This is a genomic window from Pseudomonas rustica (genome assembly GCF_018336155.1).
Lineage (GTDB): Bacteria > Pseudomonadota > Gammaproteobacteria > Pseudomonadales > Pseudomonadaceae > Aquipseudomonas > Aquipseudomonas rustica.
Genome location: NZ_JAGYHF010000013.1, coordinates 1 through 54458 on the forward strand (window position 1 = coordinate 1; position 54458 = coordinate 54458).

Genomic DNA, 54458 nt, shown 5'->3' on the forward strand with positions numbered 1-54458 from the left:
GGCCCCCCCCTTTTTTATAAAAAAAAAAGGGGGGCCCCCCGCCCCCCCCCATCGGGGATAAATCCCCTCGCCACAGATAAATCCCCTCGCCACAAGTATTAGGGTGTTAACCCCGAGTTAATTCCTGAAGAACACACTCGCTTTCGAGTTCTGCTTCATGGACGAACGGCTCCGACTTGTTCAGTAGGAGGCACCATGAAAACCACGACTGTAATGCTTGCCGGGCTGCTTGCCCTTGGCTCTGCCAGCGCTTTTGCCGAAGGGGGCGCCGAACGCATGCGCTACTACTTCAACAACTTCCCCGTTCACCACGCGCAAAGCGAACAGGTGAGCGACGCCAAGACCAAAGAACTGCGGGTTCCCGACGACCAGACGGCCCAAGTGACCGAGTCTTATCGCAACTGAATCACCGATGGACCTGCGAGGACTGTGCTCCGGTCACCGCAGATGACAGTTGGGCGCCCTGTTGGGGCGCCTTTTTTTATGCCTGCAAATCCTTGATCCAGAACAGCATGCGGCCGTGCTCCGGGTTAAACATCCCCGGTGCAAAACCGAATTTGCGGTAAGAGCCCTGGGCGATATCGTTGCCTTCGAGCACTTCAAGGGTGATCTTGCAGCAGCCACGCTGACGGGCGATGTCCTCGACCTTGCGCAGCATCTTCTGGCTTAAGCCGAGACCGCGAAACTTGTTCACCACTGCCACATCGTGAACGTTGACCAGCGGTCGGCAGGCGAACGTCGAAAAGCCTTCAAAGCAGTTCACCAAACCGGCCGGCTCACCGCCAACGAACGCCAGCACGCTGAACGCATGCGGTCGCCGGGCCAGTTCTTCCGGCAGACGTTGCAGCAGCTCGGGGGCAATCGGATGACCGCCGCCCATGGGATCTTCTGCATAGTTGTTGAGTACCACGCCGATGGCCTCGGCATGCACTGGATTGGTGTAACTGGCCTGAAGTACAAGAATTTCTGCGGAATCCATTTCCATCCCCAAACACACAACCCCGGCACGCAAAGTGCGCACTGATAGGCTGCCTGACCTTAGCGCGAGCACGGTGTTGTCGACAAGATCAAAAGATCGCAGCCTTCGGCAGCTCCTACATTGATCCCATTCCCCTGTAGGAGCTGCCGAAGGCTGCGATCTTTTGCTTTTGAAAAATCAATGCCCCCAAATCAGCTCTTCCGTCCAGCCGAGTTCGGCGAAGTCTTCAGCCCGCAACCCGGCCTCTCCCGCGCAGAAAAACTCGTCCAGTTGCGGCGGCTTCACCGCGGTATCAGTGAGCATCGTATGCACCTGCCCACGATGATGAATCTGATGTTCAAACAGATGCGAAAGCATGCGCAATCGGCTGTCATGTTGCGGCGTATCGCGGGCGATGGTGACGATTCGGCCCAGATCGGCATCGCGCATCTGCTCGCAATAGGCGATCAGCCGACGATCCACATGCGCCTGTTCTTCGCGCAGGGACGCAGCCTCGGTAAACGGCTCGTCCTGATTGAAAAACACGTAGCAATCCGGGTGCGGTTCGTCACCGCGCAACTCGCGTTCCAGCGCGTCGACATAGAACCAGTCGCAAGTGAGGATGTGATTGAGGGTCAGACGAATACTGGGGAAAAAACTGATGCGGGGCGCGGCGAGATCCGCGCCATCGAGCTGCATCCAGGCCTTGGCCAGACGATGGTTGGCCCAGGCATTTTGATAGGCCATGGTCAGCAAATGATGGGACAGCGGCTGGGTCATGTTGGCGCCCTCTTCACTCACGCTTCGGCAAAGCGCTGCAATTGCATCTCCTGCAAACGGCTGAGGGTGCGACGGAACGGGAATTCCAGATAACCCTCGGTGTACAGCGCATCCATTGGCACTTGCGCCTCAATGTACAGCGGCACCTTGCGGTCGTAGCACTCGTCGACCAAGGCGATGAAGCGCCGTACACCGTCGTCATGCACCGACAACTGCGGCAACTCGCGATCCCCCGCCGCCACGCGCTCGGCGTTGTCCTCGGTGCCACGGGCAATGCGCCCTTCGCGTTTCTGCGCACTAAGGTTGGGCACCTCGCTCAAAAGAATAGCCTGATAGGCATCACACAGCGCGATGAAATCCATGGCGGCGAACGGTTGCTCACAGAGATCGGCGTAGCGACACCAGAGCACCGTCGCACTGGCCTGCACTACGTTCAGCACGCGGTGGCCGACGGCAACGGGTTCGGCGCTGGCGGGTTGCCCGGCGTTCAGTGTCTGAAACACCTCATCCAGCGCGCTGCCCTGCTCCGGCGTGGCGACGAAGTAGCGCTGCAGCCCGGTGCCGGGGTGCAGACGATGGTCTTCGGCGCCGTTCACCGGCACCACCTGCATGTGCGCCTTGATCGAAGCGATTGCCGGCGTGAAGCGATCACGGTTGAAGCCATCGGCGTACAGATCATCCGGCGGCAGATTGGACGTGCAAACCACCACCACGCCTTCGTCGAACATCACTTGAAACAGCCGACCGAGAATGATCGCGTCACCAATGTCGTTGACGAACAGTTCGTCGAAACACAGCACCCGCACTTCGGCTGCCAGTTCCTTGGCCAGCGCGCGCAACGGGTCGGCGATACCGGTCAACTGGAACGAACGCTGATGCACCCAGCCCATGAAGTGATGGAAATGCTGTCGCCGCGCCGGCACGCGCAGGCTTTGATAGAACTGATCCATCAGCCACGTTTTGCCCCGCCCGACCGGGCCCCACAGGTACACGCCGGTGACCGACTTGGCCCCGGCGTGCAAAGCTTCGTGGCATTTTTGCAACGCCCAGACGGCGTGTTCCTGAGCTTCATCCTGGATGAAGCCCTTGTGCTCGATGGCGTGTTGCCAGGCGCTGAGGGGGGAGTCGAAAGTCATGCGCGGGAGTATGCCACGACGGCCCGCAAAACGGATTTATCGAACACACAACAACCTGTGGGAGCGGGCTTGCTCGCGAAAGCGTGGTGTCAGGCAGCCATTTGCTAACTGATCCACCGTCTTCGCGAGCAAGCCCGCTCCCACAGGGTTTATGTGTTTACCGTTCAGCGGAGTGTGTCTTGACAGGGGAATATTACCAGCATCATATTGTCGCCATATTTCAACCGTAATCTTACTGAATCGGATCGGGAGCATCGCCATGCACTACAAGGTTTTTGGCCGTAAAACCGGCCTCCGCGTTTCGGAACTGGCGCTTGGCGCCGGCAACTTCGGCACCGGTTGGGGGCATGGCGCAGAGCGTGACGAAGCCAAACGCATTTTCGACGGTTACCTCGAGGCCGGCGGCAATTTCATCGACACCGCCAATGGTTATCAGGGTGGGCAATCGGAGTCGATGCTCAGCGAGTTCATCGCCCCGGAACGCGATCGACTGGTCATCGCCACCAAATACAGCATGGGCACCACGCCGGCGGCCGATATTTCCCACACCGGCAACAGCCGCAAAAACATGGTGCGCGCCGTCGAAGAAAGCCTGAAGCGCTTGAAGACCGATCACATCGATCTGTTCTGGGCGCACATCAGCGATGGCGTCACGCCGATGGAGGAGATCCTGCGCGGCTTCGACGACCTGGTGCGCGCCGGCAAGATTCACTACGCCGGTTTGTCGAATTTCCCGGCCTGGCGCATCGCTCGCGCCGACTTGTTGGCAGAGGTGCGCGGGTTCGCGCCGATTGCTGCGATTCAAGTCGAGTACAGCCTCGCCGAACGCACCGCCGAACGGGAATTACTGCCGATGGCCGAAGCCCTCGGTCTGGCAGCAACACTGTGGTCGCCTCTGGGCGGCGGCTTCCTGACCGGCAAGTATCGCGGCAACGATGACAACAACCGCGCGGCCAAACTCGGCATGCTGGTGCATGCGGAAAAAAGCGCACGAGAAACGGCTTTGCTTGATGCCTTGCTTGCGGTTGCCAGTGAGATCGGCGTTAGCCCCACTCACGTCGCGATTGCCTGGCTGCGCGAAAAAGCCAAGCGCTCGACCACGGCGCTGATCCCGATTTTGGGTTCGCGTACCCGTGAACAACTGGATGCGACGTTGGGTGCGCTTGCGGTGCAACTGAGCGATGAACAACTGGCGATGCTGGATGGTGTGAGTAGCGTGCCGGCGGGCGTGCCGTTCGAGACGATTGCCAGTTCAGCACCCCGCTATACCGGGCCGGAGACGCTGGATCGGCCGATCATCCCCGTGGCCTGACACCCGCAACGCCACACACTCTTGTAGGAGCAGAGCTTGCTCGCGAAGGCGGCGGTTCAGTCAACTCATGCATCGACTGATATGCCGCTTTCGCGAGCAAGCTCTGCTCCTACACAGGCAATTGCGGTTAGAGGTCGACTTTGTGTTTCGCGGCGTAGAGGCAGAGCATTTCCATGGCCAGCGTGGCGGCGGCCAGTGAAGTGACTTCGGCGTGGTCGTAGGCCGGGGCCACTTCGACGACGTCCATACCCACCAGATTGATCCCACGCAATCCGCCAAGAATCTCCAGCGCCTGCACCGTGCTCAAACCGCCGCACACCGGCGTACCCGTGCCAGGCGCAAATGCCGGGTCGAGGCAGTCGATATCGAACGTCAAATACACCGGGTTATCGCCCACCCTTGCGCGGATCGCTTCGACAATTGCCTCGCAACCGCGCCGATGCACTTGCCGCGCATCAAGCACTTGAAAACCCAGAGTGTCGTCGTTGGTGGTGCGCAAACCGATCTGCACCGAACGCGACGGATCCACCAGACCTTCCTTCGCGGCGTGCCAGAACATGGTGCCGTGATCGACGCGTTTGCCCTCCTCGTCCGGCCAGGTGTCGCTGTGCGCATCGAAGTGGATCAGCGACAGCGTGCCGTGCTTGCGCGCATGGGCCTTGAGCAGCGGATAGCTGACGAAATGGTCGCCGCCAAAAGTGAGCATGGCCGCACCGGATTCAAGAATCTGCTCAGCGTGGGCCTCGATGCTTTCCGGGATGCTGTGTGGCGAGCCGTAATCGAAATCGCAGTCACCGTAATCGACCACCGCCAGATGATCGAACGGGTCGAACGTCCACGGCCAGTGGCGTTCCCAGGCGATCCCGGTCGACGCCGCACGAATCCCGCGCGGCCCGAAACGTGCGCCCGGGCGGTTGCTGGTGGCGGTGTCGAACGGCACACCGCTGACCGCCACATCAACACCGCGCAGGTCACGGCTGTAACGCCGGCGCATAAAACTGGTGATACCGGCGTAAGTGCTTTCGGCAGAGGTGCCATACAGGCTGTCGCGAGTCAGGGCTTGGTCGTTGAGCATCGGCACGTCCATCGGAGTGCTCCTTTTTTATCGTTACTGATGGCTACGGAAAGTGGTCCACAGACGCGTGCGCTGACGCATGTCTTTGAGGCTCATGCTGCGGTCGGCGTAGAGCAGCTCGCGCACATTGGCCGGCGGATAGATGTCCGGATCGTTGCGCACCGCTTCATCCACCAGCGGCGTCGCAGCCTGGTTGGCGGTGGCGAAAAACAGCGTATTGGTCAGCTCGGCGACCGAGTCAGGCCGCAGCATGAATTCGATGAACGCCCGCGCAGCTTCAGGGTGTGGCGCGTCCTTGGGGATGGCCAGGTTGTCTTGCCAGATCAACGTGCCCTCCTTGGGAATGCGGTAAGCGACTTCGAACGGCTTGTTGGCCTTGTGCGCCTGATCCGCCGCCATGCTCGCGTCACCGTTGTAGGTCAGCGCGAGGCAGACTGTGCCGTTGGCCAGATCGCTGATCTGCCGACCCGTGGCGACATACAGCACCGACGGTTGCAGTTTTTGCAGCAGCGCTTCGGCGGCGGCCAGATCAGTTTTGTCGGTGCTGTACGGATCTTTGCCGAGGTAGTGCAGCGCGAGGCCGATGACTTCCTGCGGCGAATCAAGAATCGCGATGCCGCAGTCTTTGAGCTTGCTGGCGTATTCCGGTTTGAACAGCAAATCGAGGCTGTTCAACGGCACGTCCGGCAAACGTTTTTTCACCGCTTCGACGTTCATGCCCAACCCGAGCGTGCCCCAGGTGTACGGCACGGCGTAACGATTGCCGGGGTCGACCGCCGCCAGTTTCGTCAACAAATCCGGATCGAGGTTGGCGTAACCCTTGAGCCCTTCGTGAGGCATTTCCTTCAGCGCCCCCGCGGCCAATCCACGGGCCAGCACGCTGGACGACGGCACCACCACGTCATAACCGCTGCCGCCGGTGAGCAGTTTGGTCTCGAGCACTTCGGAGGTATCGAACGTGTCGTAACGCACGTGAATACCGGTCTCTTTCTCGAAACGCTGCAGCGTCTGCGGCGGCACGTAATCGGCCCAACTGTAGAGGTTGAGGGTCTTGTCCTCGGCTTGAGCCATGCTGACAACGGTAAACAGCAACGCGGGGAAACACAGCTTGAACATGGGAGCCATGACGCACACCTGACCGAGGGAAGTGGTTGCAGCGTGCGCCGTCGGATACATTAGAAAAATACCTGAATAGTTATCCTGACTTTATTGCGGAGTAATGTGATGCTCGGTCAGCTCCACGATGTCGATTTGCAGCTGTTGCGCCTGTTTGTCAGCGTGGTCGAGTGCGGCGGTTTCAGCGCGGCGCAGGGTGAGCTGGGGCTCAGCCAGTCGAGCATCAGCCAGCAAATGGCCAAGCTCGAAACCCGCCTCGGTTATCGTCTGTGCAGCCGTGGCAAGGGCGGCTTCAGCGTGACGCCCAAGGGCGAGCAACTGCTGATCGCCGCGCGCACGCTGTTTGAATCCATTGAAACCTTTCGCCATCAATCCAACGGCGTCGCCGGACGCTTGATCGGTGAAGTGCGGCTAGGTATTTCTGAGGCGGTCGATCAATCGGTGCTGCAACGGGTGGCCGAGGCCATTCGGCGCTTTCGCGAGCGTGATGAGTCGGTGCGCATCGAAGTGATCAGTGCGATGCCCGGGGAGATGGAGCGCTTGTTGTTGCGGCAGCGGCTGGATCTGGCGATCGGCTATTTTTCGCAGGTGCAAAGTGCGTTCGACTATCACGAGTTGTTCAGCGAAACCCAGCATTTGTATTGCGCGGCGGGGCATCCACTGTTCACCGATGATGCGCCCAGCGATGCGGCGCTGGCGGCGTGTGATCGGGTCGATCATCCGTACCGGTTTCTGCGCAGTGACGAGCCGTTTCAGGGCAAGGTATGTTCGGCGCGGTCTGAGCAGGTAGAAGGCACATTGGCGTTTATTTTGTCGGGCAAGCATGTGGGGTATTTGCCGGATCACTATGCGCGGGGTTTGCAGGACAAGGGTTTATTGCGACCGGTGCGTGAAGGTGAGTTGAGTTTCGATGTGGCGTTTCACCTGGCGCGGCACCGGGCGCAAGTGCCGGGGGATGCGCAGAAAGCCTTCGAAGAAGACCTATTGGCTGCCTTCAACCCCCTGTAGGAGCTGCCGAAGGCTGCGATCTTTTGACTTTGCCATTCAAGATCAAAAGATCGCAGCCTCGTTTCACTCGACAGCTCCTACAGGGATTTGGGTACAACCCCCAATAAAACCTGACCTTTCAGGCAATTTTTGCTCGTTGCCCTCGCCGCGCTCTTGCGGCATCCTGCGCCTCCATTTTCTGACCCGGCCCCGCCTCGCGGCGCATAAATCACCATGACCGCCTCTGAAAAAGCCCCGCGCAACAACGACTTGATCTACGGTCTCAACGACCGTCCGCACCTCACCGCCACCGTGTTCGCCGCGCTGCAACACGTGCTGGCGAGCTTCGTCGGCATCATCACGCCAACCCTGATCATGGGCGGCGCCCTCGGTCTGCAAAGCGAAATTCCCTACCTGATCAGCATGGCGCTGTTCGTCTCCGGCCTCGGCACGTTTGTCCAGGCCAAGCGTTTCGGCCCGGTCGGTTCCGGATTGCTGTGTCTGCAAGGCACCAGTTTCTCGTTTATCAGCGTGATTCTCAGTGCCGGTTTCATGGTCAAGGCGCGCGGTGGTGGCACCGATGAAATCCTCTCGACGATCTTCGGCGTGTGCTTCTTCGCCGCGTTCATCGAGGTCGCGCTCAGCCAATTCATTGGCAAATTGCGCATGCTGATCACCCCGGTGGTCACCGGCACCATCATCACCTTGATGGGCCTGTCGTTGATCAAAGTGGCGATGACCGACATTGCCGGCGGTTTCGGCGCGGCGGACTTGGGCGCGTCCAGCCACCTGTTTCTGGCCGCACTGGTGATCGGCACCATCGTCGTGTTGAACCGCGTTGACGTGCCGTTCCTGCGCCTCGGTGCGATCGTTATCGGCCTGACCCTCGGTTACTTCGTTGCATGGCTGATGGGCACCGTCGACTTCGCTTCGATGCCAGAAGTGCCGCTGGTCAGCGTGCCGGTGCCGTTCAAGTACGGTTTCAATTTCGACTGGGTCGCGTTCGTGCCGATCGCGGTGATTTTCCTGGTGTCGCCGCTCGAAGCTGCAGGCGACTTGACCGCCAACTCGATGATCTCGCGCCAACCGGTCAAAGGCCCGTTGTACATCCGCCGGATCAAGTCCGGCCTGCTCGCTGATGGCCTCAACTCGGCCATGGCGGCGGTGTTCAACAGCATGCCGATGGTGACCTTCGCGCAGAACAACGGCGTGATCCAGCTCACCGGCGTCGCCAGCCGCTATGTCGCCTTCTTCATCGCCGGTCTGCTGGTGCTGCTCGGGCTGTTCCCGATGATCGGCGCGGTGCTGCAATTGATGCCAAAACCGGTGCTCGGCGGCGCTGAGCTGGTGATGTTCGGCACCGTCGCGGTGGCCGGGATCAAGATCCTCGCCGAAGCCGGCCTGCACCGTCGCAACATGCTCATCGTGGCGATTTCCCTTGGCATGGGCCTGGGCATCGCCGCTGTGCCGGAGGTGCTGCGTGAGCTGCCGCAAGCGCTGCGCAACATCTTCGAATCGCCAATCACCGTCGGTGCGTTGTGCGCTATCGTGCTGAACGTCTTCCTGCCGGAAGAATTCATCGAGCTGGAAGAAGACGATTTCGACCCGGAAGCTTCTATTCTTCAGGTCATGGAAAACCCGGACATGCCGTCCAAAGCTGAACCTGGCCAACCGGCGGCTGTCGCACAGTTGAACCGCTGACGTCCGGCCTTTAACAGAAAGGGCTGCACCGGCAACGGTTCAGCCCTTTTTTGTTGAGAGACCGTTTATGCGCCGCGTCCACGCCGTCATTCTGTCGTTACTGTTGCTGTCCCTCAGTGCCTGCGCGCTGTTTCCCAACCGAGATCCGGTAAACATCAACGTGGTCGGCCTCGAACCGTTGCCGAGCCAGGATCTGGAAGTGCGCTTCGCGATCAAGATCCGCGTGCAGAACCCCAACGAAACCGCCATCGACTACAACGGCATCGCCCTCGATCTGGAAGTCAACGGCCATTCGCTGGCCTCCGGCGTGAGCGATCAGAGCGGCTCGATTCCGCGCTTCTCCGAAACCATCGTCAGCGTGCCGGTGAGCATTTCCGCGTTCTCGGTACTGCGCCAAACCCTCGGCCTCAGCCAGACGCAAACCCTCGACAATCTGCCGTACGTGCTGCGTGGCAAACTCGCCGGCGGCTTGTTCGGCACCATGCGTTTTGTCGACAGCGGCAAGCTGAGTTTGCCAAAAGCCACTGCCGCGACCTGGTAAAGATGGGTTAGCCTTGGGCGTTCATTGGAAATGCTCAAGGAGGCGGCACGATTATGGAAGAGATACCGACGTTGTACACCGAACGGCTGATCCTGCGCCCGCTGGAACTGGCCGACGCTGATGCCGTGCAGCAGCGATTTGCGCACTGGGAAGTGGTGCGTTACCTGAACGCCCTCGTCCCTTGGCCCTACCCCGCCGACGGCGCCCTCACCTACCTGCGCGACATTGCACTGCCGGCGATGGCCGCTGGCAAGGAGTGGCATTGGTCGCTGCGGCTGAAATCGGCACCTGAACAATTGATCGGCAACATCAGCCTGATGGATGAGCAGGACAACAACCGTGGGCTCTGGCTCGCGCCGGCATGGCACGGTCAAGGCCTGATGACCGAAGCCTGCGCCGCCGTCACCGATTATTGGTTCGAAACCCTTGATCGCCCGCTCATGCGCGTGCCGAAAGCGGCGCCTAATATCGCCTCGCGCCGGCTCTCCGAACGCAGCGGCATGCGCCTGATCGGCAGCGATGAAGGCGACTTCGTCAGCGGCCGCTGGCCCCGGGATCTTTGGGAAATCAGCCGCGAAGAATGGCTGAGTCAAAGTTGAGGAGCTCCCCATGCTTATTGTGTTCAGCGGTTTGCCCGGCACCGGCAAAACGACCCTCGCCAAATCAGTCGCGACGCGGTTAAAAGCCACGTACCTGAGGATTGATACGATTGAACAAGCGATCCGTAACGCCGACGTTCTCGCAGGCGATGTCGGCCGCAGTGGTTATTTTGTTGCGCTTGAACTGGCGCTAGGCAATCTTCGACCGGGTCACACTGTCATCGTCGACTGCGTCAATCCTGTGGCTGAAAGCAGACAAGCGTGGGCCGATGTTGCCGCCCGTGCTAACGCTGCGCTGCTGAATATCGAAGTGATCTGCTCAGACCCGCAAGAGCACCGTCGGCGCGTTGAACAGCGGCAGTCAGATGTTCCGGGGTTGATCCCACCCTCGTGGCAATCGGTGCTTGATCATGACTATGAACCCTGGTCGCCAGCACCGCTCACGGTTGATACGGCGCAACTGAGCATCGATCAAGCCGTCGAACTCATCCTGCTCAACGGGGCTGTGCAAGGCGTGTCTGTCGATTAGCGAAGTTTCGTGCAGACGTGTGGTATTAATTCATAAATTTCCAGCAAGGCTGCTTGTTCATGAATCACCGCAATGTGCGCATCGTCGCCCAGCATCTGCTCTCGGACAACTGGTACATCCTGAAGAAAATCGATTTCGAACTGCAACGTCGTGACGGCAGCTGGCAGGCGCTCACCCGCGAGGTCTACGATCGCGGCAATGGCGCCACGATCGGTCTCTACAATCTGGCGAAACGCACCGTCATTCTTATTCGTCAGTTCCGCATCCCGACGTTCGTCAATGGCCATGACGGCTACCTGATCGAAACCGCTGCCGGATTGCTGGATGACGCCAGCCCTGAAGAGCGCGTGCGCCTTGAGGCCGAAGAAGAAACCGGCTATCGCGTGCAATCGGTGCGTAAGGTCTACGAAGCGTTCATGAGCCCCGGCTCGGTGACTGAACGCCTGCATTTTTTTGTCGGTGAGTATCAGCCGCAGGATCGCATCAGCGATGGCGGTGGTCTGGCCGAGGAAGGCGAAGACATCGAGGTACTGGAGTTGCCGTTTGCCGAAGCACTGGCGATGGTTGATGACGGGCGGATCATGGATGGCAAGACCATCATGCTTTTGCAGTACCTCAAGCAAGTGATGCCGACGTCGCTGGCACGGACGATCGTGGTGTGTGGTTCAGATGATCGGGTAGCGCTGGCCACTGGTAGCGAGTTGCTGCAGGCCGGGCATTTTCCGTTGGTGGCGTCGACAGGGTTCGGTGGCGAGGTTTATCGCGACTATGCGAAGACGCTGTTGCAGCGCTGCGATGGGGTTTTGCATGTTGGTGGTACCGCCGGGAGCGCCGATCTGATCGAAGAACTGGCTGTGCAACTGGGGCTGCCGATTTATCGCGCCCTCGACGACATACTGGTTGCTAAACAGTAGGTTTGTGGTGGCGCGGCCGGCCTCTTCGCGAGCAAGCCCGCTCCCACAGGGGATCTGCGTCAAACGCAGATTTTGAGCCCGACACAGAGCCCATGTGGGAGCGGGCTTGCTCGCGAAGGGGCCCGCCCGTTCACCCTCAAAACTTCTGAAAACGCTCCACTCAAGGAAGACACCATTGAAAAAAGCTCTGGGCACCCTGCTGAGTAACCTCTGCGTCAAACGCGGATTTTGAGCCCGACACAGAACCCATGTGGGAGCGGGCTTGCTCGCGAAGGGGCCCGCCCGTTCACCCTCAAAACATCTGAAAACGCTCCACTCAAGGAAGACACCATTGAAAAAAGTTCTGGGCACCTTGCTGAGTAACCTCTGTGTTAAACGCGGATTTTGAGCCCGACACAGAACCCATGTGGGAGCGGGCTTGCTCGCGAAGGGGCCCGCCCGTTCACCCTCAAAACATCTGAAAACGCTCCACTCAAGGAAGACACCATTGAAAAAAGTTCTGGGCACCCTGCTGAGTAACCGTATTAATGGCCCAATCCCCTAACGAAATGCGCAGCAGTGCCTGGTCGGTGTTGGCAATCTTCTTGCGCCTCGGCTTGACCTCATTCGGGGGCCCCATCGCGCATTTGGGTTACTTCCACCATGAGTTCGTCACAAAACGACACTGGCTGAGCGAACGCAGTTATGCCGATCTGGTAGCGCTCTGCCAGTTTCTGCCAGGACCGGCCAGTAGTCAGGTGGGCATCGCATTGGGCATGTCCCGCGCTGGCTATCGCGGAGCGCTGGCGGCGTGGGCCGGCTTCACGTTGCCATCGGCCGCTCTACTGATTTTGTTCGCCTTGGGTGTTTCCCGTTATGCCGACGCACTTGGGCCCGGCGCCCTTCACGGCCTCAAAGTGGTCGCTGTCGCGGTCGTTGCCCAAGCCGTCTGGGGCATGGCGAAAAACCTCTGCCCTGATTTCACGCGCATTGCTCTCATGGTTATTGCTGCGTACGGCGCCCTGCTTGAACCGTCTGCGTGGAGACAGGTCAGCGTGATCGTCATTGCCGGACTTGCCGGTGTGATGCTGTGCAAACCCGGGCCAAGTGATGCGCACGATTCACTGCCAATTCCGATCAGCCGCAAGTCCGGCGCAATCTGGCTGACGCTATTTTTTGCACTGCTGTTTGGCCTGCCACTGTTAGCCGGACTGACCGCTGACAGAAGCGTGGCAATGATCGACGCCTTCTACCGCACAGGCTCTCTGGTATTCGGCGGCGGGCATGTGGTTTTGCCGCTGCTGCAAGCCGAGGTGGTGCCGCCCGGATGGGTCAGTAATGAAACCTTTCTTGCGGGTTATGGGGCTGCTCAGGCGGTTCCAGGCCCATTGTTTACGTTCGCAGCGTTTCTGGGAGCGTCGATGAACCAGGCACCGTCCGGCTGGACAGGCGGCCTGCTTTGCTTGCTGGCGATCTTCGCCCCGTCCTTTTTATTGATCGCAGGGGTTTTGCCTTTTTGGGAGCGCTTGCGACACAGCGTGCGCACGCGGGCTGCGCTTGCCGGAATCAATGCGGCGGTGGTCGGTTTGCTGTTGACGGCGCTGTACGACCCCGTCTGGACGAACGCCATTTTCACGCTTGAAGACTTCGGACTGGCGCTGGCAGCCCTGATCGCGTTGATGTTTTGGCGGCTTCCCGCGTGGCTGGTCGTGATCGGCAGCGGTGTTGTCGGTGGGATGATGAACACCACTTTGTGAGCGCCGTCGAAAGACCGGAAAACTAATCCGTGCCTTTTTCCTTGGAATCCGCCAACCCGCCCTCATAACTACGCAGACACCAATGCCCTCAAGAGGAAGCACTGACATGACCACTCAAACCGAAACTGCCCTTCTCGCCGGCGGCTGCTTCTGGGGCATGCAGGATCTGCTGCGGCGTTATCCGGGCGTGTTGCAAACGCGGGTCGGTTACACCGGCGGCGACGTACCGAATGCCACTTACCGCAATCACGGCAACCACGCCGAAGCCATCGAGATCATCTTCGATCCGGCGGTGATCAGCTATCGGCAGATTCTTGAATTTTTCTTCCAGATCCACGACCCAAGCACGCCGAACCGTCAGGGTAACGACCTCGGCCCGAGCTATCGCTCGGCGATCTATTACCTCAGCGAAGCACAACGCGACACTGCCGAAGACACCGCTGCCGATGTCGACGCATCAAAACTGTGGCCGGGCCGCGTCGTTACTGAAATCGAACCAGCGGGGCCATTCTGGGAGGCGGAACCTGAGCATCAGGATTACCTCGAACGTATCCCGAATGGCTACACCTGCCACTTCATCCGGCCGAACTGGAAACTGCCAAAGCGCGCCTGAGGGTCAGCGCAACGGGCATCTCCATTAGGCGCCACACTGCGTCGGGGTCGAAATCAGTCATCGGTAAATGACGGCTTCCGACCCTGATGCAGTCTTAAAGTGGCAAAATCGCCCTCATCTTTATCGTTTCGGAAACCACCATGCTTCGCGCTTTTGAAAAAAGACTCGACCCTTTCCCACCAGACGAAGTACCGCCACCACCCGCAGGTCTGGCGCGGTTCCTTTGGGCCTGCACTCGCGGCGCGCGCGGCTATATCCTGCTGTTTGCGCTGCTCAGTGCCGCGGTGTCGATCTACGAAGCGTGGCTATTTTCGTTCCTCGGTCAGGTCGTCGACCTGCTCTCGACCTGGAAGGCTGGTGGCGACGCCGGCGCGCAGGAGACCCGCGTGTTGTGGGGCATGGGCATCGTCATGGTGGCGAGCATTGGCCTGGTCGCGCTGCGCACGATGGTGCAGCACCAGATTCTGGCGATCAATTTGCCGCTGCGCCTGCGTTGGGATTTCCACCGGCTGATGCTACGGCAGAGCCTTTCGTTCTTTTCCGATGAGTTCTCCGGCCGGGTCACCACCAAGGTCATGCAGACCGCGCTGGCGGTGCGTGACGTGCTGTTCACCCTGATCGAAATTCTTCCCGGCATCGGCGTGTATTTCATCGCGATCATCGCGCTGGCCGGCGGGTTTGCATTGAAACTGATGCTGCCGTTCGTTGGCTGGATCGCGTTGTTTGGCCTGGCCATGGTCTATTTCGTCCCGCGTCTGGGCAAAGTCGGTCAGGAACAGGCGCATGCACGCTCGTCGATGACCGGCCGTATTTCCGACGCCTACACCAACATCACCACGGTAAAACTGTTCTCCCACTCCAACCGTGAAGCGCACTTCGCGCGCGCGGCGATGGAGGATTTCAAACAGACCGGTTTTCGTCAGATGCGCTTGGTCAGCCAGTTCGAGATCGTCAACCAAGCATTGGTCGTCGGCTTGATCATGAGCGCCGGCGGCTATGCGCTGTGGTTGTGGCACTTGGGCGAAATCGGCACCGGTGCCGTGGCGGCGATCATCGCCATGGCCTTGCGCATCAACGGCATGTCGCACTGGATCATGTGGCAGATGACCGCGTTGTTCGAAAGCATCGGCACCGTGCAGGACGGCATGGCGACCTTCACGCGCAGCCCGAAAGTGCAGGATGCGCCGGACGCGAAGGGGTTGGTCACCTCCGGCGGCGCGGTCACGTTCGACAACGTCAGCTTCAACTACAACGGCGAACGCCAAGTGCTCGATGGCCTGAGCCTGAACATTCGTCCGGGCGAAAAAATCGGTCTGGTCGGTCGCTCCGGCGCCGGTAAATCCACGCTGATCAACTTGCTGCTGCGCTTCTATGATGTCGACAAAGGCCAGATCCGTATCGACGGGCAAGACATCGCGCACGTCACCCAGGACAGCCTGCGCAGCGCCATCGGCATGGTCACGCAGGACACGTCCCTGCTGCACCGCTCGATTCGCGACAACATTGCCTATGGCCGCCCCGATGCCACCGATGCGCAAGTGCGCACTGCCGCCGCCAACGCGCAGGCCGATGAGTTCATCAGTCAATTAAGCGATCGCCAGGGCCACAGCGGTTACGACACCTTGGTCGGTGAGCGCGGCATCAAGCTGTCTGGCGGCCAGCGTCAACGCGTGGCGATTGCCCGCGTGATGCTCAAGAACGCGCCGATCCTGCTCCTCGACGAAGCCACCAGCGCGCTGGACTCGGAAGTCGAAGTGGCCATTCAGGAAAGCCTCGACAAAATGATGGAAGGCAAAACCGTCATCGCCATTGCCCACCGACTGTCGACCATTGCGGCGATGGATCGACTGATTGTCATGGACGACGGGCGCATCATCGAACAAGGCACCCACACCGAACTGCTCGCCAAAAACGGCATTTATGCACGGCTTTGGCACCATCAGAGCGGCGGGTTCCTCGGTGAGGATCAAGGGATTGCCGAGGCGATGGATCAGGACTAAGCGTGAATGGCCCGTAGCCGACAAACGCTACGGGCCACTGTAATGAATGAGCAACGCGATAAACGCCACGAATGGCGCGAACAGAATCACCCCGCCCACCGCGACCGCCCAGCCCCAGGCAAAGCCGCTCTCGCCCTTGAAGCGGCCACCGCTGAGCAATCTCAGCACAAACACGCCGATGCGATGGGCTATCAGATCCAGGATGAAGTCCATTTTATCCTCGTGCGGCCACCGCACGCTGTTGTGAAATAGGCATCAGCACCGGATCGCTGTCTTCGGTATGCGAATAAACAAACCAGCGGTCAGGCGGATCGTGAAGAATTCGGTGGACTTCAAACGGTCTTTTTCCACCTTTGCTTCGGTAGCCCAACCGGGTGTGATCTTTGTGGATCTGCACATTCTCAATACCGTGCTGCGCTATGGTTTTGCTAAATTCTTCGTCGATGCGTTTTCTATTACGGCGCTGGTGATTGACGTGCGCGCGGTATATCGCCAGGCACAACACGCTGAACGTCAGAATGAGGAGCCAGAGCCAGAGCGGGTTCCCGATAGGTTTATGCATTGTGCTTAGCAATCCCAAACAATATCCCTGCGCTGAGCGTAGCTGACCCGCCAGTGCTTGAACCGCAGACAATTCCAAACTTTTCGTCACGCCAGGCGTCTTCTCTCTAACACGGCCAACTCGGCCCTCCTCCCCTAACCAGCTGATCACAGCTAAGGACTGGCGATGACTCTGTTCATTTTTCTTCTGGCCTGCGCGGCGGCGGCAACCACCGGTGTGATTTTCAAACCGGGCGAATGGTATGCGTCGCTGAACAAACCGCGTTTCACCCCGCCCAACTGGGCATTTCCGCTGGCATGGACGGTGATTTATCTGTTGCTGGCCTGGGCCGGTTACCGCTTGACGCTGATTCCTGGCAGTCAGGTGGTTTTGGCGTTGTGGGCGGCGCAGATCGCGCTGAATACGCTGTGGACGCCGGTGTTCTTCGGCGCGCATCAGGTGTTGGCGGCGATGGTGATTCTGGTGCTGCTGTGGCTGGTGGTGGCGGTAATGGTGGTGATGGCGCTGCGGCTGGATGTGATCACTGGTTTGATTCTGTTTCCGTACCTCGTGTGGTTGTGCGTGGCGGCGGCGCTGAATTTCTCCATTCTGCGTAATAACCGTTGATGGGCGGCTTCAGGTCGACTCGAAAAGCACCGTGGCCGCAGGGCGAGCGGGAGTTGGCGGAGGTGCACGCCTTCAATAAAAAACTCGCCTGGTTGCCGCGCTTCCGCATTCGTAATCGATTCACGCCGCGGCTGATTCAGGCGTTGTTGCGGGTCAGTCAGGTGGGCGGCGGCGCGAAGCAATTGCGTCAACACGGCCTGACGGCTGAGCGAAGAATGATTAGCAGTGGCAGCGTCGCGGTGCCGGTTCGGATCATCCGCCCCAAAGGCCAGCCGAAAGGTGTGGTGCTGGATTTTCATGGCGGCGGTTGGGTCATCGGCAACGCGCAGATGAACGACACCTTCAACATCGCCATGGTCAACACCTGCGACGTCGCGGTGGTGTCGGTCGATTATCGTCTGGCCGTGTCGACGCCGATTGATGGCCTGCTCGAGGACTGTCTGAACGCCGCACGCTGGTTGCTCAATGAGGACGAGTTTGCCGACCTGCCGGTTATCGTCGTCGGCGAATCGGCGGGCGGTCATCTGGCTGCAGCGACTTTGCTGGCACTGAAACAGTCACCGCCATTGCTGCAACGAATCTGCGGGGCGCTGTTGTACTACGGCGTTTATGACCTGACGGGAACGCCGAGTGTGCGCAATGCGCGGGCAGATACGCTGGTGCTGGACGGGCCGGGGATGGTTGAAGCGCTGCGCATGCTGACGCCGGACATGAGCGATGAACAACGCCGTCAGTCGCCACTTTCACCGCTCTACGGCGATTTCAACGGTATGCCGCCGGCGTTGCTGTTTGCCGGTGAACTGGATCCTCTGCGTGACGACACGCTCGACATCGCTGAACGCTGGATCAAATCGGCGCCGGTCGAGGTGTACCTGCTGCCTTCCTCGCCGCACGGTTTCATTCACTTTCCGACAGCGTTTGCGCAGAGTGTGCTGGCGTACAGTCGTGAGTGGATCACGGCGCGGATCGCGGATGGCGCCGCCGATGTAGAGGGCATCGCAAGCTATCCCGCAACACAACGAACAACACCGTAATTGTGGCGAGGGAGCTTGCTCCCGCTGGACTGCGCAGCAGGCTCCTGCTCTTCGGAATTGAAAAGCGAGGGCCGCTACGCGCCCCAGCGGGAGCAAGCTCCCTCGCCACAGGTAATGTTTCATCAATAGATTCAGGTGCCGCTTTTAACTTTGCTCCACACCCGCGTACGCACCCGTTCGATCTTCAGCGGCAATGGCTGCGAAGGAAAAAGCGTCGCCAGTGTCGCGGCTGGCGGATAGATGTCCGGATTGTTCCGCAGGTTCTCATTGACGAAGGCCAGCGCCGTTTTGTTGCCATTCGGATAGCTCAGGTAGTTCGTGCTTTTCGCAATGACCTCGGGGCGCAGCATGTAATTGATGAATTGCATGCCCTGCTCCGGGTGCGGCGCATCCTTCAGCAACACCAGGTTTTCAATCCACACCGACGAGCCTTCGCGCGGAATGCGATAGGCCAGTTGTCGGCCATTCTTCGCCCGCTCGGCGCTGGTTTTCGCGTCGTACACGCCGCCCGACCAGGCGACCACCGCGCAGATGTTGCCGTTGGCCAGATCGGTGATAAAGCGTGACGAGTCGAAATAGGTGATGTACGGGCGGATTTTCAGCAGCAGCGCTTCGGCTTTTTCGTAGTCGGCGGGGTTGGTGCTGTCCGGCGGCAGGCCGAGGTAGTGCAAGGTGATCGGGATGATCTCGCTCGGCGAGTCGAGCATCGCCACGCCGCACTGGCTGAGCTTCTTGATGTTTTCTTCCTTGAAGATCAGATCCCAGGAATCCGCTGGCGTCTCGTCACCGAAGATTTTCTTCACCTGATCGACGTCGTATCCAATCCCCGTGGTGCCCCACAGATACGGGATCGAGTAGCGGTTGCCGGGATCGTTTTGCGCGACTTTGGCGAGAATGTCCGGATCGAGGTTCGAGCGATTGCTCAACTGACTGTTGTCGAGTTCCTTCAAGACGCCGGCCTTGATCAGGTTGGGCAACGCGCTGTTGGTCACCACAGCGACGTCGTAGCCGCTGCGGCCGACCATCAATTTGCTTTGCATGACATCGGCGCTGTCGAAGGTGTCGAGCAGCATCGGTGTGCCGGTCTCTTTCTCGAAGTCTTTTGGCGCTTCCGGCGCGATGAAGTCGTACCAGTTGTAGAAGTTCACCGTGGGGCCCTGCGCCGAACTGACGGCCGCCACCAAGCCGCAAACGGTGAACACGCCAAGGTGCAGCAAACGCTTGAGTTTCATAGGAGCTCCTGGGGAATCGGCCAGCGCTTGGCCGTTCGCCGCGACATTGTTGTTATGGATAGCGCAAGGTTCAGGGGATCAGCAGCTCGCGGCGACCGTCCGGGTGTTCGGTGATGTCAGCGGCGAGTTTCAAACGTTTCTCGGCGCGATAGTCGTAGAGCGAGCGGGCCGGGGCGATGCGCGTCATGTCCAGTTCAATGACATGCCGGCATTCCTCCGCGCCGGCTTCAAACAGACGCTGGCCGAACGGATCGACGACGGTGCTGCCGCCGGCAAACACTTCGCCAACGCCATCGCCGACGCGATTGACCATGGCGGCGAACAGCTGATTTTCCTGAGCTCGGGCGGCCACGGCGGTGTGGTGAACGTGGCCGTAAGGCTGCATGTTGCCGTCGGTGATCAGGATCAGTTCGGCGCCGAGCGCGGCCAGTGCGCAGGCGCTTTCCGGGAACTCGATGTCGTAGCAAATCAACAACCCGATGCGCACGCCGCGCCATTGCACGGTGGCGAAGCGGTCGCCGGGCAACACCAGTTCAGGCTCGCCAACCCATAGATGGGTTTTGCGATAACTCAGGGCAATGCCTTCTGGGGTAATGAACAGCGTGGTGTTGTAGAGGCGCTCGCCGTCGCGTTCGATCAGGCCAACGACCACCGCGATATCGCATTCGCGGGCGGCGGTGCAAATCGTCTGCACGTTTGGCCCGCTGAGGTTTTCAGCGAGTTGGGCAATGTTGTCATGGCCGAGAAAACCGGTGAGGTACGCCTCGGGAAACACCACGATGTCGGTGTCCGGCTGGCAGTCGGCGATCGTTTGCAGAATGCGTTGCAGATTGTGCGCAGCGTCGCCATCGCGTCCTGCCAGCTGTACGAGTTCTAGTTTCATTGTCAGACCTTTCGGAATATAGCGTCCTGGCCAGGAAGCAAGGCTTTGTCAAAGGTGCGACCAGTATGCGGATCGTGGCGAAACTTCCTATCACGCTGAGGGAGTACCCCCAAAGGGTTAGATGCCGATCCAAGTAGGAGCTGCCGAAGGCTGCGATCTTTTGATTCACCCAACACCCGGCTATGATCCGACGTGCCCCTCTGCCAAGAATCAGCCCCTATGCCCGCCACACAGACCCGCCCTACCCCCGCGCCCTTGCTGCAACCCGGAGAAACCGTGGTGCTGTTCGATGGCGTGTGCAAACTGTGCAACGGCTGGGCGCGTTTCTTGATTCGTCATGATCAGCAACGCCGCGTGCGGCTGGCGGCGGTGCAATCGCCCGAGGGTCAGGCGCTGCTGGCATGGGCGGGTTTGCCGATTGATCAGTTCGACACCATGGCGGTGATTCGTGACCGGCATTACTGGGAACGTTCGGAGGCCTTTTTCGAAGTCATCAGCCAGTTACCCGGGCGCTGGCAACCGCTAAGGCTGTTGCGCATCTTCCCGCGTGCGTTACGCGATTGGGCCTACGACCGCATTGCGCGCAATCGCTATCGATTATTCGGCAAGTACGACACCTGCCTGTTGCCCAGTGCCGATCACGAACGGCGTTTCCTCAAAGCCTTCAACGCAGGCGTAACCCACCGCATCCCGTTATCGAAGGATATTCAAAAGCCTTATTAACCCGCACAAACCTTGGTTTCTGCCGCTGAGCCGCTATACCCAGTGACTCATGTCACGACAAGGATCAATACCATGGAAGATTTCACCGCCAGCAACCCCGATTACGACAAGCACGTGCCCGCCGCTGTGCTCAGCATGCCGGCGGCGAAACTGCTGGGTTTTCACTTTAATTACCTGAAACCGGGTCATTGTGAAATCGAGCAGCCGACGCGCAAAGAACTCACTCAGCACAACGGCTTTTTCCAGGGCGGAATCATTGGAGCGCTGGCAGACTTTGCCGGTGGTTCGGCGGCGGGCACATTGCTGCCGCCGGGCTGGATCAACATGACCACGGATTTTACGGTCAAGTTGATCGCCCCGGCCGACGGCGAAAAACTGCTCGCCCGAGGGCGGGTGATCAATGCGTCGAACAACACCACCGTGGCGGCGGCTGATCTGTTTGCGGTCAAGGATGGCAAGGAAACACTCTGCGCCACGGCGCTGGTGACCATGCGCAATCTGCCGTACAAGGGCTGATCACAGCGCCCGTGCCGCCAGATGCGGTCTAGGCTCGGTACCTCTGTGGCAGGTCTACCGCTTTCGCGAGCAAGCTCAGCTCCTACAGTTTTGTGGTGTAGGCGGATTTTGTAAACGACGCAGCACCCTGTGGGAGCCGGGCTTGCCCGCGATGACGGAGGCAGGTTCGGCATCTCTGTGGCAGGTCTACCGCTTTCGCGAGCAAGCTCGGCTCCTACAGTTTTGTGGTGTAGCCGGATTTTGTGAACGACGATAATCCCTGTGGGAGCCGGGCTTGCCCGCGAAGGCGATAGCACATTCAGCATCATTGTTGCAGGACGACCGCTTTCGCGAGCAAGCCCGCTCCCACAGTGGGTGTACGCTAAAAATTAATCTTGAACCCCAACATAGCGTCGTACCCATGACTGTCGCCATCAAACCCTTGGCGATACCCCGCCGAAGCGGTAAACGTCGTGCGCCGATTCGCCTGATAATCCACCCCGACATTCACTTCGCCCCACGTGCCCTGAATATCCGACTCGAACGGGATGTAGCCCGTCTCCGAAGAAAACTCGGTCTTCGGCTGCCCTTTGAATTCGTGCCAGACACTCGGCCGAATCCACGCATTGGTGCGCCGTGCGCTTTTGTCGACGCCTTCGGTGTCCCAATCCTTGGCGATGCGCACACCCGCGCGGCCAATCAATGAGTCGACGTCGCGGAAGCGGATTTTTGCGCCGGCGTCGTCGCTGCTATCGAGGTCGACGTAGCTGTAGATCGCCTGCAATTGCGGTTCGATGTACCAGTTTTTGTCGAACTTATACGGGTAGCCGTTCTCCAGCGAAGCGGTGTAGCCCCAGCCACGGGTTTTCAGTTTCGGCAGGTTGCTCGGCTTGGCTTCGACGTCGAAGCGATTGACCTGGAACACGCCATCCAGATACCAACCGGACGGGCCGAAGTGCGTCCAGTAGGCGCCCAAACCATAAGCACGCAAGGTGTCCTCCCCGGCATTACGACGGGTGTAATGGCTGACGCCCGCGTCGATGGTGCCCGCCGACAGCGAGATACCGGACTGCTCATGACTGCCGTCGGTTCTGACTTTGCGATAGAGGTCAGTGCCGACCTGAAATGCTGTCAGGTCATAGTTATATTCCGGTGTGTTGCCCAGGGCGTTTTTGCGATCGCCATCCTGCTTGCCGCTGCGATAAATCACCCGGCCCCAGCCCATGGACGGTGTCGTCGTCGATTCATCTTCCTTGGGCAGTGGATCGCCGGCGTTCAGGCGTTCTTCGCCCACGCGCTCGTGCAGGGTGTCGACCATCGTCCGCCCGTAAACCAGCGCCAATGCGGGTACCGCGCCGTACAGAGAAACTTCCGGGCGATAGTTGGGCACCGGGGCAGGTGAAGGTGCAGGTGTTGGATCGGGGTCTGGCGTCGGGTCGGGATCGGGCGTTGGATCCGGATCTGGAGGCGTCGGAGGCGCAGGCGGCTCTGGCGGCCCATCCGGCACGGGCGCATCGGAACGCAGAAACCAGCTGTTGCGCGCGCTGCCATCATCGCCGCCCTGCTGCAGGCGATACTCATACGGCCCGGCGACCACGCGGCTCGCCAGGCGAAACGCGTTGGCATCACCGGCCCCGGCGCTGTTGTTGAGCGCCTCGACCACCGCGATACCGTTGCCCTGCGTCACCGCGCCCTGCCCGCCGACATTGCGCACCGCAAGCCCCGTGGCGCCGCCGCTGCCGGTCGCGATCGAGTCGACCACCAACATGTCAGAACGACTGTCGGCACCTCCCGCATTCAGCGTGGTATTGAGCAGCAAGCGACCGCCATTGGAGACAAACACCCCGCCACCGTTAGTGCCCGCAGTTGAAGCGCCGCTGATCAACAGGACGTTGCCAACCGTGTTGGTCCCGCCCGGAAGATCGAGGGTGCCGCTGTTGGTGAAGCGATTAACGCCAAGCAACTGCCCCTGCACCGCACCGCCCGCAGTCGGCGTGTTGAACGTCTGCCCAAACGGCAGATACGCACCACTGCTAATGAAATTGACGATACCGCTCGCCGGTTGCTCTGCCAGGCGGATCACGCCGCTGTTGTCGATACTGTTGGCACCCGAAGTACCGAGGTTGCTGGTCGCCACTCCCCACGTGTCCCGCGTGCCGCTGCCGGTTGAATCGGTAAAATTGCGCAGCGTCCAGGTGCCGCGGTTGGCCACCGTGCTCGCCGCACTCACAGCGTTCACCGAGCCGGTCATCTGCCCAATGTTGTCGAGGGTAAATGTCGTGCCGGGCGTGGTCGCATCACCACGCACAGCGACATCGCTGAGCGCACCGATGACCCCGGTGTTGTTCAGCGATTGCGTTGCACCACCCAAGGCGATACCGCTGCTGTCGGCCCAGCCCCCCTGAATCGTTGCGCTGTTGCTGACGTTGGCAACGCCGCCCTCGGTCAACGCGGCGATGCCCGATGAATTCGTCCCTCGCGAGGTGATCGCTCCGCTGTTCGTGACCGAAACATTCGCCGCACCCGACGCTTCAGCCAGAATCCCCTGACTGTTGCTGGCGCCCTGCGTTTGAATCGAGCCGGTGTTGACGATGGTTTGCGTACCATCGCCGGACAAGGTGCGAATGCCACGCTGCTGATCACCGCGAGCGATCAGTTGCCCGCTATTGCTGATATTCACCGTGCCCGCGCCCGTGCCGCCGTTGAACGCACTACCGGCAAGAATCGCCGCGCCTGCCCCGTTGACGTCAATCAAGGTGCCGGTGAACACCGCGCTGACATTTCCGCCCAGCGTCAGCGCCTGCAAACCAAAGGAGCCAATGCCACTGCCGTCGCCCGTCCCCGCGTCGGAGTGCGTGATGATCGTGCCGCTGGCGCTAATGTCGACCGTGCCCGTTGGCGCCTGCGTGGAAGCGTAAATACCGTTCGCATTGCTGTTGAAGGTTTCGATGCGATCGCCAGAATAGTTGACCCGGACGTTGCCCCCCGTTGAGTCCACCCGAATGCCGCCCGCGCCAAACCCGCTGGCGGTGATGTTGCCGGAGTAATCAATCAACACATTATTCTGTTCGGCGCTGACGATGATGCCGTAAGCGCGATTGGTGCTCTGCGCGCCGAGCACGGTGAGATCGCCACTGCCCGTGACGGTGACATCGCCGGTACCGCGCTTGATGATATAGATCGCCCGCGCACCGACATTACTGGCGATGTTGCCGACGTTGATCGACGCATTGTTTTCGATACTGATCGAACCCAGCCCACCAGTATTGTCGTTGGCATAAATCCCGTGGCCACCGCCGCCAGTGGTGGTGATGGCGCCGTTGTTGACGACATTGATACTGCCAACGGTCGAAATCGCACGAATGCCGAAGCCGTTGAGGCCGTCGGTATTGATCGTGCCACTGTTGCTCAGAAGCGTATTGCCAGCGCCGCCTTCAGTGAAGATGCCGAAGGCGTTCATGCCCAGTCCCTGAACACTGGCCGCATTCAGCACGGTGGTGTTGCCATTGATCGCGCGCGTATGCACCCCGGCGTGATTGCCGACGCCAGCGGTCGGCAAGGTGTCGTCGATGATCGGCAGACCGGCCGACAGCGCATCGTCGTTGTTCACCAGAATGTTCACCCCGGCACCGACGTTGACGTTGTTGTCGCCGCTGCCCGTGGCCTTCGTCCAGATTCCGTTACCGCCCAGCAGGGTGATCTGCCCATTGCCCTGGTGGCTGACATTGATCGCCCCGCCGCCGCTGCCGTTGACGTCGATGCCGTCATGCTCGTTGCCGACGACCGTGTTGAGGATGTTCAGGGTGGTGCCGGACGTCACCGTCACCGTCGAAGAACCCGCGCCGGCATTGGTGATCGCCAGCGCATCGAGGCCGCTGCCGCCGATGTTGACGGTATTGATAACGCCATCGACGGTCAGCGTCGCGTTGCCGGTTGTGCCAATGACATTGGAAAACACTGCGTTGGCGGCGGTCGGTGGTGTGCTGTTGACGGTCGTGCCGCTGAGGCTGAGCGCCGAGTTGCTGTTGTTGCCGCGAACGAGCACCGAGGAGCCAGCCGTGGTGGTGATGCTCGTGCCCGCTTGCGTGCTGATCGCAGCGGCGACACCGACGGTCGGCGTGCAGGTTTGCGAGACGTTATAGGCGCCAGCAGCCAGCGGACCACAGGCCGCGTAAGCATCGGTCAGGGTCAGGGCATTGGCCATGGCAATCAGCAAGGCACTGCGAAGAAAGTGCGGGGCATGCCCGCTGAATGGATACACACAAGCGCTTTGCATGAAAACCTCCTTGTCCCAGCGTTTTCCCCCGTGGCAGGCGACTGACGGCACCACCGGAGTCTTGCGTGGTAAATACAGCTTTAAACCTTAGTAGCTATTTCGAAAGATGGCGGAAAACCCGCAGCGTGCGCAGTGTTTCTGCACGGCTTTATCCATTCAGCTGACTTTTTGATCCACAGCAATATTTGCCCGCCAGCGCCGCCGTAATCTGTCTTTGCTGGAAGACAGCCGTGCTGTGCGCACGTCACAGGCCTTGGGCCAAGGTGGCGACAAATGAATAAAAAACGCATCGTCTGGGGGAGCATTCTCCTGGGGTTTCCGTGTGTCTTGCTTCCCGTATTGTTGATGGGTTATCTGGCCTGGGTACTCAATCTGCACGCCGCGCAACAACGTCTGGAAACCCTCGCGGCCGTCGCCTCCAGTCGGGCCAGCGGCACGTTCAACGAAGCTGCCAGCGCCCTCAAAACCATCGCCGGATCACACCTCGCGCCCTGCACACCCGAGAGCATCGACGAGATGCGCCTGCTGACCATCAACACCTTTTCAGTGAAGTCGGTCGGTTATGTCGAACAAGAGATTTATGCCTGCGGTTCCTGGGGCCCGGTCGGACACCACGCAACGCCATGGCCGGAGGACTTCACCACCACCGACGGCGTGCGCGTGTCGCTCGGTGTGCAGTCACGCATCGTCCCGGCCAAGCCGATGATGGCGCTGCAATACGCGGCGTTCAATGTGCTGGTCGACCCCGCACAATTTCTTCATGTGATGCTCGAAGAGGATATGCACCTGACGGTCGGCACCGCTGCCGGCCAGTTGGTCAGCGCCTCGCGACCGGGAGCGGAGCATTTTCTCAGCCGCGTGCACTCGGGTTCGCATTCGGCTCTCGACGGAGGTTACCTCTACACCCTCGTGCACAGCGGTGACTGGGTGGCGATTGCCGCGATCTCCCGGCATGAATTGATGCAGGGGCTGGTTCGCCGGGAAATGCTGCTGTTGCCCATCGGCGGTTTGCTCGCCGGCCTGCTGGTGTTGCTGATTGTGCGCCGCACACGCCAACGCCTGTCGCCGCTGGCCGAGCTGAAACTGGCGGTGCGTAATCGCGAATTCGTCGTTCACTATCAACCGATTGTCAGCCTCAGCGGTGGCGCCTGTGTCGGTGCCGAAGCCCTGGTGCGCTGGCAGCATCCCGACGGTTCGATGGTCTGCCCCGACGCGTTCATCCCGCTGGCCGAGCGCAGTGGCCTGATTCTGCCGATCACCGATCAAGTCATCGATTCAGTGATGCGCGACCTCGGCCCCTTGCTGGTCAAGGAGCGCAGCCTGCGCGTGGCGATCAACCTCGCCGCCAGGGACGTCAGCAGCGGGCGCTTCCTGCCCGGGCTGGAGGCTGCGCTGCACAAGGCTGGTGTGCAGCAAAATCAGATCTGGCTGGAAGCCACCGAACGCGGTTTCCTCGACATCGACGCCGCTCGCACCACGGTCAATCACGCCCGCGAACTGGGTTATCTGGCCGCGATCGACGACTTCGGCACCGGATTCTCCAGCCTGCAACACCTGCAACGGCTGCCGCTGGACGTGCTGAAAATCGACAAATCGTTTGTCGACAACATTGAACAGGATGCAGCGACCGGATCGGTCACCGGCCACATCATTGAGATGGCCAAGAGTCTGCAATTGAAGATCGTCGCCGAAGGCATCGAAACCGAGGCACAACGGGATTACTTGCGCGCCAATGGTGTGCACTTCGGTCAGGGCTGGCTGTTTGGCAAAGCGATGCCGGTTGAGGATTTTTTGCGCTTTCAACACGCGCGGGCAAACGTGGTCAGCGACCACGCTGCGCTGGAGTCGACCGTGTGAACAGGCATTCCACAAAATAAATGAACCCAGCGCACCTCTTGCCACCTAACGCATAGACCATCAGGAGGTAGCCAATGCATATCGAAACCGTGTGGATCGTACTGGCGGCAGTTCTTCTGCTTATCGAGCTTTGGGCCATCAATCGGGTGCGCAAAAGCGAGGGGAAATCGAGTACCAAGGGCGTGTGGATCGTGCTGATCGTGTTTGTGCCGTTGTTCGGTTTGATTGCCTGGGCGTTGGCGGGGCCCAAGCACATTACCCATGGCGCGACCTCTAATTCCAGCCGCTAAACCGATAGAGGGTGAGGGAGATTGCTCCCTCACCCATCGGGTTCATTTACTGTCTTCAGGCTTGTCCTGCTGTATTTGCAATGACGCTTTGCTCTTGTCGCCTTCCTTGTTGGGAGCATCGTTGGAACCCTCGTAACAACCTTGCAGCAGCATCACGCTGCAGATCCCCAGACACGCGCAGATTTTCTTCATGATCGTCTCCTGAACACTGAATTTGCCATCGCCGCGAATGTGCGCGCGATGCGTTGCCTCTGTGGGTGGACGCTACAATCACCCATCAGTTCGAACTTTTTTCGCTGCGTACAGGGACGTTGAAATGGGAAATGGAGCAGCAGGCAAACGCGTCGTGGTGATCGGCGCGGGCATTGTGGGTGCGTCCGTGGCTTATCACTTGGCGGGCAAAGGCGCAAAAGTCATCGTGATAGAGGCTGGGGAAATTGCCAGCGGCGTGACTGGACATTCGTTCGCGTGGCTCAACACGACACATTCCGGGCCTGATCCCATCGCGCCGTTACGCAGCGCCGCCATCGCCGAATATCATCGGCTCGAAGCCGAGTTGCCCGACCTGAACGTGCAGTGGACTGGCGCTCTGACGTACGGCGCGGGCCTCCCGTGTTCGGCATCGCGGCTGAATCGGGATGATATCCGACGTCTTGAACCCAAACTGAAAAATCCACCAGAGCAGGCGAGCTATAGAGCCGAAGAAGGCGCAGTTGATGCTGTGCAAGTGACTCACGCACTGCTCTCCGGCGCCAAGACTCACGGGGCGACAGTGCTGACTCACACCCGAGTGCTTGGCTTTATTTCCCGCGATTCAACCGTTATCGGCGTTAAAACGGAAACAGGCACAGTCCATGCCGATGTAGTGGTGCTGGCCGCCGGCACAGCGATCCCGGCGCTGGCGGCGATGCTCAACGTTGCGTTGCCGGTGGACGCATCACCCGCCATTTTCATTCGCTACAAGACTCAGCCCAGCCTTGTGAACGGCGTCATCTCCAACTCCGCGATGGAAGTTCGGCAGCGCGTCGACGGCACGTTGCTGGCGGCGGAAGATTATTTGGGAGAAGCCTTCGGAAACCAGCCAGCGCAGATTGCGTTGCGCACAGCCAAAGGCATTCAAAGCGAGTTGGACGGGGTTATTTCTATTGAGCCGGACGGCGTTTTCGTCGGCCTTCGACCCATGCCTGTCGATGGCGTCCCCATCGTTGGATTCTTGCCGAATATCAACGGCGTCTATGTTTGCGCGATGCATCCGGGGGTGACACTCGCCGCCATCGTCGGCCGACTAGCGAGTGAAGAGATCGGCGAGGGCCGCGTATCGGCGGCACTTGAGGCGTGCCGCCCCGATCGGTTCTGCCGCTCAAGCTAACAGTTCAGCGATCCAGCGCACCTGCCGAGCGGTGTCCTGCACTTTCGCCTCAGGCACTGCATCGCGCGCGTGGGCGAACTGCGCCAGTGTTTTCTGTTTGTACTTCAACTTGCGCTGCCACTTACTCAGAAACGCCGCGCTGCGGGCGCGCATTTGCAAGGGACCGAAATACAGTTCTTCGTCGGTGTAAGCCACTGGCCCGGCACGCTCGGCGACGATGATTTCGTAGTAGAAACGGTTTTCGTGCAGCAACTCTTCACAGCGGATGGTGTAGCCGTTGTCCATCAACCACTGACGCAGCGGCTGCTCGCCGCCGTTGGGTTGCAGGATCAAACGCTCTTCGCCGCTCAGATGGGTTTTACCGCTGTCGAGGATGTCGCGAATCGTCTCGCCGCCCATGCCACAAATGGTCAGCGCAGTGATCGCGTCGCCCGGTTTGATCGCCGCCAGACCGTTGGCATGGCGCACGGTGATGTGTTGCTCAAGATCGTTTTCGCGCACGGTGCGTTCAGCGGCGCGAAACGGCGTCAACGCGACCTCCCCCGCCACCGCCGAGGTGATCGCGCCACGGCGCATCAACGCCACCGGCAAATAGCCGTGATCAGAGCCGATATCGGCCAGGCGTGCGCCCGCCGGCACGTGCGTAGCCACGCGTTCCAGGCGCTGGGACAAGGTGTTGTGGTTCAACAAAAGACTCCTTCGAGCGACGGCTTTTGGCGGTTTGCGACCCTTCGCGAAGGTGTGGCAGCCAGTCAAACGGCGGAGTTTGCCCAACGGTTGCGGACATCTCAAGCGAATCGTCTGGCGGTTGCGCCGCAGGTGTCGGTGGTTCGGCTTCGTCGGAAGCGGCGGATTTCGCGGTGGCCCGACTGGCCCCTTCGCGAGCAAGCCCGCTCCCACAGGGGAACGCATTTCAAACTGTAGGAGTGAGCCTGCTCGCGATAGCTTTTTCAGCCGCGCCGCATCAACCCGCCGGCACCTCAAGCCCGACCTTCACCCGATCCAGCGCCACAATGGTTTTGAACCACGTTACGTTGGTGTTCTCGGCAAACAATCGCCGCGCCAGCGCCTGATATTCCTGCATGCTGGCAACCGTCAGCACCAAGACAAAATCCACTTCGCCAGTGACGTAGTAGCACTGCTGAACCTCGGGCACCCGGAAGTGCGCCTTCATTGCCTCCAGCGCCTCAATGCTGGTTCGCTCGGCCATCACTTCAACAATGATGGTGATCGGGCGACCCACCGCATTCGGATCGACAACCGCGACATTGCCGGTGATCACGCCCGCCTCTTCCATCCGCTTGATGCGGCGCTGAACCGCCGCCGTGGACAGATTGACCTGCTCGGCCATCAGGCGCAGCGGCATGGCGTTGTCGCGCTGGACGAGTTCGAGGATGGCGCGGTCGAATTTATCCAGTGATTGGGGTGCAGCGGCGCTTTTAACCATGTCAGGCTCGCGAGAAAATTTCTCGAAAACTAGCAGAAAACTGCGCACCTTTATCCAGTCGTGCGAAATATTATCTTGCTCGCAGTCGGCATTCGCCGGCTGATCGAGAATTTGCACAGGGTAATGTTGGCCATGGACGCACTGTTTCATCTCTCCCCTGTTTTGCTGGTGACCGCCATGTTGGTCGTGCTGCGCCGGCCTCCGGTTCAGGCCGCTGTCGCTGGCACGCTGCTGGTGATGGTGCTCTGGATTGCAGGCGCAGCTGATGCCTGGCAATCGAGCAGCCTGCTGGCCGCCGCTCAAGACACCGCCGTGTTGTTCGCCAGCACTGCATTCGTGATTGTGCCGGGGCTGGCGTTTGTGATGGTGATCGAGCGGCTGGGCGTCAATTTGGCCGTCAGCCAATGGGTGCGTTCGCTGGGACTGGGGCGCGGCGATCAGGTGGTGTTTATCGTGCTCGGGCTGGCGCCATTGCTGGAGGCGATGACCGGTTTCGGTGTGTCGCTGATTGCGACGGTGCCGCTGCTGTTAAGTCTATTCGAACGCCGGGTTGCCTTGCGCATTGCGCTCACCGGGATGGCGATCATGCCGTGGGGCACATTGGGCCTGGCCTCGGTAATCGGTGCTTCGCTGGCGCATCTGGATGCCGCCGCACTGGCGCAGACGTCGGCGCTGACCAGTGCGCTGGTTTTCCTCGGATTGGCAGCGTTGGCGTTGTATCTGGCGGGTGCGCGGCAATGGCAGGAATGGCGGGCGCTGGGCGCGTTTTGGCTGCTGTTCATCATCGTGCTGTATGTCACCAGTCGCTGGCTGGGGCCGGAAGTCGCCGGTGTTGCCGCAGGTCTGGTGACGGCGACCGCTGCACTGTCTGCCGGACTATGGCGACGGTCTCGCAACACGAGCGAACGCGATGAGCTGCATTGGCCGCGGCAGGCTTGGCCGTATCTGTTGTTGATCGTCAGCATCGTCGCGCTGAAAGTGTTGTGGGCAATCACTGATTGGCAAAATCACTGGGTGGTACAAGGTGCTCAGGTCAGCTGGAAACCATTGGCGTCACCCGGTGTGGCACTGATTCTGGTGTTGATCGGGTTAGGCTTTCACACGCGAAAAAACGTTACCGACAGCGGCATGCTGAGCGGATTGGCTGCGCGCGCCGAACGGCCGTTGCTGACGATTTTCTTCTTTCTGGCGATGTCGCAGATGATGGTCAAAGCGGGTTTTCTCGCGGGCCTGATGCAATTGCTCTCAGGTCTATCGCCCAGCGCCGCGACCTCGCTGGTTGCACTGTTGGGTGCGCTGTCAGGCTACATGACCGGGTCGAACGTCGGCGGCAACGCGATCTTCATGCCCGCCATCGCGATGCTGCCCGAGTCTTCGCGTCTGTTGTTGGCAGCGGTACAAAACAGCGCAGCCGGGCATGCGGCATTGGGCTCGCTGTCGATCGTCATGTTGATTTTGGGGTTAGCCAAAACACAGGCCAAAGAAGAGAGTGAACTGGTCAGGTTTGGCTTTGCGCTGGTGTGTCTGAATACGGCACTGGTCGCTTTGGCTGCCGGGGTGTTGAGTGTGTGGATTGGATAGCGATTCGAGATAAACTCGCGACGAAATATCCAACGAAACGGAATTCACCTCATGTTCAAACGCAACACGCTCGTCCCGGAATTGATGGTCACTGACCTGCCGGATAGCCTGAATTTCTGGGTCTCCTGCCTGGGGTTCAGCATCGCCTACCAACGCCCGGAACACGGCTTTGCGTATCTGGATCTCAATGGCGCCCAAGTCATGCTGGAGCAAGTCGATCCGCAGGCGGGTCAATGGCTGACCGCGCCGTTGAGCAAGCCGTTTGGCAGAGGTATCAACCTGCAGATTGATGTTGTGGCAGTCGCCCCCGTCATCGAGAAACTGGGTCATGCCGGGATTGCGCTGTACCGCGAGTGCAAGGACACGTGGTACCGGGCGGCGGAAGTCGAGGTGGGTCAGCGCGAGTTTATTGTTCAGGATCCGGACGGGTATCTGGTGAGGCTGGTGGAGCGGTTGGGTGAGCGGGCAGTTTGAACGCAGGTACCTCAATCAACGCTGATCCCTTGTAGGAGCCGAGCTTGCTCGCGAAGGCGGCGTAACTGTCGATAGAAATGTTGAATGTGCCGGCCTCTTCGCGAGCAAGCTCGGCTCCCACAGGATAGGTGATAAACAATGCTGTCCCGTTCACTTCCGCGATCCGAGTTCAGGTGCTGATGATGCCTAGAGCACAGACTGTAAACATTGATTTGAGTGAAGTGACGAGTTCCGCCGAACTTCACGCGTTGCTGCGCGAAAGCCTGGGTTTCCCTGATTGGTACGGCTGTAACTGGGATGCTTTCTGGGACGCGATCACTGGGCTGGTTGAAATGCCGCTCAAGCTGCAGATTTCAGGATGGCAGGCGTTCTCCAGCCACTTGCCTAGGGATGCGCGGCTGATGCAAAAATGCCTCGAGCAGATGACGACCGAGTTCCCGGAGCAGGCCGCCACTGTCGTGTTTGACTAAAGTACGGCCTGTCCCCCATCTCCCCTCGCTAATCAAAAGCCCCGTTGAGTACTTCGTAGATGAGACCCGTCGCCAACGCGACGAGGATCAGATCCGTGCCCGCTTGCTGCCATTCATAGCCGTCGTAATGCGGCAGATGGCCGACGAGTCGTCCATCCAGTTTCTTCGCGATCCCCGGTGGCAGGGGCTTGCCGCGTGCGAGGTTTTTCTGGATCCCGGGCGGCAACGACGGCCCCGGGCTCCAGTAATCGCGATAGCCACCGACAATGCCGAGCACGTTGCCGCGGTCGATGCTTGGGCCATTGCCCCAGTCGCCACCGGACTTCTTGCCCTTGTTGCCGTGCCCGTCCTGTCCACCCTGGTTCTGCACGTTTTGCGAGTTGCCTTTACCGTTGCCCTGGCCCTTTCCGTTACCGGGATCGGCCAGCGCGGCGGTAGAACCGACAATCAGCGCGACGCATGAAAGCATTGCAATCGTTGAGCGTAATCTGAACATGAGAGGTTCCTACATGGTTGCGTGCTCCTGTGAATTCCGGACGCTGCACGTTCAGCTTAGATGATTGAACGGACACAAGTTCAGGAGGCGACTGCACAGCGATTTGACGTCCCTGACCCAGCTTCTGGCTGTCGATTAAAAACCCTCCTGCCCCCATGGATCCGTCTACGCTCATTCCATTCCCCCAACAGCGCCCCCGCATCCGGAGCCACCGACATGATCCGTCCCTTGCTGACCGCCCTCACCCTCCTCGCGCTGAGCCTCCCAGCCCACGCTGACATCACGCCATTCCCCGCAGGCTTCAAGACGCAGGACATCAAGGTCGAAGGCGCGACGATGCACGTTCGGGTCGGCGGCAAAGGCCCGGCGGTGGTGTTGCTGCATGGTTTTGGCGATACCGGCGACATGTGGGCGCCGCTGGCGACGGATCTGGCGCGCGATCACACGGTGGTGGTGCCGGATCTGCGCGGTATGGGTTTGTCGTCGATCCCCGAGGGCGGTTATGACAAGAAGACACAGGCCGGCGATATTCGCGGCGTGTTGAGCGCGCTGAAGATCGAACACTCGGTGGTCATCGGCCATGACATCGGCACGATGGTCGCGTTTGCCTACGCCGCACGCTATCCGCAGCTCACCGATCGTTTGGTGGTGATGGACGCGCCCGTGCCCGGCATTACGCCATGGAACGACATCGTGCGTTCGCCGATGCTTTGGCACTTCGATTTTGGTGGCAAGGACATGGAGCGCTTGGTGGCTGGCCGCGAGCGCATCTACCTTGACCGCTTCTGGAACGAGTTCGCCGGCACCCCGGCCAAGGTCGATGAACAAACCCGTCAGCACTACGCCAAACTCTACGCGCGCCCGGGTGCCATGCACGCCGCTTTCGCGCAATTTCGCAGCATTCGTCAGGATGCCCTCGACAACGAGCCGGTGCTGCAAAAGCACTTGAGCATGCCGGTGCTGGCGGTGGGCGGCGAGAAATCCTTCGGCAATAACGAGGCGATCGTCATGCGCAACGCGGCCGACAACGTCACGGAAGTGGTGATTCCTGCGGCAGGTCATTGGCTAATGGAAGAGGCGCCGGTGCCGACGATTAAAGCCGTTCGGGATTTTATATCGCTGTGACCCCAGTTGTTGATTGCCTGGACTCGATCCATAGGTCAGGATTCACCCCTTTTCCAGCGGAGAGCAAACGTGGAGCGTCTATTCGTTTATGGAACCCTGGGCCCGGGGCGACCGAATGAGCATGTCATGCTGAAGATCGGCGGCGTCTGGGAAACTGCCACGCTCAAGGGCCGTTTGGCCGAAGCCGGTTGGGGCGCGGAATTGGGTTATCCCGGCCTGATCATTGCCGACGATGGCGACGACATTGCCGGCTACGTGTTCTCTTCCGAGCATTTCGCCGAACACTGGGCAGCGCTCGACGAATTCGAAGGTTCTGAATATCAGCGCCTGCTGACGCAGGTAACGCTGGCAGACGGCTCAACCATCGACGCTTACGTGTACGCTCTTCGCTAGTTGCTATTGCGCCTATAAAACCGAGTAAAACCGATGAACCGTCAAAAGAAACTCAAGCAGTTGTTCAAGGAAAAGGCCAAAAAGGCCAGCGCCAAACTGGCGCCAAAAAAGCCGAAATACATCAGCAAGGCTGATCGCCTGAAGCTGGACGCCGAGGCCGCTGCAACCCCAAGCGAAACCGCCGAAAGCTGATCCCCGCGTTTCAGGCCCGATCGCAGTGTTGCAACGCACACTGCAATCGGCGCCGCCCTCATCGCGTTTGATTGACCACACGAATCTGCGTCAACCCCACCCGCTCGGCCTGCTCCAGAATTTCTTCCGGAGTGGCGTCTGCCGTGGGCATCAGCAAACCGTTTTCGGCATCGCCCAAATGCAACTCCAATAGATGCATGGCCGCTTCATGCTCGGCCAGATGGGTTTCTTTGAGTTCGAAGGTGTGGCTACGCGGCTCGCCGTTAAACAGGTATTCCAGGGTATAGGTGTGCATGCGGATATCCGTCAGTGGTTGAATGGACAACTTAATATCCTGACGAGCCGGTCAGCTTTTAGTTCAACCGAATCACAATGTAGCCCCTTGTGGCGAGGGGATTTATCCCCGTTGGGGTGCGCAGTGCCCCTCTCTTAAACGCCCAAAGGCAACGGCCGATCCTGCACCACCCGCTTCATCACCAACGTCGATGTCAGCCGCTGCACATTGGGCAACGTCGACAGGCTCTCGTCGTACAAACGCTGAAACGCCGGCAGATCCTCAGTGATGACGTGCAGCAAATAATCAGGCTCACCAAACAGCCGTTGCGCATCCACCACGTGTGGAATCTCCACCAGCGCCGTCTCAAACGCTTCGACAGCCTGACGATTGCCCTCGCGCAGGGTGACGAACACCATCGCGGAAAAGTTGAGGCCCAGCGCAGCAGGATCGAGTTGCGCGCGATAACCCAGCAACACCCCCGACTCCTCCAACGCCCGCACGCGGCGATGACAGGGTGAAAGGCTCAACCCGACGCGATCCGCCAGTTCAGTCACCGACAACCGACCATCCTTTTGCAGCTCAGCAAGAATATTGCGATCAATTCTGTCCATTCAGTAAAACCTTCCAATTTGCGACGCCACAACGATCATCTTTGAAAGAAGATTCTAGCCGGTTTTCATTATTCTTCCTTGGCACAAAACACTGTTCAGGAAGCAACGATGATCAAAACCACCTCCAATCAACGACCCTGGGTGACGCCATGACTTTGAGCATGTTTGCCGCGTTCTGGGCGGTGTCGATTCTGTTTGTCATCACGCCAGGGGCCGATTGGGCGTACGCGATCTCCGCAGGCTTGAAGCATCGCGTCGTTCTGCCTGCCGTGGCGGGACTGTTGTCCGGGCATTTGCTCGCAACCGTCATTGTCGCGGCGGGTGTCGGCTCACTGGTCGCCAATCATCCTCTGGCCTTGTCGGTGCTGACGGTGGCCGGCGCCGGTTATCTGCTGTGGTTAGGCGCTAATCTGCTAGCCCGCCCTCCCACGCCGCACGCTGATGCAAGCCAGAGCACTGATTCGTGGGCGCGCTGGGCCTTCAAGGGCTTTTGTGTCAGCGGGTTGAATCCGAAAGTGTTCTTGCTGTTTCTCGCGCTGCTGCCGCAATTCACCAGCACCGCCGCAGCTTGGCCAGTGCCTGCGCAGATGATCGCGCTCGGGCTGGTGCACACCGTCAGTTGCGGAGTGATTTATCTGCTGGTGGGTTTCGGCTCGCAAGTCGTGCTTCAGGCCCGTCCGGCCGCCGCACGCGTGGTCAGTCGATTGGCCGGGGCGATCATGATCGTGATCGCGCTGGTGCTGCTGATTGAACAACTGCGTGCCTGACCTATCCTTCGAGCCAATGCCTATTCAAGGAAGCCTATGAAAACGCCGAGAGAACGTGCCGCCGAGGGCCTGAAGGTCGGAGACAGTTTCAGCGTTGTCCGCTGTTTCTCCTACGACGATATCCAGCAATTTGCGCAGATCTCGCGGGATTACAACCCGGTGCACTGCGACGCTGAATACGCGCAATTACGCCGGTTCAAGGCGCCCGTCGCCCACGGCCTGCTGACGGCCAGCCTGATGACCGAGATTGGCGGGCAGATTGGCTGGCTGGCCAGTGGCATGAGTTTCGAATTCAAGCGCCCGGTGTACGCCGAAGAACAGATCACCTGCCAGTGGTTGATCACCGACATTGCTGAGCGCGGGCACGCGAGAGCCGAGGTCAGCGTCGTCAATGGCGAAGGCGTCACTGTACTGCTGGCGACAACCACCGGTGTGTTGCCCGGCGCGCCGGAGCGGGAATGCCTGAAGCGCATGTTGGCAGAAGGTGATCCAAGCAACCGCTCGCGCCAGACCCGATGATCGAGCTCAACGAGGTTCCTGCATCGGACAACCATTGTGCTCCGCGCGAAACCCGGCCGACATTTCATAGGCCGGTTTACGTACCCGCATGACTCCGCCCAACGGCCGATGCGCAGCCAAACCATGCCACGGGCTGAACGACATACCGTCGTCAATTGCTTCGACGTTGTCGCTGGCCCAGGCGTCCTGCGCATCGACTTCGATTCGCGCGACGGTGAGGTAAGGGCTGAGTTTCTCCGGCCACTCGACCGAGGCGTCTTCGATCGGCATTTTCTCAAGGTCTGTGGCCAGTTGTACCCGCACTTCCCACACCCCCGAGTTCTGCGCGAAATACGCTTTGACCGCTGCGCGCAGGCCATTGGGGTTGTCGGCAAAGTCGACGTGCTGATGAGTCAACGCCGTCAGTGAGGGAGAAATCGGCACGACTGCAATTTTTGCGTAGTACGCGCCATACAGTAATGGCGCGACCGTGCTGAAACTCTCGCCGAGAATGTGAGTTTGCGGGTGGCCGCCGAGACTCTTCAGCGTGCCACTTTCGCCGCCGGCTGACTCAATCGCCGCCTCAACACCGCGCAGTAATGCAGAAAACGCTTTCTTCAGCCCGGGCGCTTTATCGGTCGTCTTCGCCAGCAACTTCAGTGATTTAAGAAATGCTTTGGGCGTGGCCGACGTAAAGGCTTTGGCGTTGATCATCACAAAATCCTGCGTCACCACCCCATCGCTGCCCGGCAGCCGTGGGCCGTCCACGCCAATGATCTTCAGCGCCAACCCGCGCGGGGTCGACACCTTGTCATCAAGAATGTCGCCCGGATTGGTTGAGAAACGCAAAACCACCGGCAACGTTCCCGGCGTCGCAAAGGCGCCTTGAGCAAGTTCGGCCGGAAGATTATCGAGCACCGTGATCCGCCCGCGCAGCACGCCATGGGCCTTGGCGTGAACGCTGCGCGTGGCGTGTCCATTGTCCTTGAACGTAGTTTCCATGATGGCATGCAGCGCTTTGTTCAGTTCCTCGCTGGTCTGTGCCTCGTCGTCGGGGATCTGCTCGAAAGCAGGCTCGAATGGCAACGGCCTGGCGGCAATGCTCACTACTGGAAGGTCATTCATGGAAGGTCTCTCCGCTCGATCGAATAGCGAAAAACGCCGGCCGTGTTACAGCTGGCGAAGGCAACGCGTGGAGCGTCAAGCCGTTGGTTTGAGTACCACTTTTGTCCAGCCGTTATCACGCGCATCGAAGTGCTTGTACGTTAGCCAGACGACGGAAAAATTCGTCGGCGCAGACTTATCTGTCAGGGGAGCAAGAACGTATGTTCAATCGAGTGAGCGGCAAGACGACGGACGGTCAGCGACGATAGTGAACGTCGAAAACAATGAATTATTTGAGGATGGTGCTTTCTATTTCCGCGCTCGCTGCCCGGTTCAAAAAAGCACTGCGGCGGCTTCGCGCATAAAAATCTCGACGGTCTTGGGCCCGATCCCTTCGAATTCACCCAGACGTTTTTCAAAGGCCTGACGATCGGCGCTCGCCTCAACGATGTTGCCGATCTTGCCGTCGTATTCGGCGTTGAGCTTGTGCGCCAATGCCAGCAACCGCGATGCCGTTGATTCGTCGTAGCGCACGTAGTGAGCCTGGCCGAGCATCACCACCAATTGTCGATGGCTGCAGTGCGCCAGTTTCTGCGGTGTATCGCGCTGGTGCTGCTCAACGATCACCTGATAGGCCTTGGCAGCGATAGCGCCCTGAATCCTCTTGCCCATCAAGAAACTGGCGAGCAGCCATTTGAACAGGGCCGTTTCTTCACCACCCTGCAGGTCGATGTTCAACTCGTGTGCGCTGATTGCTTTGTTCACCTGTCTGGCCCTTTGCGATATCTCTCAGTCAGCATCTAGACCCGACACGACTGCGAACGATCCAGTGGCGAGAATCGGTGAAGGAACCCTTATTCGTGCAGGACGCCTAAGGTTTAGCTACAGGAAGGTGGTCAAGCCCAAATGCATAAACCGTAGTGTGCCAGGAGGATATTTTGGCTTATCTGGATTGGGTGCAATGGCCAGCGATGGTTGTGACCGTTCTCGCCGCATGGCTGATCGGGTCGCAGCGACCGGCAAGGCGAATGTTCGGCTTTATCTGCTTTAGCCTGAGCAACGTGTTGTGGGTGATTTGGGGCGCCTATGCCGGGGCGTACGCGTTGATCGTCTTGCAGATTTGTCTGTTTCTGATGAACCTGCGCGGGCTGAGGAAAAACGCGAAGGGCAAGGAAAACCAACAAGCTCAAGATTGACGGTGGCCATCAAAATTCTTCTTGAAGCCTCGGGCATTCATCCCCAAAAGGATGCACTCAAGGAGGATCAGCGCGTAGGCGTCGGCGTGCAGCCCCCAAATCACCCAGAGCGCATTGCTGAGGATGAATCCCCAGAAAGCGATCATTCGCCGGTAGGCTCGTTGCGATCCGATAAACCAGGCAGAGGCTACCGTAATGACCATGGCCGGCCACTGCATCCAATCGATGTACTGCAATTTCCGCTCCCGCCTACATCCGCGTCAAAGAGAAACACCGGTACTGACTTGTTGATCAAGCACAGGCACGGCCAGTGACGTACTCAAATTAGCCAGGTACTCACCAAATCCGCCGCGACACTTGTAATCCTTGCGAGCGCTGGTGACCACCGGGTTCGTCGCCGTCCAGACGATATGAGCGCCAATCCGCGTGAGATCACCCACCAGATGGACGTCTTCGTGGGCAGTGAGATGCTGGAACCCACCCGAATTTCGGTAGGCCTCGGCACTCAGACCGAGATTGGCACCGTGGATGTGCCGATGGTTTTCGATGAACTGATAATGCTCCAGGTACTTTGAGCGAACCGACTCACCGTGTTCGTTCCAGCTGTCCACCTCGACGGTGCCACAGACGGCATCGGCTTTGAATTCAATCTGCCGTGCCAGCCAATCGGCGGGCACGGCGGTGTCGGCATCTGTGAAGGCAAGCCATTTCGCGCCGGCGGCCAGCAAGTGCTCTGCGCCGGTGGCTCGGGCCTTTCCCACGTTCTGAAAAGAGGCCACGATCGTGCTCACGCCCAGCGCTGAAACGATCCGCCCGGTGTGGTCGGTGCAATCGTCGAGGACGACCACTACCGAGACCGACTGGCCCGCCAATGCAGGATGTTGCGCCGCGAACAGAACCGACTCAAGACAGGCACTGATATGGCGCTCTTCATTATGTGCAGGGATCACGACACCGATCATTAACGCTACCTCCGACTATCAGAGTTACAGGCTCCTGCAGTCGACCGGTGGCTAAGCCATTAGGTTTAAAAAATCGCACAAGTGGCCGCGTCGGCGACCGCCAGTCATTTGTGTCCCTGAATCTATGAACTTACGTTCGCCGTTCCTCCTCTCCCACTTACCATCCAGCTGAAGCGGGTAAGACGTCATGAGAGCACTCACTTATCACGGCGCGCACAGCGTCAAGGTCGACACGGTTCCTGATCCGGTTATCGAGCAAAGCGACGACATCATCCTGCGCGTGACCGCGACGGCGATCTGCGGCTCTGACCTGCATCTGTATCGGGGGAAAATACCGACCGTCGAGCACGGCGATATTTTCGGCCATGAGTTCATGGGCATCGTCGAAGAGACAGGGTCAGCGGTGACTGCCGTGCAGCCGGGCGACCGCGTGGTGATCCCTTTTGTGATTGCCTGTGGCAGCTGCTTTTTCTGTCAGATGGATCTGTTCGCCGCTTGCGAATCCACCAACACCGGCCGTGGCGCGATCCTCAATAAAAAGGCCATTCCTTCCGGAGCGGCGCTGTTTGGTTACAGCCACATGTACGGTGGCGTGCCCGGCGGCCAGGCAGAATACGTGCGCGTCCCCAAAGCCAACACCGGGCCGTTCAAGGTGCCGGGCACCCTGTCGGACGAGAAGGTTTTGTTCCTTTCCGACATCTTGCCCACCGCTTGGCAAGCGGTCACCAACGCAGACATCGGGCCGGGTTCGAGCCTGGCGATCTATGGCGCCGGCCCGGTGGGTCTGTTGAGCGCCGCGTGTGCGCGGATGCTCGGCGCCGAGCAGATTTTCATGGTCGACCACCACCCCTATCGCCTCGCCTATGCGCAGAAAACCTATGGCGTGATCCCGATCAATTTCGATGAGGACGATGACCCCGCCGACACCATCATCCGCCAGACCAAGGGCATGCGTGGCGTTGACGGCGCCGTGGATGCGGTAGGTTTTGAAGCGAAAGGTAGCACCACCGAAACCGTCCTCGCCACCCTCAAACTCGAAGGCAGCAGCGGCAAAGCGTTGCGCCAGTGCATAGCCGCCGTGCGACGCGGCGGCATTGTCAGTGTCCCGGGCGTTTACTCAGGGTTCATTCATGGCTTTCTGTTCGGCGACGCGTTCGACAAAGGCCTGACCTTCAAAATGGGCCAGACCCACGTTCATCGTTTCCTCCCGGAACTGCTCGGGCACATCGAAACCGGCCGGCTCTCCCCCGATGTGATCATCAGCCATCGCATGTCGCTCGAACAGGCTGCCGAGGGCTACAGGATTTTCGATAAACGTGAGGAGGATTGCCGCAAGGTCATTCTGACGCCAGGCGACAGCCACATTGCCTTGCCCGAGCTCGATGACGGCGTTGCGGTTCTGGCTACGTAAGCTTCATTCAGCGGCTAAAAAAGGAGCAGAGGATTCAGAGTTTTTGCGAGTCCTCTGGTTCCTTTTTTTAAGCAGTTTGCGTTGATTTCGCGGCGCTGTTATCCGCGTCGTTCGCGTCGTAAAAATTCTTGGAATTTTTTTCTCTCGACACCACTCATTGGCGTATGAGCGTAAGGAGTAACTCATGAGCCAGACAGACATTTTCGTCATTGAATACAAACTTCACGGGCAGCCGAAGTCTTTCGTCATACGCGCGAAAACCATGCGCAATGCCGATGCCTGGCATTGGGCGAGTTGTGATGCCGGCATCGCGCCGATTCCGAAACCGGGCAAGCCGCCGTTGAAAGCCGTATCCAAGCCTCAGGCCGAGCGATTCGGCGTCACGGAGGTGAAGTGGCGTGAAACGGCGACTGTGGACTGGACAGAGGCTTGAGCTTAATGCGGCAGACCAGAGAGGTGGACTGCGATGCTTAAACAAATCGGCAACACCCAAATCCGCGTCGATCACCGCGCCAGCTGCCACTGTGGCGCGGTGATTCTTGAGCTGCACTTGCCTGAGGGTCTCCCGGCCCCGCACCGTTGCGATTGTTCGTTTTGCAAACGCAAAGGCGCGGTCGTGGCTGCAGTTCCGGCGGTGGACTTAAAGGTGATCCGGGGCGAATCGGCGCTCCGGATCTACCAGTTCGGCAAGCACGTAGCCGAGCATTTTTTCTGTGGCAACTGCGGGATCTACACACACCATCGACGCAGCACCAACCCGCAAGAGTTCGGCTTCAATGTGGGCTGCCTCGAAGGGGTCAACCCTTACGATCTGGACGATGTGCCTGTCGCCGAGGGTGGGGTTTGGCAAACACCTTGATTGGAAGCGAAGAAGGATGGTACTCATCGGTCGGTCGAGAACCAGAATGGAATCTCACCCTGAGGACATACGGACATGAGCGCACAAAAAATATTAGTCACGGGTGCTGCCGGCAAGATCGGCAGCGCCTTCTACAAAGCGTATGGCGATGAACTGGTTCTGCGCTTAGCCGATATAGACGTATCAAAACTTGCCGATTCCAGCGAACGTTTCGCCCTCGACATCACCGATTTATCCCGTTGCCATGAAGCCTGCGAAGGCATCGACACCGTCATTCACCTGGCGGCCGATCCGAATCCGGACGCGGATTTCATGACCTCCGTCCTGCCGGTGAATATCGTCGGCACTTACAACATGCTGCTCGCCGCGAAGACGCAAGGCTGCAAGCGCTTCATCTTCGCCAGCAGCGCTCAGGCCATCGAAGGCTACCCCAAGGATGTACAAGTCCACGAAAACATGGCGCCCCGGCCCGGCAATCTTTACGGGGTCGGCAAAGCGTTCGGCGAAGCACTGGCATCGCTGCATGCCAACGACGGTGCGATGACCACCGTCGCCGTGCGCATTGCCAACGTAAACGAGTTTCACCCGGGTGAAGCGCACAGCCACAGGGACGTTGCGGCGTTTATCAGTGTGCGGGATGTCGTCGCGTTGCTGCGCGATTGCGTGGATGCCGAGCTGAACGGATTCCACGTTGTCCATGGCGTTTCGGACAATCGATACAAGCGTCTTTCGATCGATGAAACGCGAAAAGTCGTCGGCTATGCGCCGCTGGATGATGCCTTCAAGATTCTTGAGGGCAAGTAACGCGCGTTAACCCAACGCCGTATCGAGAAACATCATCACTCCAAAACCGAGCATCAATCCAAGAGTCGCGGGCGTCTCGTGACCATTGCGATGGGTCTCCGGAATGACCTCATGGGACACCACAAAAATCATCGCGCCAGCCGCCAGACCAAGAGCGATCGGATACCCTAACGCGAAGCTGCTGGAAACGCCCAAACCGACGATGGCGCCGATTGGTTCCATCAGACCTGAAGCGACGGCAATCAGCGCCGCTCGCAATGCCGAAAGCCCCGTTACACGCAGTGCCAGCGCAACCGCCAGCCCCTCGGGAATATCCTGAATAGCAATGGCGGTTGTCAGCGGCAAACCCACCTGCATGTCGCCGTTGGCGAAACTCACACCAATCGCCATGCCTTCCGGCAGGTTGTGCAGAGTGATTGCCAATACAAACAGCCAGACTCGATTGATGCGCTTCGCTTCAGGCCCGCGCCGGCCGCTTTTTTCGTGTTCGTGCGGCACGAAGCGATCCAGTCCGACCATCAGCGCCACGCCCAGCGCCAACCCGGCCACCACCACACAAGCCGCCAGCAACTGATTGCCGCACAAGGCCTGTGCCGCTTCGATGCCCGGCAGAATCAGCGAAAAAGAACTGGCGGCAAGCATCATGCCGGCCGCGAACCCAAGCATGATGTCTTGCGTACGCGCAGCGATGTCGCGCAACGCTATCGCCACCACCGCCCCTAATGCGGTGGCGCCAAATCCGGACAGCCCGCCCAGAAAAGCAAAATAAAGATTCGCCTTGTTGGCGCCGACGAATGCGCCATAACCGCTGACCATCAACAAAACAGACACACACGCCAGCGCTAGCCAGAAGGCGCGACCTCCCCAGCCAGAATTTGTGAGATGGCTAAACCAGTTTCGTGAAGACGTTTCAGAAGGCGTTGCAGGTTCGGACATCATTCCCACCATTCAATGTGTTTTCACTGATCAAGCGACGATCATTACCCCAGGCAAGGAGGCCCATTGCGGGCCTCCGGTTCTCCGCGATCAGGAGGTTCCCAAGCCTTGGGAAAGATCGGCGGACGGGGGCGACGATGTTGCAGGCGAGGAGTCTGAACGGGCGGCGACAGCCTCTTGTTCAGTGGTTTTCGTCACGGTATCGCGAACTGCTTCGTAGCCTTCCTGCGCCTGCTTTTTCACTTTATCGACCAGCCCGGCGCTGGTTCGCCCCATCATGCGCTGCTCGGTGCTGGTGGTTGGCAACGCGGCACCGAGCAAGGCGCCCAGTGCGATGCCGGCGGCGGCGACTACCAAGGGTTGTTCCTTGAGCAATTGATTGAACTGCTGACCCAATACCTGTGAGTTGCGTGCTAACCGATCACCGGCATCGTGCATCGCATGGCTGAGATTCTCACTGGCGGCACCGACGTTGTCGCCCAAGTGTGCGGCTTTGCCTTTCAGCGATTGGTAACCTTCTTTCAGCGAATCGGCCGTCTGGTGCAAATGGTCGCGCGCACTGTCGATACCGTCCGCCAAACCATCCGCCCATTCCCCGGCCCTGTCCTGATCGGGCCCGGTCCGATAGACCGGTTGCGGCACCGGCGGCCGGTTCTGGCTCATCATCAGCCACAGCAGACCCACCGAGGTCAGCACCGCAGGCACGGGGTTGTTGCGCACGCTGGTGCCAAGGTTAGTGATAAACGTCGAGCCATTGTTTTGCATCAGGCCCCAGGCCTGGTCGAACATCTGACCGGGGGTGAACTTGCTTTCCAGCTGGTCGACGATGTTGCCGATGCTGGCGCGCTGCGCGTCGATTTCCCGTTCGATCTGCTCGGGACTTTTTTGCGATTCGATATCCAGTTCAGTGTTCATGAGACTTTCCTCCGCAGCGCTTCCTGGTCTTTGTTCAGAGCGTCCAGCGTCCGGTCAGGTTTGAAATGGGACGGCTCGAATTGTTTTTTGCCGGTTTGCAACATGGCGAAGCCGATGATCATCACCACAACACCGACGATCAACGCTGCCAGCCACGGCGCCATGAACAGGCTCAAAGCGTAGACCGCCGACATCAGCAGGATGATGAAACCCGCCAGAAAAACGATTGCACCGCCCGCCACTGCTGCAATGCCGGCCTTCAGCGTGGTGAGGCTGGTTTGCAGCTCGGCCTTGGCCAAGGCCAGTTCCTTGGTGAATAACGCGGGCACTTCGCGGGACAGCTGTCGAAGCAGACCGACGACAGAAGCGTCGTCTGGTTGCGCAAGAGGTCTTGTGCCCGGCAGATCCGGATCGTCTCTGTTCATCACAGTTCTCCTTTCGCGACTGGCGCAACGGGGGTCGGTGCGGGCGACGTTTCATAAGGCCGATGGGCGCCATAACCGTCTGATGGCGGCATGGAGGAACTGCCTGCTGCCGGATCGTGATGGGCGCTGACGGTGACCGCCGCGCCCGTGCCGGCCTTGAGGAATCGCGATAATCCGAACCCCACGGCAATGCTCCCGGCAATGAACAGCGCGGGATTGCTGCGCGCCAGATCCGCCGCATCGTGCAAGAGCTGTTCGGCACTCTTGCCGCGAAGATTGCCGGCCAGCCCCGTCATTGACTCCGCCATGTCGCTGAGGTAGTCGGACATGCCCAGTGAGTCCTTGTCCTCCAGTTCCGACACAAAGCTTTTCGCACCTTGCGCCAATGCCTCGATCTGATCGGCGGCGGTGTCGCGATATTGGCCAAACTGCGCATCGGCTTGATGCCTCGCGCCGCCCAACGCCTCGGTGACCTCTTCCTTTAAATGCTCAAAGTCGTGCTCAGGCTTGCTGCCTGCCGGATCGCCGGTCTGAGATCCTGCTCTGCTGTCTGAAGTATTCATGTCGTCCCTCGCCTTCTGAATGAAAACGTTTTACGGGACTGCGCAGCAAGGATTGCCCTGAGCCCCTCACTGCAGAGGACGGAGGAGTTTGACGCAGAGTTCAAAGAGGATGATGGGCGACCTGCAAGAAGGTTTTCCAGCAGCGACGGTCGCGCGCAAACATGGCGACGAGCGGTCTAAATGTAAAAAAGAATTTCAAGAACTGGCTGCGGTCAGACTCGTTACATTCAACGAGAGCTCGCACTCATGACTTTTGCACGTTTCTGCCAAGGCCTTTCAAACTGGGCCGGCAGCTCGAAAACTTTTCTTCTCGCGATCGTCTTGATTGGGGTTTGGGGACTGACCGGGCCGTACTTTCACTACAACGATACGTGGCAACTGATCATCAATACGTCGACCACCATCATCACCTTCCTGATGGTGTTTCTGATCCAGAACACACAAAACCGCGACAACGACATTTTGCATCTGAAGATTGATGAACTGATTCGCGCGACCACGGCGGCGCAGAATGCGACGTTGGGGCTGGATAAAATGGGTTCACGGGATCTGCGCAAACTGCGTGATCGCTATAGCTCGCTGGGTGAGCGTCACCAGGTCAATCTCGACCCTGAAGCGCATGAAGCGTTTGTAGATGGCGTGCCTGTCAAAGCTGCCGCCGCCGAAGTGGAGCCGGGTGAGACCCAACGCTGACGCAGCGGTTTTGAAGCGCGCCCCGGAATGTGTGCATGACATTACGAACTGTGGGAGCGGGCTTGCTCGCGAAGGCGGTGGGTCATTCAACTATGCATTGCCTGAGCTGACGCCTTCGCGAGCAAGCTCGCTCCCACAGGGGTTGGGGCGTGCCCGGGGTTTTGTGTACGGCAGAAAACTTGTAGGAGCAGAGCTTGCTCGCGAAAGCGGTGGGTCATTCAACTATGCATTGCCTGAGCTGACGCCTTCGCGAGCAGGCTCACTCCCACTGGGGGGGTGGCGCGTGCCGGGGTTTCGTGTACGGCAGAAAACTTGTAGGAGCAGAGCTTGCTCGCGAAAGCGTTGGGTGATTCAACAATGCATTTGCCTGAGCTGACGCCTTCGCGAGCAGGCTCGCTCCCACAAGGATTTGGGGTGTGCTCGGGACTTTTTGTACGGCAGAAAACTTGTAGGAGCAGAGCCTGCTCGCGAAAGCGGTGGGTCATTCAACAATGCATCGCCTGAGCTGACGCCTTCGCGAGCAAGCTCAGCTCCTACAGGGGTTTGGGGCGTGCCCAAGGTTTTGTGAGCGACAAAGAAACCTGTGGGAGCGAGCTTGCTCGCGAAAGCGGTGGGTCATTCAACTATGCATTGCCTGAGCTGACGCCTTTGCGAGCAAGCTCAGCTCCTACAGGGGGTTGGGGCGTGCCGGGGGTTTTGTGTACGGCAGAAAACTTGTAGAGCAGAGCTTGCTCGCGAAGGCGGTGGGTCATTCAACACTGCATTGCCTGGGCTGTCGCCTTCGCGAGCAAGCACGGCTCCTACAGTGAACGACGGGGTATCTAAGGGGGATTTGGCTCGGCATAGTTTTTATGCCTGAAAAGCATTGCTGTCCCAAGCTATGCGCTGTCGGTCATATGCCCAAAGCGACTAACCAGCACATTTTTAATTATTTTATTTCTGCGTGTGTACGCCGCTATACCTGCGCCTTCGATCCGGCACCTCGCTGGAATTTGCAGGAGCATCCGTGTGAGTCGAACGACGTCGTTTAGCAGAATTTCCCTTCCGAAAGCCGCGCTTACCCTCGCCGCTTTACTCGTTTCCAGTCTGACGCTGGCCGATACGGTCAAGGAAATCCGTATCGCCGTGCCTGACATCAGCGCCGGGCCGACGCCCAGCGGCGCCGGGATTGTCGATGTGTTACGCGACCGACAAACCCTGGAAAAGGAGTTCGAAAAGGACGGCATCAAGATCCGTTGGGACTTCTTCAAAGGCGCGGGGCCGGCGATCAATGAGGCCTTGGCCAACAACCAGGAAGACTTCGCTTACCTCGGCGACTTGCCAGCGATCATCGGCAAGGCCGGTGGCCTCGACACGCGTTTGCTCAGTGCGACGGCCCGCGACGTCAAACTCTATCTCGCCGTACAGCCGGGCTCGGGCATCACCACCCTCGAAGCGCTGAAAGGCAAACGCGTCGCTATCTTCCGAGGCACCGCCACGCAACTTTCGTTTGCCTCGGCACTCGCGCACCAAGGCTTGAAAGAGAGCGACTACAAAGTCGTCAACCTCGACTACAACGCCGCCAACGCGGCACTCGCCGCCAAGCAAATCGACGCGACCTGGTCGGGTGCCGGCGTGATAGCGCTGAAGGCACGCGGCCTCGCCGAATTGCCGCTGACCACCGTCGACCTCGATGGCGCCGGCAGCATGCAAGCCGTGCTGTTAGGCCGTGGCGCCTTTGTCGACGCACACCCGGAACTGGTCGCGCGCCTGATCAAAGCGCAACAACCCGCCATCACTTGGCTGCGCAACGACGACCACAAACAGGACTACATCAACCTGGTTTCAAAACTCGCCAGTTTCCCCGCAGACATCCTCACTACCGATGCCAAAGACCAATCGCTGGTAAAGATTTTCGCCCCGCAGCTCGACGCGCCGTTCCTCGACAACTTGCAGCGCAGCGTCGATCTGGCGCTCAACGCGAAACTGATCCGCAAAGGCTTTGAAGTGAAAACCTGGGCCGAGCCGCGCTTCATCGAGGCAGCCCTGCAACACACCGACACCGCTTCGCAAACCCCACAAGCCAGCCGCTAAAACAAGGACTCTCCATGACCACGTTGTTCATTTTCCCCGGTGCCTGCTCGTTCGCTGCCCATGTCGTGATCCACGAATTGCAACTGCCCATCAGCGTCGAGCGCGTGACCCTCGGCGACCCGAACTCGCCCTATCGCCAGATCAACCCGACCGGTCGCGTGCCGGCGCTGTTGCTGGATAACCAGACGCTGCTCACCGAAAACACCGCGATCCTGCCGTACCTCGCCGACCTCAAACCCGGCACAGAATTGTTCGCACCGGCAGGTTCAGTCGAGCGCGCGCAGATTCAAGGCTGGCTCGGTTACGTGGCGACGGAAGTACACGTTGGCGCGTTTCGCCCGATCAATCGCCCAGAGCGTTACAGCGCTGACGAAAGCGCATTCCCCGGCATTCGCCAGCGAGCGCTGGAACAACTGACCAACGCACTGAAACCGATCGAAGCACGACTGGCGAAAACCGAGTATCTGGTCGGCAATCGTTTCACCGTGGCGGACGCCTACCTCGGCGTCTTCCTTGGCTGGAGCGCTCGCGTCGGTGTGCTCAACGATTTCCCTGCGCTGCAGGCCGCACTCGGTCGCTTCCGCGCGCGGGAATCAGTGGTGCAGACCTTGGCCGCCGAAGGCCTCGCCTGAATCACCCCGAGGACGGATAACCGAATACGCCGGAGAACCACCATGCCAAGCACCGATACCATTGCCACCTGGGCCCAAGTCATCGCCCGCACGCTGGAAGCACAGGGCATCGACGCCGCCCCGCTGCTGAGCGAGGCCGGTATCAGCCGTTGTCATCTGCATGACCCTGATCAACGCATCGCCCTTCCCGCCATGAGCGCATTCTGGCGGGCGGCGCGGCGCATCAGTGCTGACGAATGTTTTGGTCTGCAAGTGGCGCAGCACAGTTATCCGACCGATTTTCACGGGTTGTTTTTCGCCGCGCAAAGCAGTTCGACGGTGATTGAAGCGTTGCAACGGGGCGTGCGTTACGCCCCGGTGATCACCACGTCAGCGGCAATGAGTCTGGTTCGCGGGCCGCACACCACGCGCATGGTTTACGGCGTGGCCGACGGCGCGGAGGTGGAGCAGATCGCCACCGAAGCGTCGATTGCTTGCGCAGTGCGCTTCACCCGGCAAACCTGGGTGGATTTGCCGATCGTGCACGGCGTGCGCCTGGCCCGCCCTGCCCCACAAGATCCGCTGCGCTGGACACGTTTGCTCGGTTGCCCGATCCGCTTCGACGCCGGCGAAAATGCCATCGAATACAGCAACCGCTGGCTGGATGCGCCGCTGACCACGGCCAATCACGCCGTGGCCCAAGGACTCGATGGCGTGCTCAACGACTACCTCGAACGGCAACGACGTCTGAATCTGCCGGAGCGGGTGCGCGCGGCGATTATTCGTTACTTGCCTCTGGGTGAAGTTCAGCAAAGTCGTGTCGCCGACGAGCTCGGCATGAGTGTGCGCAATCTGCATCGGCACTTGCTCAAACACGACAGCAGTTTCAAGGCGTTGCTCGACGATTGCCGGCGACAACTGGCGTTCAGTTACCTGCGCCAGACCGACTGCTCGATCAACGAAATCTGCTATCGACTGGGCTTCAATGAGCCGAGCAGTTTCAATCGCGCGTTCCGTCGCTGGACCGGCGAAAGTCCGGGCAAATGGCGGCGTGATGATGTGCCTTTGCAACCTCAACGTTACGTGCCACGGCCCACTGTTTTCGCGGCTGAGCGAGCACTGTCGATCGCGGTTTGAGTCACTTGTCTGCGCCGGACCATAGGTTGTCCGCGCAGGCCCCTTTTCTCTCCTTCACACGCTCTAGCATGGCACTCCTACCGAGCCCGACCGATTGCGTCGCGCGGCAAAAAAAGGAGCTCTGCGTCCATGCTTTTACGTTACTCGGCCACCACGGCCCATCGCCTCAAGCCCCTGAGCTTTTCCTTATGGCTGGCGCTGCCCGGTGTCCTCTGCTCGACCCAGAGCTTCGCCGCCGATGAGCCCGAAGCGTCCACACCGACGGCAACTCAAGCCGATAACTCAGCACCAAGGCTTGAACAGGTCACCGTGACCGCGCGCCGTCGCGAAGAACAGTCGCAAGACGTACCGACGCCGATCACCACCCTCAGCGGCGCCAACCTGGAAACCCAGCGCATCTACAAGATTCAGGATCTGCAACAGGCCTTGCCGAGCGTCAACGTCGCTTATGTCCATGCGCGGGTTTCCAGTTTTGCCGTGCGCGGGATCGGCAACAACCCGGCCAGCGATGGCCTCGAAGGCAGCGCCGGGATTTACCTGGATAACGTCTATCTCGGCCGCCCCGGCATGGCCGCGTTCGACATGCTCGACGTCGAGCAACTGGAATTGCTGCGCGGGCCGCAAGGCACGTTGTTCGGCAAAAACACCACGGCGGGCGTGCTCAACATCACCACCCGTGGCCCGACGTTCACCCCCGAGCGCAGCCTCGAAGTGTCGGGTGGGCAGGACGGCTACTTTCAAGGCAAAGGCACAGTGTCCGGGCCGTTGACCGACACCCTCGCCGGTCGCCTGTCGTTCTATCGCACCCGCGATGACGGCTACCTGAACAATCGCCACGACGACCGCACACTGCTCGGTGGCGAGCGCGAAGGCTTGCGCGGGCAATTGCTGTTCAAACCCAACGACGATTTCAGCCTGCGCTGGATCAACGAATACAACAGCGAAAACTCCAGCAGCGGCAGCAGCGTGATTTACGGCGCGGGGCCCGTGTTTTGGCGCCGCGCGGCACTGGTCGGGGCGAATCCGCAGGTGGGCGAGAGCAACATCGATGGCCGCCAGAACGTCAGCGTGCACCAGAATGCGAGTTCCGTTGAAGCCAACTGGAACTTGGCCGGCGGCTACACGCTGACCTCGATCAGTGCTTATCGCAGCTGGCACTTCAACCCGGCCAACGACGCCGACCAACTGGAAGTGCCGGTGATCAACGACTTCGGCTACGAAGTCCACGACCGGCAGTTCTCGCAGGAAGTGCGCCTGGCTTCGCCTAAAGGCGAGTTCTTTGATTACGTGGTTGGCGCCTACGCGTTCAAGCAAGACCTCGGCAACCGCATCTTCACCGACCTCGGGCCGCTGGCGGATCTCAACCTGATCGGCGCCAATCTCAATGCGCTGAACAACGTCAGCAGTAAGGTCAACGGCAAGATCGACACCGAGAGCTACGCGCTGTTTGCCCAAGGCACCTGGCACCTGACCCAGCGCCTCGATTTCAGCGCCGGCATCCGTGGCACTTACGAAGAAAAAGAAGCCAACGTTAAGCGCTTCGCCCCTGAGGGTGGCGGCACGCCAGTGGTGATCCCGGGCGTGGTCGATGGCAACGCGATCCGCGCCGGCCAGGTCGGCGCCTACGACACCGGCGACCTGCACCTGTACAACGCCGCACCGTCGTTTCTGGCCAGCTTGAGCTACCACTTCAGCGACGATGTGTTGGGCTACACCTCGTTGTCCCACGGCGAAAAATCCGGCGGCGTCAACCTTGCGGTCGGCTCGGCTCCGAGCGCTGGCGCTGAGTCATTGCTGGTCGGCCCCGAGCGGGCGAACGACGCGGAACTGGGGATCAAAAGTCAGCTGTTCGACCAGCGTTTGCAACTCAACGCGAACGTATTCTGGACTGGCGTGAACGGCTATCAAGCCACCACTTACTACCAGCCGCCGGGCTCGTTGACCGGTTACCAATTGCTGACCAACGCCGGCACCGTGCGCTCACGTGGACTCGAATTTGAGGCCACCACCGTGCCGGTGCGCGGGCTGACGCTGAACGTCAACGGCTCGTTCAACGACGTCACCTATCTGTCGTTCAAAGACGCGCCCTGCCCCTCGGAAAACCCCGGCCAGACCAACTGCGACCTCAGCGGCCAGCGTGTGGCCGGCGCCTCGCGCTGGATCGGCAACATCAACGGCGAATACAAGTGGCCGCGCATTGACCGCATCGAACCTTACGCCACCGGCAGCTATGCCTATCGCTCCGAGAGCGAAGGCACCCTCGACAACTCCGACCTGGCGAAGATCGACGGCTACGGCCTCGCCAACTTCTCGGTCGGCGCGCGCATGGACTACGGCGACGGTTTGCTGGACGCCTCGCTGTGGGTAAAAAACGCCTTCGATCGTGAGTATTACCTGGCTGTTGGCAGTGGTTCCAACGGTCTTTACACCGCCTCGCCAGGCCAGCCGCGCACTGCCGGCCTGACCTTGCGCTATGACTTCTGAGGACACTATGACAACAGCAAAAATGAGCCTGGGCGCGTTTCTCATGAGCAGCGGCCATCACCTCGCCGCTTGGCGCCACCCGCGTGCCTGGGCTGGCGGCGGACTGGATTTCCAGCACTTCAAAAAACTCGCCACCACCGCCGAGCGCGGCAAGTTCGATGCGATATTTTTCGCCGACAACCTGGCGTTGATGGGCTCGCCGGAACTGGGCCAGTTCACCACCGCTGGCGATGTCTTCGATCCACTGGTGCTGCTCTCGGGTCTGGCAGCGGTGACCGAGCGCATCGGCCTGGTGTCGACGGTCTCGACCAGCTACAACGAACCTTATTTACTGGCGCGCAAGTTCGCCTCCCTCGATCACTTGAGCGGCGGGCGCAGTGGCTGGAATCTAGTGACCTCGGCGACCGATCTGGAGGCGCTGAATTTTGGCCGCGACAAGCATTTCGAACACGGCGACCGTTATCAGCGCGCTGAAGAATTCATCGATGTTGTCACCGGCCTGTGGGACAGTTTCGAAGACGACGCTTTCATCCGCGATAAATCCAGCGGCGTGTTTTTCCAGCCGGACAAACTGCATGTACTCAATCACCACGGCGAAAATTACCGGGTACGCGGGCCGCTGAACATTCC

At 59.6% G+C, this 54458-nt stretch carries 61 protein-coding genes (1 of these 61 running past the window's edge); 37 read left to right on the forward strand and 24 right to left on the reverse strand.

Annotated features, from left to right (window positions below; translation table 11 throughout):
- The first annotated feature begins 195 nt into the window (after positions 1-195).
- Complete coding sequence (locus KFS80_RS22695) at positions 196-405, forward strand: hypothetical protein (protein ID WP_053119794.1); 210 nt, start codon at positions 196-198, stop codon at positions 403-405.
- Between the two features lie 76 nt (positions 406-481).
- Here KFS80_RS22695 and KFS80_RS22700 read toward each other — a convergent pair whose 3' ends face one another.
- The 3 genes from KFS80_RS22700 to zapE all read right to left on the reverse strand — a co-directional run bounded on the left by KFS80_RS22700 (position 482) and on the right by zapE (position 2874).
- On the reverse strand, positions 482-979 hold the full coding sequence (locus KFS80_RS22700; protein ID WP_053119792.1) for a GNAT family N-acetyltransferase: 498 nt from the start codon (positions 977-979) through the stop codon (positions 482-484).
- A 177-nt stretch (positions 980-1156) separates the two neighbouring features.
- On the reverse strand, positions 1157-1738 hold the full coding sequence (locus KFS80_RS22705; RefSeq protein WP_212545996.1) for a DinB family protein: 582 nt from the start codon (positions 1736-1738) through the stop codon (positions 1157-1159).
- Between the two features lie 17 nt (positions 1739-1755).
- Positions 1756-2874: a cell division protein ZapE gene (gene zapE / locus KFS80_RS22710; RefSeq protein ID WP_212545997.1), complete on the reverse strand. Its 1119-nt coding sequence runs from the start codon at positions 2872-2874 to the stop codon at positions 1756-1758.
- A 259-nt stretch (positions 2875-3133) separates the two neighbouring features.
- Between zapE and KFS80_RS22715 the strand changes: the two genes are divergently transcribed.
- Positions 3134-4186 (forward strand): aldo/keto reductase, encoded by a 1053-nt coding sequence (locus tag KFS80_RS22715; RefSeq protein ID WP_212545998.1) that lies wholly within the window; start codon positions 3134-3136, stop codon positions 4184-4186.
- 127 nt (positions 4187-4313) lie between these two features.
- Here the strand turns inward: KFS80_RS22715 and speB are convergent, their stop codons facing one another.
- Positions 4314-5273: an agmatinase gene (gene speB / locus KFS80_RS22720; protein ID WP_212545999.1), complete on the reverse strand. Its 960-nt coding sequence runs from the start codon at positions 5271-5273 to the stop codon at positions 4314-4316.
- Positions 5274-5294: 21 nt separating this feature from the next.
- Entirely contained in the window at positions 5295-6386 is a 1092-nt protein-coding gene (locus KFS80_RS22725; RefSeq protein ID WP_212546000.1) for a polyamine ABC transporter substrate-binding protein, read from the reverse strand.
- A 99-nt stretch (positions 6387-6485) separates the two neighbouring features.
- On the opposite strand from KFS80_RS22725, the gene KFS80_RS22730 reads away from it, so the two are divergent.
- The 9 genes from KFS80_RS22730 to KFS80_RS22770 all read left to right on the forward strand — a co-directional run bounded on the left by KFS80_RS22730 (position 6486) and on the right by KFS80_RS22770 (position 15997).
- Positions 6486-7385 carry a LysR family transcriptional regulator gene (locus KFS80_RS22730; protein ID WP_212546001.1) on the forward strand — a complete coding sequence of 300 codons (900 nt, stop codon included), beginning with the start codon at positions 6486-6488 and terminating at the stop codon, positions 7383-7385.
- Between the two features lie 213 nt (positions 7386-7598).
- Complete coding sequence (locus KFS80_RS22735; RefSeq protein ID WP_053119783.1) at positions 7599-9065, forward strand: nucleobase:cation symporter-2 family protein; 1467 nt, start codon at positions 7599-7601, stop codon at positions 9063-9065.
- A 67-nt stretch (positions 9066-9132) separates the two neighbouring features.
- Positions 9133-9606 carry an LEA/WHy family protein gene (locus KFS80_RS22740; RefSeq protein ID WP_159811380.1) on the forward strand — a complete coding sequence of 158 codons (474 nt, stop codon included), beginning with the start codon at positions 9133-9135 and terminating at the stop codon, positions 9604-9606.
- A 53-nt stretch (positions 9607-9659) separates the two neighbouring features.
- On the forward strand, positions 9660-10205 hold the full coding sequence (locus tag KFS80_RS22745) for a GNAT family N-acetyltransferase (RefSeq protein ID WP_212546002.1): 546 nt from the start codon (positions 9660-9662) through the stop codon (positions 10203-10205).
- Between the two features lie 10 nt (positions 10206-10215).
- Complete coding sequence (locus KFS80_RS22750; RefSeq protein ID WP_159811382.1) at positions 10216-10734, forward strand: P-loop nucleotide/nucleoside kinase family protein; 519 nt, start codon at positions 10216-10218, stop codon at positions 10732-10734.
- A 59-nt stretch (positions 10735-10793) separates the two neighbouring features.
- A complete protein-coding gene (locus KFS80_RS22755; protein ID WP_212546003.1) occupies positions 10794-11648 on the forward strand; it encodes an NUDIX hydrolase in 855 nt (284 codons plus the stop codon).
- A gap of 527 nt (positions 11649-12175) precedes the next feature.
- Entirely contained in the window at positions 12176-13384 is a 1209-nt protein-coding gene (gene chrA / locus KFS80_RS22760) for a chromate efflux transporter (protein ID WP_212546004.1), read from the forward strand.
- Positions 13385-13490: 106 nt separating this feature from the next.
- Positions 13491-13997: a peptide-methionine (S)-S-oxide reductase MsrA gene (msrA, locus tag KFS80_RS22765; RefSeq protein WP_053119771.1), complete on the forward strand. Its 507-nt coding sequence runs from the start codon at positions 13491-13493 to the stop codon at positions 13995-13997.
- Positions 13998-14137: 140 nt separating this feature from the next.
- Positions 14138-15997 carry an ABC transporter ATP-binding protein gene (locus KFS80_RS22770; protein WP_212546005.1) on the forward strand — a complete coding sequence of 620 codons (1860 nt, stop codon included), beginning with the start codon at positions 14138-14140 and terminating at the stop codon, positions 15995-15997.
- Between the two features lie 27 nt (positions 15998-16024).
- Here the strand turns inward: KFS80_RS22770 and KFS80_RS22775 are convergent, their stop codons facing one another.
- Together KFS80_RS22775 and KFS80_RS22780 are read right to left on the reverse strand one after the other, a co-directional pair.
- Positions 16025-16210, reverse strand: a complete 186-nt coding sequence (locus tag KFS80_RS22775) for a hypothetical protein (RefSeq protein ID WP_212546006.1) — start codon at positions 16208-16210, stop codon at positions 16025-16027.
- A gap of 1 nt (position 16211) precedes the next feature.
- On the reverse strand, positions 16212-16559 hold the full coding sequence (locus KFS80_RS22780) for a hypothetical protein (protein WP_212546007.1): 348 nt from the start codon (positions 16557-16559) through the stop codon (positions 16212-16214).
- Positions 16560-16724: 165 nt separating this feature from the next.
- On the opposite strand from KFS80_RS22780, the gene tspO reads away from it, so the two are divergent.
- Together tspO and KFS80_RS22790 are read left to right on the forward strand one after the other, a co-directional pair.
- On the forward strand, positions 16725-17165 hold the full coding sequence (tspO, locus tag KFS80_RS22785; protein ID WP_053119764.1) for a tryptophan-rich sensory protein TspO: 441 nt from the start codon (positions 16725-16727) through the stop codon (positions 17163-17165).
- Positions 17165-18199 (forward strand): alpha/beta hydrolase fold domain-containing protein, encoded by a 1035-nt coding sequence (locus KFS80_RS22790; RefSeq protein ID WP_212546008.1) that lies wholly within the window; start codon positions 17165-17167, stop codon positions 18197-18199. Before tspO ends, KFS80_RS22790 begins: the two co-directional genes overlap by 1 nt.
- Before the next feature lie 131 nt (positions 18200-18330).
- Here the strand turns inward: KFS80_RS22790 and KFS80_RS22795 are convergent, their stop codons facing one another.
- Positions 18331-19431: a polyamine ABC transporter substrate-binding protein gene (locus KFS80_RS22795; protein WP_212546009.1), complete on the reverse strand. Its 1101-nt coding sequence runs from the start codon at positions 19429-19431 to the stop codon at positions 18331-18333.
- A gap of 70 nt (positions 19432-19501) precedes the next feature.
- Positions 19502-20314: a carbon-nitrogen hydrolase family protein gene (locus tag KFS80_RS22800; protein WP_212546010.1), complete on the reverse strand. Its 813-nt coding sequence runs from the start codon at positions 20312-20314 to the stop codon at positions 19502-19504.
- Between the two features lie 219 nt (positions 20315-20533).
- Here KFS80_RS22800 and KFS80_RS22805 point away from each other — a divergent pair, with 219 nt between their 5' ends.
- Together KFS80_RS22805 and KFS80_RS22810 are read left to right on the forward strand one after the other, a co-directional pair.
- On the forward strand, positions 20534-21037 hold the full coding sequence (locus tag KFS80_RS22805) for a thiol-disulfide oxidoreductase DCC family protein (protein WP_212546011.1): 504 nt from the start codon (positions 20534-20536) through the stop codon (positions 21035-21037).
- A gap of 72 nt (positions 21038-21109) precedes the next feature.
- On the forward strand, positions 21110-21553 hold the full coding sequence (locus KFS80_RS22810) for a PaaI family thioesterase (RefSeq protein ID WP_053119755.1): 444 nt from the start codon (positions 21110-21112) through the stop codon (positions 21551-21553).
- A 361-nt stretch (positions 21554-21914) separates the two neighbouring features.
- Here the strand turns inward: KFS80_RS22810 and KFS80_RS22815 are convergent, their stop codons facing one another.
- The gene (locus KFS80_RS22815) at positions 21915-25808 is read right to left on the reverse strand and encodes an autotransporter outer membrane beta-barrel domain-containing protein (protein ID WP_212546012.1); all 3894 of its coding nucleotides are present in this window, start codon (positions 25806-25808) and stop codon (positions 21915-21917) included.
- 273 nt (positions 25809-26081) lie between these two features.
- On the opposite strand from KFS80_RS22815, the gene KFS80_RS22820 reads away from it, so the two are divergent.
- On the forward strand, positions 26082-27665 hold the full coding sequence (locus tag KFS80_RS22820) for an EAL domain-containing protein (protein WP_212546013.1): 1584 nt from the start codon (positions 26082-26084) through the stop codon (positions 27663-27665).
- 74 nt (positions 27666-27739) lie between these two features.
- On the forward strand, positions 27740-27955 hold the full coding sequence (locus KFS80_RS22825; protein ID WP_053119696.1) for a PLD nuclease N-terminal domain-containing protein: 216 nt from the start codon (positions 27740-27742) through the stop codon (positions 27953-27955).
- 42 nt (positions 27956-27997) lie between these two features.
- Here the strand turns inward: KFS80_RS22825 and KFS80_RS22830 are convergent, their stop codons facing one another.
- Positions 27998-28147: a hypothetical protein gene (locus KFS80_RS22830; RefSeq protein WP_172680105.1), complete on the reverse strand. Its 150-nt coding sequence runs from the start codon at positions 28145-28147 to the stop codon at positions 27998-28000.
- A 124-nt stretch (positions 28148-28271) separates the two neighbouring features.
- Between KFS80_RS22830 and KFS80_RS22835 the strand changes: the two genes are divergently transcribed.
- Positions 28272-29324 carry an NAD(P)/FAD-dependent oxidoreductase gene (locus tag KFS80_RS22835; protein WP_212546014.1) on the forward strand — a complete coding sequence of 351 codons (1053 nt, stop codon included), beginning with the start codon at positions 28272-28274 and terminating at the stop codon, positions 29322-29324.
- Here the strand turns inward: KFS80_RS22835 and KFS80_RS22840 are convergent.
- Positions 29316-30011 (reverse strand): tRNA (adenine(22)-N(1))-methyltransferase, encoded by a 696-nt coding sequence (locus tag KFS80_RS22840; protein WP_212546015.1) that lies wholly within the window; start codon positions 30009-30011, stop codon positions 29316-29318. The genes KFS80_RS22835 and KFS80_RS22840 overlap by 9 nt on opposite strands.
- 277 nt (positions 30012-30288) lie before the next feature.
- A complete protein-coding gene (locus KFS80_RS22845) occupies positions 30289-30771 on the reverse strand; it encodes an Lrp/AsnC family transcriptional regulator (protein ID WP_212546016.1) in 483 nt (160 codons plus the stop codon).
- Between the two features lie 132 nt (positions 30772-30903).
- Between KFS80_RS22845 and KFS80_RS22850 the strand changes: the two genes are divergently transcribed.
- From KFS80_RS22850 to KFS80_RS22860, 3 genes are all read left to right on the forward strand, one after another.
- On the forward strand, positions 30904-32352 hold the full coding sequence (locus tag KFS80_RS22850) for an L-lactate permease (protein WP_212546017.1): 1449 nt from the start codon (positions 30904-30906) through the stop codon (positions 32350-32352).
- Between the two features lie 51 nt (positions 32353-32403).
- A complete protein-coding gene (locus tag KFS80_RS22855; protein WP_212546018.1) occupies positions 32404-32826 on the forward strand; it encodes a bleomycin resistance protein in 423 nt (140 codons plus the stop codon).
- A 182-nt stretch (positions 32827-33008) separates the two neighbouring features.
- On the forward strand, positions 33009-33296 hold the full coding sequence (locus KFS80_RS22860; RefSeq protein ID WP_212546019.1) for a barstar family protein: 288 nt from the start codon (positions 33009-33011) through the stop codon (positions 33294-33296).
- Positions 33297-33324: 28 nt separating this feature from the next.
- On the opposite strand, the gene KFS80_RS22865 is transcribed toward KFS80_RS22860, so the two are convergent.
- Positions 33325-33792, reverse strand: coding sequence for an anti-virulence regulator CigR family protein (locus tag KFS80_RS22865; RefSeq protein WP_212546020.1), 468 nt, complete (start codon positions 33790-33792; stop codon positions 33325-33327).
- A 216-nt stretch (positions 33793-34008) separates the two neighbouring features.
- Here KFS80_RS22865 and KFS80_RS22870 point away from each other — a divergent pair, with 216 nt between their 5' ends.
- The 3 genes from KFS80_RS22870 (at position 34009) to KFS80_RS22880 (ending at position 35502) form a co-directional block, all read left to right on the forward strand.
- The gene (locus KFS80_RS22870; protein WP_212546021.1) at positions 34009-34917 is read left to right on the forward strand and encodes an alpha/beta fold hydrolase; all 909 of its coding nucleotides are present in this window, start codon (positions 34009-34011) and stop codon (positions 34915-34917) included.
- A gap of 69 nt (positions 34918-34986) precedes the next feature.
- Positions 34987-35310 (forward strand): gamma-glutamylcyclotransferase family protein, encoded by a 324-nt coding sequence (locus KFS80_RS22875; RefSeq protein WP_053119687.1) that lies wholly within the window; start codon positions 34987-34989, stop codon positions 35308-35310.
- Positions 35311-35343: 33 nt separating this feature from the next.
- The gene (locus tag KFS80_RS22880; RefSeq protein ID WP_159811403.1) at positions 35344-35502 is read left to right on the forward strand and encodes a DUF2986 domain-containing protein; all 159 of its coding nucleotides are present in this window, start codon (positions 35344-35346) and stop codon (positions 35500-35502) included.
- 58 nt (positions 35503-35560) lie between these two features.
- On the opposite strand, the gene KFS80_RS22885 is transcribed toward KFS80_RS22880, so the two are convergent.
- Together KFS80_RS22885 and KFS80_RS22890 are read right to left on the reverse strand one after the other, a co-directional pair.
- A complete protein-coding gene (locus tag KFS80_RS22885; protein WP_053119685.1) occupies positions 35561-35797 on the reverse strand; it encodes a hypothetical protein in 237 nt (78 codons plus the stop codon).
- A 134-nt stretch (positions 35798-35931) separates the two neighbouring features.
- Positions 35932-36390 carry an Lrp/AsnC family transcriptional regulator gene (locus KFS80_RS22890; protein ID WP_053119684.1) on the reverse strand — a complete coding sequence of 153 codons (459 nt, stop codon included), beginning with the start codon at positions 36388-36390 and terminating at the stop codon, positions 35932-35934.
- 149 nt (positions 36391-36539) lie between these two features.
- Between KFS80_RS22890 and KFS80_RS22895 the strand changes: the two genes are divergently transcribed.
- Positions 36540-37157, forward strand: a complete 618-nt coding sequence (locus tag KFS80_RS22895) for a LysE family translocator (protein WP_212546022.1) — start codon at positions 36540-36542, stop codon at positions 37155-37157.
- A 36-nt stretch (positions 37158-37193) separates the two neighbouring features.
- On the forward strand, positions 37194-37676 hold the full coding sequence (locus KFS80_RS22900) for a MaoC family dehydratase (protein WP_053119680.1): 483 nt from the start codon (positions 37194-37196) through the stop codon (positions 37674-37676).
- 6 nt (positions 37677-37682) lie between these two features.
- Here KFS80_RS22900 and KFS80_RS22905 read toward each other — a convergent pair whose 3' ends face one another.
- Together KFS80_RS22905 and KFS80_RS22910 are read right to left on the reverse strand one after the other, a co-directional pair.
- A complete protein-coding gene (locus KFS80_RS22905; protein ID WP_212546023.1) occupies positions 37683-38780 on the reverse strand; it encodes a catalase family protein in 1098 nt (365 codons plus the stop codon).
- 312 nt (positions 38781-39092) lie between these two features.
- Positions 39093-39524 carry an HhH-GDP family DNA glycosylase gene (locus KFS80_RS22910; RefSeq protein ID WP_053119676.1) on the reverse strand — a complete coding sequence of 144 codons (432 nt, stop codon included), beginning with the start codon at positions 39522-39524 and terminating at the stop codon, positions 39093-39095.
- 173 nt (positions 39525-39697) lie between these two features.
- On the opposite strand from KFS80_RS22910, the gene KFS80_RS22915 reads away from it, so the two are divergent.
- Positions 39698-39955 carry a hypothetical protein gene (locus tag KFS80_RS22915; RefSeq protein WP_212546024.1) on the forward strand — a complete coding sequence of 86 codons (258 nt, stop codon included), beginning with the start codon at positions 39698-39700 and terminating at the stop codon, positions 39953-39955.
- On the opposite strand, the gene KFS80_RS22920 is transcribed toward KFS80_RS22915, so the two are convergent.
- Both KFS80_RS22920 and KFS80_RS22925 read right to left on the reverse strand, forming a co-directional pair.
- A complete protein-coding gene (locus KFS80_RS22920; protein WP_053119674.1) occupies positions 39946-40191 on the reverse strand; it encodes a hypothetical protein in 246 nt (81 codons plus the stop codon). The genes KFS80_RS22915 and KFS80_RS22920 overlap by 10 nt on opposite strands.
- A gap of 24 nt (positions 40192-40215) precedes the next feature.
- Complete coding sequence (locus KFS80_RS22925) at positions 40216-40917, reverse strand: glycosyltransferase family 2 protein (RefSeq protein ID WP_212546025.1); 702 nt, start codon at positions 40915-40917, stop codon at positions 40216-40218.
- A 187-nt stretch (positions 40918-41104) separates the two neighbouring features.
- Between KFS80_RS22925 and KFS80_RS22930 the strand changes: the two genes are divergently transcribed.
- From KFS80_RS22930 to KFS80_RS22945, 4 genes are all read left to right on the forward strand, one after another.
- A complete protein-coding gene (locus KFS80_RS22930; protein WP_212546026.1) occupies positions 41105-42328 on the forward strand; it encodes a zinc-dependent alcohol dehydrogenase in 1224 nt (407 codons plus the stop codon).
- 184 nt (positions 42329-42512) lie between these two features.
- Positions 42513-42761 carry a DUF6555 family protein gene (locus KFS80_RS22935; RefSeq protein ID WP_212546027.1) on the forward strand — a complete coding sequence of 83 codons (249 nt, stop codon included), beginning with the start codon at positions 42513-42515 and terminating at the stop codon, positions 42759-42761.
- Positions 42762-42794: 33 nt separating this feature from the next.
- Positions 42795-43187 (forward strand): GFA family protein, encoded by a 393-nt coding sequence (locus tag KFS80_RS22940; RefSeq protein ID WP_212546028.1) that lies wholly within the window; start codon positions 42795-42797, stop codon positions 43185-43187.
- Between the two features lie 75 nt (positions 43188-43262).
- Positions 43263-43991 carry an NAD-dependent epimerase/dehydratase family protein gene (locus KFS80_RS22945; RefSeq protein ID WP_212546029.1) on the forward strand — a complete coding sequence of 243 codons (729 nt, stop codon included), beginning with the start codon at positions 43263-43265 and terminating at the stop codon, positions 43989-43991.
- 6 nt (positions 43992-43997) lie between these two features.
- Here KFS80_RS22945 and KFS80_RS22950 read toward each other — a convergent pair whose 3' ends face one another.
- The 4 genes from KFS80_RS22950 to KFS80_RS22965 all read right to left on the reverse strand — a co-directional run bounded on the left by KFS80_RS22950 (position 43998) and on the right by KFS80_RS22965 (position 46830).
- On the reverse strand, positions 43998-44927 hold the full coding sequence (locus tag KFS80_RS22950) for a ZIP family metal transporter (protein WP_212546030.1): 930 nt from the start codon (positions 44925-44927) through the stop codon (positions 43998-44000).
- A 90-nt stretch (positions 44928-45017) separates the two neighbouring features.
- Entirely contained in the window at positions 45018-45842 is an 825-nt protein-coding gene (locus KFS80_RS22955) for a DUF3618 domain-containing protein (RefSeq protein ID WP_212546031.1), read from the reverse strand.
- Positions 45839-46267: a phage holin family protein gene (locus KFS80_RS22960; protein WP_159811416.1), complete on the reverse strand. Its 429-nt coding sequence runs from the start codon at positions 46265-46267 to the stop codon at positions 45839-45841. Before KFS80_RS22960 ends, KFS80_RS22955 begins: the two co-directional genes overlap by 4 nt.
- Positions 46267-46830: a hypothetical protein gene (locus KFS80_RS22965; protein WP_246541993.1), complete on the reverse strand. Its 564-nt coding sequence runs from the start codon at positions 46828-46830 to the stop codon at positions 46267-46269. The genes KFS80_RS22960 and KFS80_RS22965 overlap by 1 nt, the downstream gene beginning before the upstream one ends.
- A 246-nt stretch (positions 46831-47076) precedes the next feature.
- Between KFS80_RS22965 and KFS80_RS22970 the strand changes: the two genes are divergently transcribed.
- From KFS80_RS22970 to KFS80_RS22995, 6 genes are all read left to right on the forward strand, one after another.
- A complete protein-coding gene (locus KFS80_RS22970) occupies positions 47077-47523 on the forward strand; it encodes a low affinity iron permease family protein (RefSeq protein ID WP_246542000.1) in 447 nt (148 codons plus the stop codon).
- A 1035-nt stretch (positions 47524-48558) separates the two neighbouring features.
- Positions 48559-49596: an ABC transporter substrate-binding protein gene (locus tag KFS80_RS22975; RefSeq protein WP_420851069.1), complete on the forward strand. Its 1038-nt coding sequence runs from the start codon at positions 48559-48561 to the stop codon at positions 49594-49596.
- 14 nt (positions 49597-49610) lie between these two features.
- A complete protein-coding gene (locus KFS80_RS22980) occupies positions 49611-50228 on the forward strand; it encodes a glutathione S-transferase C-terminal domain-containing protein (RefSeq protein WP_212546033.1) in 618 nt (205 codons plus the stop codon).
- A gap of 42 nt (positions 50229-50270) precedes the next feature.
- Positions 50271-51344, forward strand: coding sequence for an AraC family transcriptional regulator (locus KFS80_RS22985; protein ID WP_212546034.1), 1074 nt, complete (start codon positions 50271-50273; stop codon positions 51342-51344).
- A 129-nt stretch (positions 51345-51473) separates the two neighbouring features.
- Positions 51474-53828: a TonB-dependent receptor gene (locus KFS80_RS22990; RefSeq protein ID WP_212546035.1), complete on the forward strand. Its 2355-nt coding sequence runs from the start codon at positions 51474-51476 to the stop codon at positions 53826-53828.
- A 7-nt stretch (positions 53829-53835) separates the two neighbouring features.
- On the forward strand, positions 53836-54458 hold the beginning of the coding sequence (locus KFS80_RS22995) for an LLM class flavin-dependent oxidoreductase (RefSeq protein WP_212546036.1). 703 nt of this gene lie beyond the right edge of the window; 623 of the gene's 1326 nt are visible here — the first part of the coding sequence; the start codon lies at positions 53836-53838; the stop codon falls past the right edge of the window.

What these genes read in the sequence shown, in the direction of transcription:
- KFS80_RS22905 (WP_212546023.1), bottom strand. Translation starts at nt 38,780, where the DNA reads ATGAATGACCTTCCAGTAGTGAGCATTGCCGCCAGGCCGTTGCCATTC.
- KFS80_RS22820 (WP_212546013.1), top strand. Translation starts at nt 26,082, where the DNA reads ATGAATAAAAAACGCATCGTCTGGGGGAGCATTCTCCTGGGGTTTCCG.
- tspO (WP_053119764.1), top strand. Translation starts at nt 16,725, where the DNA reads ATGACTCTGTTCATTTTTCTTCTGGCCTGCGCGGCGGCGGCAACCACC.
- KFS80_RS22950 (WP_212546030.1), bottom strand. Translation starts at nt 44,927, where the DNA reads ATGTCCGAACCTGCAACGCCTTCTGAAACGTCTTCACGAAACTGGTTT.
- KFS80_RS22810 (WP_053119755.1), top strand. Translation starts at nt 21,110, where the DNA reads ATGGAAGATTTCACCGCCAGCAACCCCGATTACGACAAGCACGTGCCC.
- KFS80_RS22860 (WP_212546019.1), top strand. Translation starts at nt 33,009, where the DNA reads ATGCCTAGAGCACAGACTGTAAACATTGATTTGAGTGAAGTGACGAGT.
- KFS80_RS22795 (WP_212546009.1), bottom strand. Translation starts at nt 19,431, where the DNA reads ATGAAACTCAAGCGTTTGCTGCACCTTGGCGTGTTCACCGTTTGCGGC.
- KFS80_RS22750 (WP_159811382.1), top strand. Translation starts at nt 10,216, where the DNA reads ATGCTTATTGTGTTCAGCGGTTTGCCCGGCACCGGCAAAACGACCCTC.
- KFS80_RS22755 (WP_212546003.1), top strand. Translation starts at nt 10,794, where the DNA reads ATGAATCACCGCAATGTGCGCATCGTCGCCCAGCATCTGCTCTCGGAC.
- KFS80_RS22960 (WP_159811416.1), bottom strand. Translation starts at nt 46,267, where the DNA reads ATGAACAGAGACGATCCGGATCTGCCGGGCACAAGACCTCTTGCGCAA.
- KFS80_RS22900 (WP_053119680.1), top strand. Translation starts at nt 37,194, where the DNA reads ATGAAAACGCCGAGAGAACGTGCCGCCGAGGGCCTGAAGGTCGGAGAC.
- KFS80_RS22980 (WP_212546033.1), top strand. Translation starts at nt 49,611, where the DNA reads ATGACCACGTTGTTCATTTTCCCCGGTGCCTGCTCGTTCGCTGCCCAT.
- KFS80_RS22705 (WP_212545996.1), bottom strand. Translation starts at nt 1,738, where the DNA reads ATGACCCAGCCGCTGTCCCATCATTTGCTGACCATGGCCTATCAAAAT.
- KFS80_RS22855 (WP_212546018.1), top strand. Translation starts at nt 32,404, where the DNA reads ATGTTCAAACGCAACACGCTCGTCCCGGAATTGATGGTCACTGACCTG.
- KFS80_RS22880 (WP_159811403.1), top strand. Translation starts at nt 35,344, where the DNA reads ATGAACCGTCAAAAGAAACTCAAGCAGTTGTTCAAGGAAAAGGCCAAA.
- KFS80_RS22815 (WP_212546012.1), bottom strand. Translation starts at nt 25,808, where the DNA reads ATGCAAAGCGCTTGTGTGTATCCATTCAGCGGGCATGCCCCGCACTTT.
- KFS80_RS22735 (WP_053119783.1), top strand. Translation starts at nt 7,599, where the DNA reads ATGACCGCCTCTGAAAAAGCCCCGCGCAACAACGACTTGATCTACGGT.
- KFS80_RS22850 (WP_212546017.1), top strand. Translation starts at nt 30,904, where the DNA reads ATGGACGCACTGTTTCATCTCTCCCCTGTTTTGCTGGTGACCGCCATG.
- chrA (WP_212546004.1), top strand. Translation starts at nt 12,176, where the DNA reads ATGGCCCAATCCCCTAACGAAATGCGCAGCAGTGCCTGGTCGGTGTTG.
- KFS80_RS22895 (WP_212546022.1), top strand. Translation starts at nt 36,540, where the DNA reads ATGACTTTGAGCATGTTTGCCGCGTTCTGGGCGGTGTCGATTCTGTTT.
- KFS80_RS22725 (WP_212546000.1), bottom strand. Translation starts at nt 6,386, where the DNA reads ATGGCTCCCATGTTCAAGCTGTGTTTCCCCGCGTTGCTGTTTACCGTT.
- msrA (WP_053119771.1), top strand. Translation starts at nt 13,491, where the DNA reads ATGACCACTCAAACCGAAACTGCCCTTCTCGCCGGCGGCTGCTTCTGG.
- KFS80_RS22770 (WP_212546005.1), top strand. Translation starts at nt 14,138, where the DNA reads ATGCTTCGCGCTTTTGAAAAAAGACTCGACCCTTTCCCACCAGACGAA.
- KFS80_RS22700 (WP_053119792.1), bottom strand. Translation starts at nt 979, where the DNA reads ATGGATTCCGCAGAAATTCTTGTACTTCAGGCCAGTTACACCAATCCA.
- KFS80_RS22970 (WP_246542000.1), top strand. Translation starts at nt 47,077, where the DNA reads ATGACTTTTGCACGTTTCTGCCAAGGCCTTTCAAACTGGGCCGGCAGC.
- KFS80_RS22940 (WP_212546028.1), top strand. Translation starts at nt 42,795, where the DNA reads ATGCTTAAACAAATCGGCAACACCCAAATCCGCGTCGATCACCGCGCC.
- KFS80_RS22800 (WP_212546010.1), bottom strand. Translation starts at nt 20,314, where the DNA reads ATGAAACTAGAACTCGTACAGCTGGCAGGACGCGATGGCGACGCTGCG.
- KFS80_RS22845 (WP_212546016.1), bottom strand. Translation starts at nt 30,771, where the DNA reads ATGGTTAAAAGCGCCGCTGCACCCCAATCACTGGATAAATTCGACCGC.
- KFS80_RS22955 (WP_212546031.1), bottom strand. Translation starts at nt 45,842, where the DNA reads ATGAACACTGAACTGGATATCGAATCGCAAAAAAGTCCCGAGCAGATC.
- zapE (WP_212545997.1), bottom strand. Translation starts at nt 2,874, where the DNA reads ATGACTTTCGACTCCCCCCTCAGCGCCTGGCAACACGCCATCGAGCAC.
- KFS80_RS22965 (WP_246541993.1), bottom strand. Translation starts at nt 46,830, where the DNA reads ATGAATACTTCAGACAGCAGAGCAGGATCTCAGACCGGCGATCCGGCA.
- KFS80_RS22925 (WP_212546025.1), bottom strand. Translation starts at nt 40,917, where the DNA reads ATGATCGGTGTCGTGATCCCTGCACATAATGAAGAGCGCCATATCAGT.
- KFS80_RS22865 (WP_212546020.1), bottom strand. Translation starts at nt 33,792, where the DNA reads ATGTTCAGATTACGCTCAACGATTGCAATGCTTTCATGCGTCGCGCTG.
- KFS80_RS22745 (WP_212546002.1), top strand. Translation starts at nt 9,660, where the DNA reads ATGGAAGAGATACCGACGTTGTACACCGAACGGCTGATCCTGCGCCCG.
- KFS80_RS22935 (WP_212546027.1), top strand. Translation starts at nt 42,513, where the DNA reads ATGAGCCAGACAGACATTTTCGTCATTGAATACAAACTTCACGGGCAG.
- KFS80_RS22790 (WP_212546008.1), top strand. Translation starts at nt 17,165, where the DNA reads ATGGGCGGCTTCAGGTCGACTCGAAAAGCACCGTGGCCGCAGGGCGAG.
- KFS80_RS22805 (WP_212546011.1), top strand. Translation starts at nt 20,534, where the DNA reads ATGCCCGCCACACAGACCCGCCCTACCCCCGCGCCCTTGCTGCAACCC.
- KFS80_RS22695 (WP_053119794.1), top strand. Translation starts at nt 196, where the DNA reads ATGAAAACCACGACTGTAATGCTTGCCGGGCTGCTTGCCCTTGGCTCT.
- KFS80_RS22830 (WP_172680105.1), bottom strand. Translation starts at nt 28,147, where the DNA reads ATGAAGAAAATCTGCGCGTGTCTGGGGATCTGCAGCGTGATGCTGCTG.
- speB (WP_212545999.1), bottom strand. Translation starts at nt 5,273, where the DNA reads ATGGACGTGCCGATGCTCAACGACCAAGCCCTGACTCGCGACAGCCTG.
- KFS80_RS22945 (WP_212546029.1), top strand. Translation starts at nt 43,263, where the DNA reads ATGAGCGCACAAAAAATATTAGTCACGGGTGCTGCCGGCAAGATCGGC.
- KFS80_RS22835 (WP_212546014.1), top strand. Translation starts at nt 28,272, where the DNA reads ATGGGAAATGGAGCAGCAGGCAAACGCGTCGTGGTGATCGGCGCGGGC.
- KFS80_RS22730 (WP_212546001.1), top strand. Translation starts at nt 6,486, where the DNA reads ATGCTCGGTCAGCTCCACGATGTCGATTTGCAGCTGTTGCGCCTGTTT.
- KFS80_RS22990 (WP_212546035.1), top strand. Translation starts at nt 51,474, where the DNA reads ATGCTTTTACGTTACTCGGCCACCACGGCCCATCGCCTCAAGCCCCTG.
- KFS80_RS22775 (WP_212546006.1), bottom strand. Translation starts at nt 16,210, where the DNA reads ATGGACTTCATCCTGGATCTGATAGCCCATCGCATCGGCGTGTTTGTG.
- KFS80_RS22890 (WP_053119684.1), bottom strand. Translation starts at nt 36,390, where the DNA reads ATGGACAGAATTGATCGCAATATTCTTGCTGAGCTGCAAAAGGATGGT.
- KFS80_RS22740 (WP_159811380.1), top strand. Translation starts at nt 9,133, where the DNA reads ATGCGCCGCGTCCACGCCGTCATTCTGTCGTTACTGTTGCTGTCCCTC.
- KFS80_RS22715 (WP_212545998.1), top strand. Translation starts at nt 3,134, where the DNA reads ATGCACTACAAGGTTTTTGGCCGTAAAACCGGCCTCCGCGTTTCGGAA.
- KFS80_RS22930 (WP_212546026.1), top strand. Translation starts at nt 41,105, where the DNA reads ATGAGAGCACTCACTTATCACGGCGCGCACAGCGTCAAGGTCGACACG.
- KFS80_RS22870 (WP_212546021.1), top strand. Translation starts at nt 34,009, where the DNA reads ATGATCCGTCCCTTGCTGACCGCCCTCACCCTCCTCGCGCTGAGCCTC.
- KFS80_RS22825 (WP_053119696.1), top strand. Translation starts at nt 27,740, where the DNA reads ATGCATATCGAAACCGTGTGGATCGTACTGGCGGCAGTTCTTCTGCTT.
- KFS80_RS22985 (WP_212546034.1), top strand. Translation starts at nt 50,271, where the DNA reads ATGCCAAGCACCGATACCATTGCCACCTGGGCCCAAGTCATCGCCCGC.
- KFS80_RS22885 (WP_053119685.1), bottom strand. Translation starts at nt 35,797, where the DNA reads ATGCACACCTATACCCTGGAATACCTGTTTAACGGCGAGCCGCGTAGC.
- KFS80_RS22780 (WP_212546007.1), bottom strand. Translation starts at nt 16,559, where the DNA reads ATGCATAAACCTATCGGGAACCCGCTCTGGCTCTGGCTCCTCATTCTG.